52 protein-coding genes are annotated in these 55,126 nt (G+C 60.2%); 26 read left to right on the top strand and 26 right to left on the bottom strand.

The window, feature by feature from the left end; translation table 11 throughout:
- Window positions 1-82 precede the first annotated feature (82 nt).
- Complete coding sequence (gene lgt / locus AC1Q8Q_RS26760; RefSeq protein WP_033041945.1) at window positions 83-889, top strand: prolipoprotein diacylglyceryl transferase; 807 nt, start codon at window positions 83-85, stop codon at window positions 887-889.
- 48 nt (window positions 890-937) lie between these two features.
- Window positions 938-1,909, top strand: coding sequence for a thymidylate synthase (locus AC1Q8Q_RS26755; RefSeq protein WP_020797329.1), 972 nt, complete (start codon window positions 938-940; stop codon window positions 1,907-1,909).
- Window positions 1,910-2,033: 124 nt separating this feature from the next.
- Here AC1Q8Q_RS26755 and cadR read toward each other — a convergent pair whose 3' ends face one another.
- Window positions 2,034-2,483: a Cd(II)/Pb(II)-responsive transcriptional regulator gene (gene cadR, locus AC1Q8Q_RS26750; protein ID WP_020797330.1), complete on the bottom strand. Its 450-nt coding sequence runs from the start codon at window positions 2,481-2,483 to the stop codon at window positions 2,034-2,036.
- 85 nt (window positions 2,484-2,568) lie between these two features.
- Here cadR and AC1Q8Q_RS26745 point away from each other — a divergent pair, with 85 nt between their 5' ends.
- The 7 genes from AC1Q8Q_RS26745 to AC1Q8Q_RS26715 all read left to right on the top strand — a co-directional run bounded on the left by AC1Q8Q_RS26745 (window position 2,569) and on the right by AC1Q8Q_RS26715 (window position 11,141).
- The gene (locus AC1Q8Q_RS26745; RefSeq protein ID WP_033043526.1) at window positions 2,569-4,830 is read left to right on the top strand and encodes a heavy metal translocating P-type ATPase; all 2,262 of its coding nucleotides are present in this window, start codon (window positions 2,569-2,571) and stop codon (window positions 4,828-4,830) included.
- 16 nt (window positions 4,831-4,846) lie between these two features.
- Complete coding sequence (locus tag AC1Q8Q_RS26740; RefSeq protein ID WP_020797332.1) at window positions 4,847-5,710, top strand: LysR family transcriptional regulator; 864 nt, start codon at window positions 4,847-4,849, stop codon at window positions 5,708-5,710.
- A gap of 207 nt (window positions 5,711-5,917) precedes the next feature.
- Window positions 5,918-6,994, top strand: a complete 1,077-nt coding sequence (locus AC1Q8Q_RS26735) for a putative 2-aminoethylphosphonate ABC transporter ATP-binding protein (protein WP_033043524.1) — start codon at window positions 5,918-5,920, stop codon at window positions 6,992-6,994.
- A complete protein-coding gene (locus tag AC1Q8Q_RS26730) occupies window positions 6,994-8,718 on the top strand; it encodes a putative 2-aminoethylphosphonate ABC transporter permease subunit (RefSeq protein WP_033043523.1) in 1,725 nt (574 codons plus the stop codon). The genes AC1Q8Q_RS26735 and AC1Q8Q_RS26730 overlap by 1 nt, the downstream gene beginning before the upstream one ends.
- 33 nt (window positions 8,719-8,751) lie before the next feature.
- The gene (locus AC1Q8Q_RS26725) at window positions 8,752-9,777 is read left to right on the top strand and encodes a putative 2-aminoethylphosphonate ABC transporter substrate-binding protein (RefSeq protein ID WP_020797335.1); all 1,026 of its coding nucleotides are present in this window, start codon (window positions 8,752-8,754) and stop codon (window positions 9,775-9,777) included.
- 162 nt (window positions 9,778-9,939) lie between these two features.
- Window positions 9,940-10,503, top strand: a complete 564-nt coding sequence (locus AC1Q8Q_RS26720) for a phosphonate degradation HD-domain oxygenase (RefSeq protein WP_492615717.1) — start codon at window positions 9,940-9,942, stop codon at window positions 10,501-10,503.
- Window positions 10,504-10,610: 107 nt separating this feature from the next.
- Window positions 10,611-11,141 (top strand): hypothetical protein, encoded by a 531-nt coding sequence (locus tag AC1Q8Q_RS26715; protein ID WP_492615716.1) that lies wholly within the window; start codon window positions 10,611-10,613, stop codon window positions 11,139-11,141.
- 9 nt (window positions 11,142-11,150) lie between these two features.
- Here the strand turns inward: AC1Q8Q_RS26715 and AC1Q8Q_RS26710 are convergent, their stop codons facing one another.
- Window positions 11,151-12,527, bottom strand: a complete 1,377-nt coding sequence (locus AC1Q8Q_RS26710) for a GTPase/DUF3482 domain-containing protein (RefSeq protein ID WP_020797338.1) — start codon at window positions 12,525-12,527, stop codon at window positions 11,151-11,153.
- Entirely contained in the window at window positions 12,520-13,890 is a 1,371-nt protein-coding gene (locus AC1Q8Q_RS26705; RefSeq protein ID WP_033043522.1) for a DUF2868 domain-containing protein, read from the bottom strand. The genes AC1Q8Q_RS26710 and AC1Q8Q_RS26705 overlap by 8 nt, the downstream gene beginning before the upstream one ends.
- 85 nt (window positions 13,891-13,975) lie before the next feature.
- Between AC1Q8Q_RS26705 and AC1Q8Q_RS26700 the strand changes: the two genes are divergently transcribed.
- Window positions 13,976-14,488: a dihydrofolate reductase gene (locus AC1Q8Q_RS26700; protein ID WP_033043520.1), complete on the top strand. Its 513-nt coding sequence runs from the start codon at window positions 13,976-13,978 to the stop codon at window positions 14,486-14,488.
- Between the two features lie 122 nt (window positions 14,489-14,610).
- On the opposite strand, the gene AC1Q8Q_RS26695 is transcribed toward AC1Q8Q_RS26700, so the two are convergent.
- The gene (locus AC1Q8Q_RS26695) at window positions 14,611-16,002 is read right to left on the bottom strand and encodes an L-cystine transporter (protein ID WP_033043519.1); all 1,392 of its coding nucleotides are present in this window, start codon (window positions 16,000-16,002) and stop codon (window positions 14,611-14,613) included.
- Between the two features lie 240 nt (window positions 16,003-16,242).
- Between AC1Q8Q_RS26695 and AC1Q8Q_RS26690 the strand changes: the two genes are divergently transcribed.
- The 4 genes from AC1Q8Q_RS26690 (at window position 16,243) to AC1Q8Q_RS26675 (ending at window position 20,402) form a co-directional block, all read left to right on the top strand.
- A complete protein-coding gene (locus tag AC1Q8Q_RS26690; protein WP_020797342.1) occupies window positions 16,243-17,298 on the top strand; it encodes an HAD family hydrolase in 1,056 nt (351 codons plus the stop codon).
- A 459-nt stretch (window positions 17,299-17,757) separates the two neighbouring features.
- On the top strand, window positions 17,758-18,045 hold the full coding sequence (locus AC1Q8Q_RS26685) for a DUF6124 family protein (protein WP_020797343.1): 288 nt from the start codon (window positions 17,758-17,760) through the stop codon (window positions 18,043-18,045).
- Window positions 18,046-18,348: 303 nt separating this feature from the next.
- Window positions 18,349-19,788, top strand: a complete 1,440-nt coding sequence (locus AC1Q8Q_RS26680; RefSeq protein ID WP_225441862.1) for a PAAR domain-containing protein — start codon at window positions 18,349-18,351, stop codon at window positions 19,786-19,788.
- Window positions 19,785-20,402: a hypothetical protein gene (locus AC1Q8Q_RS26675; protein WP_432668708.1), complete on the top strand. Its 618-nt coding sequence runs from the start codon at window positions 19,785-19,787 to the stop codon at window positions 20,400-20,402. Before AC1Q8Q_RS26680 ends, AC1Q8Q_RS26675 begins: the two co-directional genes overlap by 4 nt.
- Window positions 20,403-20,990: 588 nt before the next feature.
- Here AC1Q8Q_RS26675 and ilvD read toward each other — a convergent pair.
- The 3 genes from ilvD to AC1Q8Q_RS26660 form a co-directional block, all read right to left on the bottom strand.
- Entirely contained in the window at window positions 20,991-22,832 is a 1,842-nt protein-coding gene (gene ilvD, locus AC1Q8Q_RS26670) for a dihydroxy-acid dehydratase (RefSeq protein ID WP_020797344.1), read from the bottom strand.
- A gap of 312 nt (window positions 22,833-23,144) precedes the next feature.
- The gene (locus tag AC1Q8Q_RS26665) at window positions 23,145-24,374 is read right to left on the bottom strand and encodes a multidrug effflux MFS transporter (protein WP_168759084.1); all 1,230 of its coding nucleotides are present in this window, start codon (window positions 24,372-24,374) and stop codon (window positions 23,145-23,147) included.
- A gap of 221 nt (window positions 24,375-24,595) precedes the next feature.
- Window positions 24,596-25,792: a class I SAM-dependent rRNA methyltransferase gene (locus AC1Q8Q_RS26660; protein ID WP_008065056.1), complete on the bottom strand. Its 1,197-nt coding sequence runs from the start codon at window positions 25,790-25,792 to the stop codon at window positions 24,596-24,598.
- Window positions 25,793-26,023: 231 nt separating this feature from the next.
- On the opposite strand from AC1Q8Q_RS26660, the gene AC1Q8Q_RS26655 reads away from it, so the two are divergent.
- On the top strand, window positions 26,024-26,839 hold the full coding sequence (locus AC1Q8Q_RS26655) for an HDOD domain-containing protein (RefSeq protein ID WP_173667187.1): 816 nt from the start codon (window positions 26,024-26,026) through the stop codon (window positions 26,837-26,839).
- A gap of 42 nt (window positions 26,840-26,881) precedes the next feature.
- Window positions 26,882-27,694: a bifunctional DNA-formamidopyrimidine glycosylase/DNA-(apurinic or apyrimidinic site) lyase gene (mutM, locus tag AC1Q8Q_RS26650; RefSeq protein WP_020797347.1), complete on the top strand. Its 813-nt coding sequence runs from the start codon at window positions 26,882-26,884 to the stop codon at window positions 27,692-27,694.
- Window positions 27,695-27,772: 78 nt separating this feature from the next.
- On the opposite strand, the gene AC1Q8Q_RS26645 is transcribed toward mutM, so the two are convergent.
- The 5 genes from AC1Q8Q_RS26645 to AC1Q8Q_RS26625 form a co-directional block, all read right to left on the bottom strand.
- Complete coding sequence (locus AC1Q8Q_RS26645; RefSeq protein WP_003195146.1) at window positions 27,773-28,024, bottom strand: YfhL family 4Fe-4S dicluster ferredoxin; 252 nt, start codon at window positions 28,022-28,024, stop codon at window positions 27,773-27,775.
- A gap of 172 nt (window positions 28,025-28,196) precedes the next feature.
- A complete protein-coding gene (gene coaD / locus AC1Q8Q_RS26640; protein WP_008065062.1) occupies window positions 28,197-28,676 on the bottom strand; it encodes a pantetheine-phosphate adenylyltransferase in 480 nt (159 codons plus the stop codon).
- Between the two features lie 115 nt (window positions 28,677-28,791).
- Window positions 28,792-30,387 carry a GMC family oxidoreductase gene (locus AC1Q8Q_RS26635; protein ID WP_492615715.1) on the bottom strand — a complete coding sequence of 532 codons (1,596 nt, stop codon included), beginning with the start codon at window positions 30,385-30,387 and terminating at the stop codon, window positions 28,792-28,794.
- A gap of 128 nt (window positions 30,388-30,515) precedes the next feature.
- Entirely contained in the window at window positions 30,516-31,061 is a 546-nt protein-coding gene (locus AC1Q8Q_RS26630) for a hypothetical protein (RefSeq protein ID WP_020797349.1), read from the bottom strand.
- A 28-nt stretch (window positions 31,062-31,089) separates the two neighbouring features.
- On the bottom strand, window positions 31,090-32,520 hold the full coding sequence (locus AC1Q8Q_RS26625; protein WP_083349861.1) for a coniferyl aldehyde dehydrogenase: 1,431 nt from the start codon (window positions 32,518-32,520) through the stop codon (window positions 31,090-31,092).
- A gap of 146 nt (window positions 32,521-32,666) precedes the next feature.
- On the opposite strand from AC1Q8Q_RS26625, the gene AC1Q8Q_RS26620 reads away from it, so the two are divergent.
- Window positions 32,667-33,335 carry a TetR/AcrR family transcriptional regulator gene (locus AC1Q8Q_RS26620; protein WP_020797351.1) on the top strand — a complete coding sequence of 223 codons (669 nt, stop codon included), beginning with the start codon at window positions 32,667-32,669 and terminating at the stop codon, window positions 33,333-33,335.
- Between the two features lie 48 nt (window positions 33,336-33,383).
- Window positions 33,384-34,238 carry a sulfurtransferase gene (locus AC1Q8Q_RS26615; RefSeq protein ID WP_168759082.1) on the top strand — a complete coding sequence of 285 codons (855 nt, stop codon included), beginning with the start codon at window positions 33,384-33,386 and terminating at the stop codon, window positions 34,236-34,238.
- 124 nt (window positions 34,239-34,362) lie between these two features.
- On the opposite strand, the gene AC1Q8Q_RS26610 is transcribed toward AC1Q8Q_RS26615, so the two are convergent.
- The 7 genes from AC1Q8Q_RS26610 to AC1Q8Q_RS26580 all read right to left on the bottom strand — a co-directional run bounded on the left by AC1Q8Q_RS26610 (window position 34,363) and on the right by AC1Q8Q_RS26580 (window position 42,656).
- Window positions 34,363-35,193 carry an AraC family transcriptional regulator gene (locus tag AC1Q8Q_RS26610; protein WP_492615714.1) on the bottom strand — a complete coding sequence of 277 codons (831 nt, stop codon included), beginning with the start codon at window positions 35,191-35,193 and terminating at the stop codon, window positions 34,363-34,365.
- Between the two features lie 3 nt (window positions 35,194-35,196).
- On the bottom strand, window positions 35,197-36,192 hold the full coding sequence (locus AC1Q8Q_RS26605; protein ID WP_033043051.1) for a hydrolase: 996 nt from the start codon (window positions 36,190-36,192) through the stop codon (window positions 35,197-35,199).
- 98 nt (window positions 36,193-36,290) lie between these two features.
- Complete coding sequence (locus tag AC1Q8Q_RS26600) at window positions 36,291-37,751, bottom strand: M16 family metallopeptidase (protein WP_151143684.1); 1,461 nt, start codon at window positions 37,749-37,751, stop codon at window positions 36,291-36,293.
- The gene (locus AC1Q8Q_RS26595) at window positions 37,744-39,090 is read right to left on the bottom strand and encodes a M16 family metallopeptidase (protein WP_454866347.1); all 1,347 of its coding nucleotides are present in this window, start codon (window positions 39,088-39,090) and stop codon (window positions 37,744-37,746) included. The genes AC1Q8Q_RS26600 and AC1Q8Q_RS26595 overlap by 8 nt, the downstream gene beginning before the upstream one ends.
- A 125-nt stretch (window positions 39,091-39,215) precedes the next feature.
- Window positions 39,216-39,818 carry a 16S rRNA (guanine(966)-N(2))-methyltransferase RsmD gene (rsmD, locus tag AC1Q8Q_RS26590; protein ID WP_020797357.1) on the bottom strand — a complete coding sequence of 201 codons (603 nt, stop codon included), beginning with the start codon at window positions 39,816-39,818 and terminating at the stop codon, window positions 39,216-39,218.
- The gene (locus AC1Q8Q_RS26585; RefSeq protein ID WP_020797358.1) at window positions 39,818-41,308 is read right to left on the bottom strand and encodes a M16 family metallopeptidase; all 1,491 of its coding nucleotides are present in this window, start codon (window positions 41,306-41,308) and stop codon (window positions 39,818-39,820) included. Before AC1Q8Q_RS26585 ends, rsmD begins: the two co-directional genes overlap by 1 nt.
- Window positions 41,301-42,656: a M16 family metallopeptidase gene (locus AC1Q8Q_RS26580; protein ID WP_020797359.1), complete on the bottom strand. Its 1,356-nt coding sequence runs from the start codon at window positions 42,654-42,656 to the stop codon at window positions 41,301-41,303. The genes AC1Q8Q_RS26585 and AC1Q8Q_RS26580 overlap by 8 nt, the downstream gene beginning before the upstream one ends.
- A 343-nt stretch (window positions 42,657-42,999) precedes the next feature.
- Here AC1Q8Q_RS26580 and ftsY point away from each other — a divergent pair, with 343 nt between their 5' ends.
- The 4 genes from ftsY to rpoH all read left to right on the top strand — a co-directional run bounded on the left by ftsY (window position 43,000) and on the right by rpoH (window position 47,144).
- Window positions 43,000-44,490, top strand: coding sequence for a signal recognition particle-docking protein FtsY (gene ftsY, locus AC1Q8Q_RS26575; protein ID WP_033043039.1), 1,491 nt, complete (start codon window positions 43,000-43,002; stop codon window positions 44,488-44,490).
- A complete protein-coding gene (gene ftsE, locus AC1Q8Q_RS26570) occupies window positions 44,487-45,158 on the top strand; it encodes a cell division ATP-binding protein FtsE (RefSeq protein ID WP_008065082.1) in 672 nt (223 codons plus the stop codon). Before ftsY ends, ftsE begins: the two co-directional genes overlap by 4 nt.
- Window positions 45,155-46,177, top strand: a complete 1,023-nt coding sequence (ftsX, locus tag AC1Q8Q_RS26565; protein WP_168759079.1) for a permease-like cell division protein FtsX — start codon at window positions 45,155-45,157, stop codon at window positions 46,175-46,177. The genes ftsE and ftsX overlap by 4 nt, the downstream gene beginning before the upstream one ends.
- Before the next feature lie 112 nt (window positions 46,178-46,289).
- Window positions 46,290-47,144, top strand: coding sequence for an RNA polymerase sigma factor RpoH (gene rpoH, locus AC1Q8Q_RS26560; RefSeq protein WP_008065085.1), 855 nt, complete (start codon window positions 46,290-46,292; stop codon window positions 47,142-47,144).
- A gap of 216 nt (window positions 47,145-47,360) precedes the next feature.
- Here rpoH and mtgA read toward each other — a convergent pair whose 3' ends face one another.
- Entirely contained in the window at window positions 47,361-48,083 is a 723-nt protein-coding gene (mtgA, locus tag AC1Q8Q_RS26555) for a monofunctional biosynthetic peptidoglycan transglycosylase (RefSeq protein WP_033043036.1), read from the bottom strand.
- A 74-nt stretch (window positions 48,084-48,157) separates the two neighbouring features.
- Here mtgA and AC1Q8Q_RS26550 point away from each other — a divergent pair, with 74 nt between their 5' ends.
- The 4 genes from AC1Q8Q_RS26550 to trmB all read left to right on the top strand — a co-directional run bounded on the left by AC1Q8Q_RS26550 (window position 48,158) and on the right by trmB (window position 50,400).
- Entirely contained in the window at window positions 48,158-48,538 is a 381-nt protein-coding gene (locus AC1Q8Q_RS26550; protein ID WP_020797364.1) for a DUF423 domain-containing protein, read from the top strand.
- Window positions 48,539-48,609: 71 nt separating this feature from the next.
- A complete protein-coding gene (gene thiS / locus AC1Q8Q_RS26545) occupies window positions 48,610-48,810 on the top strand; it encodes a sulfur carrier protein ThiS (protein WP_007953386.1) in 201 nt (66 codons plus the stop codon).
- 60 nt (window positions 48,811-48,870) lie between these two features.
- Window positions 48,871-49,665, top strand: a complete 795-nt coding sequence (locus tag AC1Q8Q_RS26540; protein ID WP_020797366.1) for a thiazole synthase — start codon at window positions 48,871-48,873, stop codon at window positions 49,663-49,665.
- Window positions 49,666-49,674: 9 nt separating this feature from the next.
- Window positions 49,675-50,400, top strand: coding sequence for a tRNA (guanosine(46)-N7)-methyltransferase TrmB (gene trmB / locus AC1Q8Q_RS26535; RefSeq protein WP_020797367.1), 726 nt, complete (start codon window positions 49,675-49,677; stop codon window positions 50,398-50,400).
- Between the two features lie 141 nt (window positions 50,401-50,541).
- On the opposite strand, the gene AC1Q8Q_RS26530 is transcribed toward trmB, so the two are convergent.
- The 6 genes from AC1Q8Q_RS26530 to metX are packed head-to-tail and all read right to left on the bottom strand — an operon-like array spanning window position 50,542 to window position 54,898.
- Window positions 50,542-50,865, bottom strand: coding sequence for a DUF3392 domain-containing protein (locus AC1Q8Q_RS26530; RefSeq protein WP_020797368.1), 324 nt, complete (start codon window positions 50,863-50,865; stop codon window positions 50,542-50,544).
- Between the two features lie 9 nt (window positions 50,866-50,874).
- Window positions 50,875-52,080: a radical SAM family heme chaperone HemW gene (gene hemW / locus AC1Q8Q_RS26525; protein WP_033043030.1), complete on the bottom strand. Its 1,206-nt coding sequence runs from the start codon at window positions 52,078-52,080 to the stop codon at window positions 50,875-50,877.
- Window positions 52,077-52,673 carry an RdgB/HAM1 family non-canonical purine NTP pyrophosphatase gene (rdgB, locus tag AC1Q8Q_RS26520; protein ID WP_033043028.1) on the bottom strand — a complete coding sequence of 199 codons (597 nt, stop codon included), beginning with the start codon at window positions 52,671-52,673 and terminating at the stop codon, window positions 52,077-52,079. The genes hemW and rdgB overlap by 4 nt, the downstream gene beginning before the upstream one ends.
- The gene (locus AC1Q8Q_RS26515; protein ID WP_033043027.1) at window positions 52,670-53,104 is read right to left on the bottom strand and encodes a DUF4426 domain-containing protein; all 435 of its coding nucleotides are present in this window, start codon (window positions 53,102-53,104) and stop codon (window positions 52,670-52,672) included. The genes rdgB and AC1Q8Q_RS26515 overlap by 4 nt, the downstream gene beginning before the upstream one ends.
- 26 nt (window positions 53,105-53,130) lie before the next feature.
- Window positions 53,131-53,751 carry a methionine biosynthesis protein MetW gene (gene metW, locus AC1Q8Q_RS26510; protein WP_008063505.1) on the bottom strand — a complete coding sequence of 207 codons (621 nt, stop codon included), beginning with the start codon at window positions 53,749-53,751 and terminating at the stop codon, window positions 53,131-53,133.
- Window positions 53,752-53,758: 7 nt separating this feature from the next.
- A complete protein-coding gene (gene metX, locus AC1Q8Q_RS26505; RefSeq protein ID WP_020797372.1) occupies window positions 53,759-54,898 on the bottom strand; it encodes a homoserine O-succinyltransferase MetX in 1,140 nt (379 codons plus the stop codon).
- Window positions 54,899-55,126: the final 228 nt, after the last annotated feature.

Below are 55,126 nucleotides of genomic sequence, written 5' to 3'. Positions count from 1 at the left end.
CTCTGACGCACGACACAATCCTGGCTTAATCCTGAGGTGACAGCGTCGCCCGGGAATTGATTTGAACTCATGAGGAGTCGCAATGCTGCCTTACCCGCAGATCGACCCGGTGGCCTTGGCCATCGGTCCGCTGAAAATCCACTGGTACGGGTTGATGTACCTGATCGGCATCGGCGGCGCCTGGCTGCTGGCGTCGCGCCGGCTGAACCGTTTCGACCCGACCTGGAACAAGGAGAAGCTCTCCGACATGGTGTTCTGGATGTCGATGGGGGTGATTGTCGGTGGTCGCCTGGGTTATGTGCTGTTCTACGATTTGAGTGCTTATATCGCCAACCCGCTGTTGATCTTTGAAGTGTGGAAGGGCGGGATGTCGTTCCACGGCGGGTTCATCGGCGTGATGTTGGCAGCCTTGTGGTTCGGTAAAAAGAACAACAAGTCGTTTTTCCAGCTGATGGACTTCGTCGCGCCGATGGTGCCGATCGGCCTGGGCGCCGGGCGGATCGGCAACTTCATCAATGCCGAGCTGTGGGGCAAGGCTACCGATGTGCCGTGGGCGATGGTCTTCCCGACTGATCCGGCACAATTGGCACGTCACCCGTCGCAGCTGTATCAGTTTGCGCTCGAAGGCGTCGCGCTGTTCCTGATCCTGTGGCTGTTTTCGCGCAAACCGCGGCCGACCATGGCGGTATCGGGGATGTTCGCGCTGTTCTATGGCATCTTCCGTTTCATCGTCGAGTTCGTCCGCGTACCGGATGCGCAACTGGGCTATCTGGCCTGGAACTGGCTAACCATGGGCCAGGTGCTCTGCGTGCCGATGATCGTCGGCGGGTTGTTCCTGATCTGGCTGGCGTATCACCGCGCCCCGGCGACTCCAGCGGCAGCTGTATAAAATTCGAATCCCGCAGCGATGCTGCGGGTTCAAGGACACAGGTAATTCATGAAGCAATATCTCGAACTGGTCGCCCACGTCATCAAGAACGGCACCAAACAGGCCAATCGCACCGGCGTGAACACCATCAGCTTCCCGGGTGCCATGCTGCGTTACGACCTGCAGGAAGGTTTCCCGGCGATCACCACACGCAAGATGGCCTTCAAATCGGCCATTGGCGAGATGTGCGGTTTTCTGCGTGGCGTGAACAATGCCGCGCAATTCCGTGCGTTGGGCTGCAAGGTCTGGGACCAGAACGCCAATGAAAACGCCCAGTGGCTCGCCAACCCGTTCCGCCAGGGTGAAGACGACCTCGGCGAGATCTACGGCGTGCAATGGCGTAAATGGCCGGCGTACAAGCAGATCCCGGTCAGCAATCCGGCCGCCATCGAGCAAACCCTGAAGCAGGGTTATCGCCAGATTGCCGAAGGTGAAGAGGATGGCCAGGCCTACGTGGTGTTGTACAAGGCCATCGATCAGGTTCGCCAGTGCGTCGACACCATCATCAAGGATCCGGGCAGCCGCCGTATCCTGTTTCACGGCTGGAACGTCGCACAACTCGATGAAATGGCCCTGCCGCCGTGCCATCTGCTGTACCAGTTCCACCCGAATGTCGAGACCAGGGAGATTTCCCTGACCCTCTACATCCGTTCGAACGACTTGGGCCTGGGCACGCCGTTCAACCTCACCGAGGGCGCCGCGCTGCTAAGCCTGATCGGTCGCCTGACCGGCTACACGCCGCGCTGGTTTACCTATTTCATCGGCGACGCCCACGTTTACGAAAATCACCTGGACATGCTCAACGAACAGCTCAAGCGCGAGCCGTTCCCGATGCCCAAACTGGTGATTTCCGACCGCGTACCGGAGTTTGCCAAGACGGGTGTTTACCAGCCGGAGTGGCTGGAACTGGTGGAACCGAGTGATTTCTCGCTGGAAGGCTATGAACACCATGCGCCGATGACCGCGCCAATGGCGGTCTGAAGCCTGCCGTCAGATCGTTCCCACGCTCTGCGTGGGAATGCCGCCATGGACGCTCCGCGTCCACTGTGACGCGGAGCGTCACGGGATGCATTCCCACGCGGAGCATGGGAACGATCCTCTACTACTAATGGCCGTGGCTACGGCCGACATGTGAATGCTCAACCTCGGTCGCCACAACCCCGCCACTCACTTCCAGCCTCTGCAAAATCCCGCATTGATCAACATCCGGCCCTTCGCCACAGCGTTGGCGCAGGTCGAGCAGTTGTGTCTGCAACGCCAGCAAACCATCGATCCGCGCCTTGACGTGATGGATATGCTCGTCGATCAGCGCATTCACGCTTTCACATTGATCCTGCGGACTGTCGCGAAAGGCCAGCAGGCTGCGAATTTCTTCAAGGGTCATGTCGAGGGTGCGGCAGTTGCGGATGAAGGTCAGGCGTTCAGCGTGGGCCTGGGTATAGACCCGGTAGTTGCCGTCGCTGCGGGCCGGCTCCGGCAGCAGGTTCTCGCGTTCGTAGTAGCGAATGGTTTCCACGGCGCAGTCAGTGAGTTTGGCCAGCTCTCCAATCTTCATGACGGCAATCTCCAAATAGGTGCTTGACCCTATAGTGGCTACAGGGTCTTTACTTGGCAACAGGCACCTTCAAGGACGCGACCCGATGAGCGATTCCCTTCACACCCACAAACCCGAGGCTGATCACGATCACAGCCATAAACTCAAGCCTGTGCACAAACATGTGCATGGCGGCCCCGGGGATTCCTGCTGCTCCGCCAAAGTGGCGGCGCCGTCGCTGATCAAGTTGAACGAAACGCCGACCGCCAACGCGCGGTTGAGCACTTTCCGCATCGAGGCCATGGATTGCCCGACCGAGCAAACGCTGATCCAGAACAAACTCGGCAAGCTGGCGGGTGTGCAGCAGTTGGAATTCAACCTGATCAACCGTGTGCTCGGCGTAACCCACGACTTGACAGGCACTGCACCGATCATCGACGCCATCAAGTCCCTCGGCATGCAGGCCGAGCCGCTGGAGCAGGGTGTTGAAGCGCCCGCCCCGGCGCCGGTGAAAAAGCCTTGGTGGCCATTGGCGTTGTCGGGTCTGGGTGCGCTGGTGGCCGAAGTGATTCACTTCACCAGTGCTGCACCGAATTGGGTGGTGGCGGTCATCGCTCTGGTCTCGATCCTCAGTGGCGGCCTCGCAACCTACAAGAAGGGCTGGATTGCCCTGAAGAACCTCAACCTGAACATCAACGCCTTGATGAGCATTGCGGTGACCGGTGCAATCCTGATCGGGCAATGGCCGGAAGCGGCGATGGTGATGTTCCTGTTTACAGTGGCCGAGCTGATCGAAGCCAAGTCGCTGGACCGGGCGCGCAATGCAATCAGCGGCCTGATGCAGATGGCGCCGGAGCAGGCCACGGTGTTGCAAGCCGATGGCCGCTGGATTGCGCAAAACGTCAAGTCCATCGAACTCGGCGCGCGGGTGCGGGTACGCCCCGGTGAGCGGATTGGCCTGGACGGTGAAGTGGTGTCGGGCAGTTCAACGATCAACCAGGCACCGATCACGGGTGAAAGCCTGCCGGTGGAGAAAACCGTTGGCGACAAGGTATTCGCAGGCACCATCAATCAGGCCGGCTCCCTGGAATATGCCGTGACTGCTGAAGCGAACCATTCGACGCTGGCGCGGATCATTCACGCCGTCGAGCAGGCTCAAGGCGCGCGGGCACCGACCCAGCGCTTCGTTGACCGCTTCTCGAAAATCTACACCCCGGCGGTGTTTGTCCTGGCCCTGGCGGTGGCGGTGATTCCACCGCTGTTCATGAATGCGCTGTGGTTTGACTGGATCTACCGCGCGCTGGTCCTGCTGGTTGTCGCCTGTCCTTGTGCCTTGGTGATTTCCACGCCGGTGACCATCGTCAGCGGCCTCGCGGCGGCGGCGCGCAAAGGTATTCTGGTGAAGGGCGGTGTCTATCTGGAGGGTGGCTACAAGCTCGACTATCTGGCGCTGGACAAGACCGGCACGATTACCCACGGCAAGCCGGTGCAGACTGATTATCTGGAGCTTGATCCCAAGGCCGATGCCTCGGTGCCGGCAATTGCCGCAGCACTGGCCGGTCGATCGGATCACCCGGTGTCGTTGGCCATCGCCAATGCCGCTGTGGATAAACAACACCCGCTGTTGATTGTGGATAACTTCGAGGCGCTGGCCGGGCGTGGAGTGCGCGGTGACATCAACGGCCAAACCTATCACTTGGGCAACCATCGGCTGGTCGAAGACCTGAACCTGTGCTCGCCGGAGCTGGAAGAGACGCTGTTCGCGCTGGAAAAACAGGGTAAATCCGTAGTGCTGCTACTCGATTCATCCGGCCCATTGGCGCTGTTTGCCGTGGCCGACACAGTGAAGGAGTCCAGTCGCGAAGCGATCCAGCAACTACATGACCTGGGCATCAAGACCCTGATGCTGACCGGCGACAATTTCTACACCGCCGAGGCGATTGCCGCGCAGGTTGGCATCGACCAGGCACAAGGGGATCTGCTGCCCTCTGATAAATTGCAAGCCATCGAAGCACTGTATGCTCAGGGCCATAACGTTGGCATGGTCGGTGACGGCATCAACGATGCGCCCGCACTGGCGCGCGCCGAAATTGGTTTCGCCATGGCTGCCGCTGGCACAGACACGGCAATCGAAACCGCCGATGTCGCCCTGATGGACGACGATCTGCGCAAAATTCCGACTTTCATTCGTCTGTCGCGACAAACCTCGAGCATCCTCAAGCAGAACATTGCCCTGGCATTGGTCATCAAGGCGATCTTTCTTGGGGTAACCTTCGCCGGGCTCGCCACCATGTGGATGGCGGTGTTCGCTGACATGGGTGTGAGCCTGTTGGTGGTGTTCAATGGCTTGCGCCTGCTGCGCAAATAAACGATGAGGGACAGTTGTGCTGAGTGCCGAGCTGAAGGCGTTTTACATGGTCGCCCGCCTGGGCAGCATCACCCTGGCAGCGAAAAAGCTCGGTTTGAGCCAACCCACGGTGACCACCCAGATTCGCAACCTGGAAAGCCAGTACTCAGTTGAGTTGTTCTACCGGGGCGGCCGTCGCCTGAGCGTCAGCGATGAGGGCGCGCGGCTGTTGCCGATGGTCAAGGGACTGCTGCAACAGGAAGCCGACATCGAGTTCTTCCTGCGTAACAGCGGGCAGGTCCAGGGCATGTTGCGCATCGCCGCTACGGCGCCGTACTACATCCTCGACTTGGTGAAAACCTTCCGCGAACGCCTGCCGCAGGTGGAGGTGTCGGTGGAAATCGGCAACTCCCAGCAGGTGCTCGAAGCTTTGGAGGAGTACCGGGTGGATGTTGCGGCATCTTCGCAGTTGCTGGAGGATGCGCGGCTGATTCGACGGGTGCTGGGCAGCGATCCGCTGGTGCTGGCGGTGCATCGCAATCATCCACTGGCGGTCCACGATCACGTGCCGCTGGGCGCATTGGCAGGGCACACATTGTTGATGCGAGAACCGGGTTCGACCACCCGGCGTTTGACCGAAGAGTTGCTCGCCAGCGCCGGTGTCGGTTTCGGGCCGCTGCTGGAGATTGGCAGCCGCGAATCGATCCGTGAGGCGGTGTTGCGCAATATCGGCATCAGCATTATTGCCCGCCAGGAAGTGCCGCATGATCCGCAACTGCGCGTGCTGACCATCGAGAATGCGCCGCAGATTCCGGAGTACCTGTACTGCCTCAAGGAGCGAAAAAACGCGCGGTTGCCAGCGGCGTTTCTGGGATTGGCGCAGGAAATGTCCCCTGCCTGAATCTCTGGTGTCTATGCCGACCTCTTCGCGAGCAGGCTCGCTCCCACAGGGGCGTGCGGTCAACTGTGGGAGCGAGCCTGCTCGCGAAGAGGTCAGTCCAGGCAACCAAAATCCTTGAATATCACTATCGGCGGTTTTTGCCTCACTGCCACATGACGGACGCATTACAACCCTAGGATGGCCCCATCTGCCAGATGAGGTCCGTCCATGAACAACTCGATCACAACTGCCCTGACCAACCCTGGCGCACCGATGAAGGTGCGCGGTGTACAGAAGCGCTTTGGCGCGTTTACTGCGCTGGATAACGTTTCCCTCGACGTGGCGGCCGGTGAGCTGGTGTGTTTGTTGGGCCCATCGGGCTGCGGCAAGACCACCTTGCTGCGTTGCATCGCCGGGCTGGAAAAGCAGGACAGCGGCGAGCTGTACCTGGGCGATCGCGACGTTTCCCACCTGGCGCCCCAAGCGCGGGACTACGGCATTCTGTTTCAGTCCTACGCACTGTTTCCCAATCTCACCGTCGAAGCGAACATTGCCTACGGTCTGGCCGGCAGTGGCCGCGAACAGGTGCGTCAGCGTGTCGGTCAGATGCTGGAACTGGTCGGCCTGAGCGGCAGTGAGAAAAAGTACCCGGGCCAGTTGTCCGGTGGACAGCAGCAACGCGTAGCGCTGGCTCGCGCCTTGGCCCCGGCACCTTCGTTGTTGCTGCTGGACGAACCGATGTCGGCACTCGATGCCCGCGTCCGTGAGCACCTGTGCACCGAACTGCGTCAGTTGCAGCGCAGCCTCGGCATCACCACCCTGATGGTTACCCACAACCAGGACGAGGCCATGCTGATGGCCGACCGCATTGCCGTGATGAACAACGGCCAAGTCGAGCAGTACGCCACGCCGCAGGAAATCTACAACCGTCCGGCCACGCCGTTCGTGGCGGAGTTCGTCGGCCAGGGCAACTGGCTGCCTTTCAGCCGCAACAGCGACAGCCACGCCCAAGTCGGCGGGATGAACCTGCGCCTGGCCGACGGCAGCGCAAAAAATGCCTCGGGTCGTTTGTTCTGTCGCCCGGAAGCGATCAACGTCAATCCGCCGGTGCATGAAGAAAATCTGTTTCCGGCCAGGGTTCGCGAAATCACCTTCCTGGGTAATCGCTGTCGGATGAGCTTCGAGCTCGACCATTTGCCTGGCCACGCACTGTTGGCCGAGCTGGCACCCGAAGCCATGCCGCGTCTTGGCGCGCAGCAGATCATGGTGGCTTTGCCGCCACAGAGCCTGCAGGTGTTTGCCTGATGAATTCGAACATCGCGCTGCCGCTGACGCACAAGCAGGTGCGGAAGTATTCCCGTGCCGAACTGGGCGACCGGCTGTTCGTGGTCGGCGGCAAAGTCCTCTTGCTGGTGCTGCTTGGCGTCGCGGTACTGATGCCGTTGCTGGCCATCTTCTGGCGTGGCTTCAGTGCCGAAGCCGGGCAGGGCGGAGGCTGGCTGGCTGCTCAAGAATTGATCAGCAGTGCCAATTTCCATTGGTTGCTGGGCAACAGCCTGAAGGTATCTCTCAGCGTCGCCGCCATTGTCGTACCACTGGCCTACCTGTTTGCCTACGCCCTGCAACGCACCCTGATTCCCGGCAAGGGCATCTGGCGGGGGATTTCATTATTGCCGCTGATGGCGCCTTCGATGCTGCCGGGGATTGCCCTGGTTTATCTGTTCGGCAACCAGGGCCTATTACGCGGCTTGCTCTCGGATAACATCTACGGCTTCTGGGGCATCGTTCTGGGTGAGGTCATCTACACCTTCCCACACGCCTTGATGATTTTGCTGTCAGCGCTTTCCCTGGCGGATGCGCGCCTGTTCGATGCCGCCTCGAGTATGGGCGCCAGTCCGGCAAAAGCCTTTCGCAGCATCACCTGGCCGGCGACCCGTCAGGCGGTATTTGCTGCGTTCTGTCTGGTGTTCACTCTGACCATTACTGACTTCGGTGTACCCGTGGTGGTCGGAGGCGACTATCAAGTGCTGGCACTGGAAGCCTACAAGGCGGTGGTCGGCCAGCAACAGTTCGGTCGCGGAGCGTTGATCGGCATGGTGCTGTTGCTGCCGGCGCTGTTCAGTTTCGGGGTCGATGCCTGGTTGCGCCGGCGTCATGGCGATTCCATGAGCGGTCGGGCGCAAGTCTTTAAACCGGCACCGTCGAAGCTGCGCGACGGCTGCTACCTGGTCGTGGTTCTGCTGATCTGCGCCGCGTTGCTAATGGTGTTCGGCATGGCGGTGTTCTCATCGCTGGTGAAATTCTGGCCGTACAACCTGTCGCTGTCGCTCAACCACTACCAGTTCAACGACACCGCGGGTGGCGGCTGGCTGGCCTATGGCAACAGCGTGAAGATGGCGTTATGCACGGCGCTGATTGGCAGCCTGTTGATCTTCACCGGCGCCTACTTGATGGAGAAAACCAAGGGCCAGCGCGGGCTGAACCTGACCCTGCGCATGCTCAGTTTCGTACCGATGGCGGTGCCGGGCCTGGTGCTGGGCTTGGGTTACGTCTTCTTCTTCAACCTCACCGGCAACCCGCTGCATGTGCTCTACGGGACCATGACCCTGCTGGTTGTCTGCACCATTGCGCATTATTTGACCACTGCGCAAATGACCGCCACCACCGCGCTGCGCCAACTCGATGCCGAGTTCGAAGCCGCCGCGCTGTCACTCAAGGCGCCGCTTTATCGGCATTACTTGCGGGTCACCGTGCCGATTTGCCTGCCGGCGCTGCTGGATATTGTGCGCTACCTGTTCGTCTCGGCCATGACCACCGTCTCGGCAGCGATCTTCCTCTATAGCCCCGACACCATTCTCGCGGCGGTCGCGGTCCTGAACATGGACGACGCCGGCAATGTCGGTGGTGCGGCGGCGATGTCGACCCTGATTCTGTTCACCTCGGCGGGTGTGTCCTTGCTGCTGGCCTGGGCTTCGCGCGGTTTGCTGCGTCGCTCGCAAGCCTGGCGGCAGACCGCGCCTGGTCACTGATTCACCCTCTCAACTCAACTACAGGAAAAGATCATGTTCAAGCCTATGGCCCTGGCCGCTGCTGTCCTCACCGCTTTCAGCCTGAACGCCTTTGCGGCGAAAACCGAGTTGACGGTGTACACCGCCCTCGAAGCCGAGCAACTCAAGACCTACAAGCAGGCGTTCGAAAAAGCCAACCCGGACGTCGAGATCAAATGGGTGCGCGACTCCACCGGCATCATCACCGCCAAATTGCTCGCCGAAAAAGACCGCCCACAAGCTGACGCCGTATGGGGCTTGGCCGCATCGAGCCTGGCAATCCTCGACCAGCAAGGCATGCTGCAAAGCTACGCGCCCAAAGACCTTGGCAAGATTGGCGGCAACTACCGCGACGCCGCCAACCCGCCAGCCTGGGTCGGCATGGACGTGTGGGCCGCGACCATTTGCTTCAACACCGTCGAAGCTGAAAAGCAGGGCCTGAGCAAGCCCGTGAGCTGGCAAGACCTGACCAAGCCAGAGTACAAAGGCAAGATCGTCATGCCCAACCCGGCGTCTTCCGGCACCGGTTTCCTTGACGTCAGCGCCTGGCTGCAAACCTTCGGCGAGAAGCAGGGCTGGGCCTACATGGACGGCCTGCACCAGAACATCGGCCAGTACGTTCACTCCGGTTCCAAGCCCTGCAAACTGGCGGCGGCGGGGGAGTTCCCGATCGGTATTTCCTTTGAATACCCGGCTGTCCAGCTCAAGCGCCAGGGCGCGCCGCTGGACATCATCCTGCCGAAGGAAGGCCTGGGCTGGGAGATCGAAGCCACGGCCGTGATCAAGGGTACCCAACATGAAGACGCCGCGAAGAAACTCGCGGACTTCTCGGCCAGCCCCGAGGCGATGGAGCTTTATAAAGAAAACTTCGCCGTACTCGCACAGCCGGGAATCGCCAAGCCGCAGACCGAGTTGCCAGCTGACTATGAACAGCGCTTGATCAAGAACGACTTTGCCTGGGCTTCGAAGAATCGCGACGAGATTTTGACCGAATGGCGCAAGCGTTATGACGGCAAGTCCGAGAAGGTGGCGGCCAAGTAAATCTCCGCCGCCTGAAAGGGCATCTTCGCGAGCAGGCTCGCTCCCACAGGGATCGTTGGTGTGCACACAATTTGTCCATCACCTTGTCCACTGTGGGAGCGGGCTTGCCCGCGAAGGCGGTCTACAATTCAGCACTCATCCCACTTCATCGCGAGACTTCTGATGAGCCCCAACGAACAAGCAGTCGCCAAGGTTTTCGCCCTCTACGAACGCTTCGGCGATGCCGACTACATCGGCGAGCCGGTGTCGCAGATCGAGCACATGTCCCAGGCCGCGCAGTGCGCGATGGCCGAGGGCTTCGATGACGAAGTGGTGCTTGCCGCTTTTTTCCATGACATCGGGCACATCTGCGCCGAAGGCGCCGAGAATATGGGCGGCTTTGGCGTGGTCAGCCATGAACGGCTGGGCGCCAATTACTTGCGCAGCGTCGGCTTCAGCGAGCGCATGGCGCGGCTGGTGGAGTACCACGTGCAAGCCAAGCGGTATCTGACGCTGAAAGAGCCGGGGTACTACGAGCGCTTGAGCGAAGCCAGTCGCCGGACCTTGGAGTATCAGGGTGGGGTGATGTCGACTGCCGAGGCAGAGGCGTTCGAACAAGACCCGCTGTGCACGGTGAGTTTGCGCATGCGGCAGTGGGATGAGATGGCCAAGGAGATGAACGTACCGCTTCTGGATCTCGATATTTTGAAGCGCAAGGCTCTGGGCCTTTTGCCCAAGGTGGCTTGAACGACAAGTGCTGCTGAAAAAACCTACACGAGGTAGAGATTATTCGCGCAGAGGGTTTCAGCGGTACGGGATAGCTTGATCACCCTATTTTGATCTGAGCTATCCCCATGCGTTATTTGAAAATCACTGCCCAGGACCGCAGCGCAAACGGCAGGGCTGACACCGTGCTCCTGCATTTCTTCGAAGAGACTAACGGTGCCGAAGATCGGCTCGTTCACAAGGCATATGCACTGGATATCACTGCCGATGGCAAAGTTGATTTTCAGGTTGGCGATGTGAATAGCGACGGTAAGGAAAACACTAAGGACGAACGGTTACTCAAATCGTTTTCAGACGCGTTCCTGCGGCTCAATTGGTTCAATCGTGGAACTACCTGGGAGCGTTATCTCAAGATATTTACAGAGGACTTTGCCAGGGACGGCTCGCCAGACACCGTACGCCTGCACTTTCATGAGGGTGTCGGCAAACCTTCAGATCAAAGCATCGCTTACACCGCCTCGGCCTACGACACCAATAACGACGGCAAGCTGGACTGGCTGGTCAATTACGACATGAATAACGACGGCAATCAGGATGCGGTGGACCAACAGCTTGTCATGGTGTTGAGCACCACCTATGTGAAGTTCAACTGGCGCTGATCAACCGCATCAAAGCTGCTGCGCCAACTCCTCAATCTGCTCCTGACGCTCCGCCTGATTCAACTTTGGATGCGCATTGAGCGACGACCACTGCGGGTGCGCCCGTGCCTTGTTCAGCGCTTCCGGCAGTGTGCCCTCGCGCCAGGTCTTGTCCTGGGGCGTGGCGACCTGGATGCTGTCCATCGCCGCATGCCCACGGGCATCCAGCGCTTGCAGCAGTTGCCGTTGGCGCAGCGCCAACAGCCGCAGCACGTTGTCATCGACCGTCAGCTCACGCTGGCCCTTGATCTTGCCCAGCAACCGACTGCCATAACTGCGCACGGTTTGCAGGGCGCCGCCGGCAATCGCACCGGCCAGAGCCGCCGCGCCGAGGGTAATACCGCCGACCAGCAAGTCGACTCCGGCGCCGGCTGCTGCACCGGCCGCGATCCCGCCGCCGACCCGCACGCCCAGTTGCTTGAGGGTTTCCGGGTTGAACAAGTCGTCGCCCCAGCGCCCATCAAGCAGCGGCAAGTCGCTGGCCGCCGCGTCCTGTGGGCGGAAGGCATAGAGCTTGAGCAGGGCTTCGACGCAGCGTTGTTCGCGCTGGCGAACGGCTTTGCGCAATTCATTGATGGCTTGCTGTTCCTGTTCGGCCTCGCTGACCACGCTGCGCCGGCAGGCGGCGCAATCGATCAACAATTCGGCAATCAAGCGCGCCGCACTTTGCTGGCGCGCCAAGCGTTGTGCCTGTTGATCGGCAATCAACCGCTCAAGCTGTGGACGGGCATGTTCCAACAGCAGCGCGAGGCTTTCATAGAGTCGGCGTTCGCCATCCTCCGGCGGTGCGACGCTGTCGAAGCGCACCAGCGCATGCAAACCCAAACGCGCCAGCGCTTCACGCCACGCCGGCTCGCGGTGGTTGGTGCTGCTGACAAAATTCAGCACCGGCAGCAGCGGTTTGCCACAACTGGCCAGCACTTCCAGCTCATCGCGATATTTGGCAAGGACCGGTTCCCGGGCGTCGATCACATAGAGCCCGGCGTCCGACGCCAGCAACTGGCGCAACACCTTGGCTTCCTGTTCGAAGCGCTGCCGGGCTTCGCTGCCCTCAAGAAAACGTGCCAGCCGTGCCGGGCCGTCCAGCCGCTCGCCGGGGCGCTCCAGGCGTTCGAGGTAATCGAGCAGGGCGATGGCGTCTTCCAGTCCGGGCGTGTCATAGAGATCAAGCAAAGGTTCGCCATCTACCGACAACCTCGCACCTTCGACATGCCGCGTGGTGCTGGGACGGTGGGACACTTCGCCGAAACCGACATCGCGAGTCAGGGTGCGCAACAATGAGGTTTTACCGACGTTGGTGTGGCCGACGACCGCGAGTTTCAGAGGCTGCTTCCTGGTGTCAGTCATGGCCCGTCTCCAGCCAGTTCATCGGTGCGCAATCGGCGAACGGCAGCTCAAGCTGTTGCAGCGCCACGTGCCAATCGCCGAGGCGTTCGGCATCCAGCGCTTTACCCGGCGGCGCTTGCAGCAACCAGATGCGGGTCGCGCTGGCGCTGCGGGCCAGTTCGGCAATCAGTGCCAGGCTGCCGCGATCCGGCGAGCGCCGTGGATCGCAAGCGATCGCCAGGCGAGCAGGCGGAAAGCGGCTCAGTTGTTCGAGGAGTTTGTGCCGCGATTCGCGGCTGTCGAGGATGCCGGCATTGCTGACGCTCTTGGGCAGTTGTGGCGGCCACGGGCGGTCGTCGTCCAGTTCGATCGCGACCAATAGCGCGCCATCGCTTTGTTGTTCACTGACGCCGCTTTCCACTCGATGAAGTTGAGCCGGTGCGGCATCGCTGACACCCAGGCGTTCACTGGTAGGCATCAGGCGTTCGCGCAGTTGCGCATAACCGGGCAGGTTCAAATCCAGGCGTAAGGCAGACTTGCCGGTTTTCCAGCGCCACAGGCAAAACACTGCAAGCAGCAGGCGCGGCACGACGCCGTAGACCAGCAGCACGCCCACCAGCCAAGCCGCCCAGGCCTGACGGGCGCTTTCGATATTCAGTGCGGCGTCGCCACTGGCGCGGATCATCTGTTCAGTCGGCACACTGAAACCAAGCAAGGCTGGGAGCGCACCCAGGGCCTGGGTCATGGCAATGAATGTGTCGGCACTGAGGATGGTGGTTTCCCAAACGAAGCCGTAGCGCCGGGTTGCCATCAACGTCAGCAGAATCACCAAAGCACTGAGCATCGCCAACAACCACAGGCCATTGGCCACAACACCGATGGCCCAGCGATTGAGTTTCTGGCGTTGCAGCAACAGCAGCAGGGCCGGCGCCAGTTGTGCGGCCTTGGCGTCCCGGGCGAGTTTTTCGCTTAGCCACAACCACAAGCGGCCGAGGCTGGCGCCGTGTTCGCCAGCAAACACCAGGCCCAAGGCCCAGCTCAACAGCAGGATCAGGTTAATCCCGAGCAGACTGCCCAGCGCCCAGAACACATTCACCGGGTGCAGGCCGTCGCCCATCGCGGCAAAGGCCAAGCCGGTGCCGCTGACCACGGCCAGCACCGCCAATACGATCAGCGCCAGTCGAGCGCCCTGCAGCCAGTGTTTGAGTGCCTCGCTCAAGCCATCGCGTTCCGCCAGCCACAGGGCGCGGCGTTGTATGCGTGCCGGCAGATCGCCGCCGGCGCTGCGGGCCAGCCGATTGGCTTCCAGATCTTCCAGGGGGCCGGCGTGTTCTTCGCGCAGGCGGATGGTTTCTGTCAGCCAGAGATTATTCAGTTCAGTCACGCGGCATCCCGTCGCTTAATTGAACTGTGAGCATAACCGCTGTGGCGCTTATCCGGGTAAGCGCGGCTCTGGTATCCTCGCCGGCATGACTAAATCACTCCCCCTCAGCCTGATCGCAGCCCTCGGTGAAAACCGCGTGATCGGCATCGACAACTGCATGCCCTGGCACCTGCCGGGGGACTTCAAATACTTCAAGGCCACCACCCTGGGCAAGCCGATCATCATGGGGCGCAAGACCTGGGACTCCCTCGGTCGCCCATTGCCAGGTCGCTTGAACATCGTGGTCAGTCGTCAGGCGGGTCTGGTACTCGAAGGCGCGGAGGTCTACCCCTCACTGGAGGCGGCCGTGGTTCGCGCTGAAGAGTGGGCCAAAGAGCAGGGCGTCGATGAGCTGATGCTGATCGGCGGGGCGCAGCTGTATGCGCAGGGGTTGGCGCAGGCAGATCGGTTGTACTTGACCCGTGTGGCACTGAGCCCGGAAGGGGATGCGTGGTTTCCGGAGTTTGATTCGGGGCAGTGGAAGCTGGTGTCCAACATCGAAAACCCGGCTGTGGATGACAAGCCGGCATACAACTTCGAAGTTTGGGAAAAAGCCTAAGAGCTTCGCGAGCAAGCCCGCTCCCACATTTGATCTCGGGTGTTCACAAATGCTGTGCACACCGCAGGAATAATGTGGGAGCGGGCTTGCTCGCGAAGAGGCCCACTCAGCCGCTGAAAGACTTAAGCGTGAGCCAACTCAGAATGCTCATCCGCATCCAACAATTCTTTATCCGTCTGCTGCATCACCTGGCTGGTAATCGCCCCGGCCGTGATCGAACCGCTGACGTTCAACGCCGTGCGCCCCATATCAATCAACGGCTCGACCGAAATCAGCAGCGCCACCAGTGACACCGGCAAGCCCATCGCCGGCAGCACGATCAACGCGGCAAACGTCGCGCCCCCGCCAACCCCAGCCACACCCGCCGAACTCAACGTAACAATCGCCACCAGCGTCGCGATCCACAGCGGGTCTAGCGGGTTGATGCCAACGGTCGGCGCTACCATCACCGCCAACATCGCCGGATACAGGCCGGCGCAGCCGTTCTGGCCAATGGTCGCGCCGAACGAGGCGGCGAAGCTGGCGATGGATTGCGGGATGCCCAGGCGGCTGGTTTGCGCTTCGATGCTCAACGGGATCGTTGCAGCGCTCGAACGGCTGGTGAAAGCAAACGTCAGCACCGGCCAGATCTTGCGGAAGAATCTCAACGGGTTGATCCCGGCGGCCGACACCAGCACGCCATGCACCACAAACATCAAGCCCAGGCCGATATAGGACACCACCACGAAACTGCCGAGCTTGATGATGTCTTGCAGGTTGGAGCCAGCGACCACTTTGGTCATCAGCGCCAACACACCGTATGGGGTCAGCTTCATCACCAGGCGCACCAGACGCATCACCCAGGCTTGCAGTGTGTCGATGGCGTTGATCACTTTCCGACCTTTTTCCACGTCATCCTTCAACAGTTGCAGCGCTGCAACCCCGAGGAATGCGGCAAAGATCACCACGCTGATGATCGACGTCGGCTTGGCCCGCGCCAGGTCGGCGAACGGGTTTTGCGGAATGAACGACAGCAGCAACTGCGGCACATTGAGGTCGGCGACCTTGCCGGCATAGTCGCTCTGGATGGTCTGCAGGCGCGCCATTTCCTGGGTGCCGGCCACCAGGCCCTCGGCGGTCAGGCCGAACAGGTTGGTCAGGCCGATACCGATCAACGCCGCGATGGCGGTGGTGAACAGCAGCGTGCCAATGGTCAGGAAGCTGATTTTTCCCAACGACGAGGCATTGTGCAGACGGGCCACGGCGCTGAGGATCGAAGCGAACACCAGCGGGATCACGATCATTTGCAGCAGTTGCACGTAACCGTTGCCCACCAGATCGAACCAGCCGATCGAGGCTTTCAACACCGGGTTGCCGGCACCGTAGACAGTGTGCAACGCCACACCGAACAGCACGCCAAGCACCAGTGCAAGCAGGACTTTTTTCGCCAGGCTAAATGTTGTGTGGCGGGTTTGTGCCAAGCCCAGCAGCAGGGCGAGGAACACCAGCAGATTGAGAATCAGCGGCAGATTCATTGGAACTCCCATTAGACAGGTGCGAACTGCCTTCCGGGGCAGTTGCGAACCGGCAAGCCTAACAGCTTGAAATCTAATGATTTAATATCAAAAACGTCTTGAAAGTGTCGTTTTTGGAATAAGCGCATGTCGCTTTTGAGAATGTGACTGGCGCGAAAGGTACGTTGACGGTCGCTGACGGATGAGGACTGTCACAGGTATTTGTTAGCGTCGATGTCTTTCAATCAGGGAGATATGAGGATGAAGTTCGCACCGAAATTACTGGCTGCAGCTCTTTGCCTTGGCCTCGTCGGCCAGGTGTTCGCCACGGATCTGAAACACTGGCCCGCCGATCAGGCCAAGGCACTGGATGCGATGATCGCGGCCAATGCCAACAAAGGTAACTACGCGGTGTTCGACATGGACAACACCAGTTACCGCTACGACCTCGAAGAGTCGTTGCTGCCGTTCATGGAAAACAAAGGCCTGATCACCCGCGACAAACTCGACCCCTCCCTGAAACTGATGCCGTTCAAGGACACCGCCGACCACAAGGAAAGCCTGTTCAGTTACTACTACCGCCTCTGTGAACTCGACGACATGGTCTGCTATCCATGGGTCGCCCAAGTGTTTTCAGGCTTCACGCTCCAGGAACTCAAGGGCTACGTCGATGAGTTGATGGCCTCTGGCAAACCGGTGCCCGCCACCTATTACGAAGGCGACGTGGTCAAGAAACTCGACGTCAACCCACCGAAAATCTTCACCGGCCAGCAAGAGCTCTACAACAAGCTGATGGAGAACGGTATCGAGGTCTATGTGATGACCGCCGCCTCGGAAGAGCTGGTGCGCATGGTCGCGGCCGATCCGAAGTACGGCTACAACGTCAAACCGCAGAACGTGATCGGCGTGTCGATGCTGCTCAAGGACCAGAAGACCGGCGAACTGACCACTGCGCGCAAGCAGATCACCGCTGGCAAATATGACGAGAAGGCCAACCTCGGCCTGGAACTGACGCCATACCTGTGGACCCCGGCGACCTGGATGGCCGGCAAGCACGCAGCGATCCTGACCTACATCGATGAGTGGAAAAAACCGGTACTGGTCGGTGGCGATACCCCGACCAGCGACGGCTACATGCTGTTCCACGGCGTTGACGTGGCCAAGGGCGGCATCCACCTGTGGGTCAACCGCAAGGACAAGTACATGACCCAGATCCAGGGCATGATGGCCAAGAACGCCGCGGCCCAGGCCAAGGAAGGGCTGCCGGTGACGGCGGACAAAAATTGGGTGGTCGTCACACCTGCAGAAATCCAGTAAGACCGAGTCGCTGCCTTCGCGAGCAAGCCCGCTCCCACATTGAATCTGTGAACGACGCAGATCCCCTGTGGGAGCGGGCTTGCTCGCGAAGAGGCCAGCGCAAACAATGAAAGCCTCTGTTCGATCAACTTCTTCCTACAGTCGCAACCTGCACGTTCTTGCGTAACGGACTACGACTACTTCAGAATCCGCCGACTTGTGCGCCTTACTCCTGGACTCTACCGTCTACCTGTCGCTGAACATCAGTGATCGGGTTTGGTAGCCCGGCTGTGTAGGGTGCAAAGCATCATGATTTGCAGACGTTCTCACGTCTCCGCTTTTTATGGTGGTCATGCACAGGGCGCTTTCGGGCGCGCCGGTTTCCTTACACCCCGGTCTACCAACCTGCGCATGGCCGCCACCCTTCGTTTGGTAGCGAGGGTGATGGCTCCTTGTCTTATGGTGTAAGGAGTTTCATCAATGCTCAAAATTACCCCCGATCCACCGGACACCGACAACCTGTCGGCCCGCATCAACGCCACCCCACGTAAACCCAGCCGAACATTCATGATCGCCCCCGGCCTCGACACCGAAACCCTGTTGGCCCACGCCTGCGAATCCCTCGCCTCGGCCAACGTCATGGCCAGCGATTTCGCCGGCCTGCTGGAAGGCTCTCAACGCAGCACGATGCTGGGAATTACCCAGCTCATCATGTTGGGCGAACTGGCAGTAAACCAGGCGCTGGATAACCTCGACCCACAGCAATAACGCGGGAAAAAGATGCCCCGCATCTGGCCGAGTTGATCGTTCCCACGCTCTGCGTGGGAATGAAGCCCGTGACGCTCCGCGTCACTGGACGCAGAGCGTCCCTTGAGGCATTACCACGCAGAGCGTGGGAACGATCAGCCCCGCACCTGGCGGGGCATTCCCTCGCATTATCTCCAGCATACCGACGACCACATCCTGCCCCATTTCAGAAATGCCCTACATCAATCAAAGAAGCGTCTGATTCTTCCTCCACTTCGACTCTTCTAGCTTTCGTCCTTTCGATCTGACAAGGACACATTTCGCATGAAGCGCTACCACATCACAGTCGGGGCCAAAACCACCGTCGGCGGCACAGTCGTAAGCGGTTGGCATCGAGGCAGCATCTTGGGCCAGAACTTGGCCCGCGAAGGCGATCAAGTCAAATGCCCGGAATGCGACAGTACCGGGACAATCATCTGCGTCGGCCCACGCCTGTCGGAGGAGTGGGAAGGACGCAAGCCCGCACTGGACGGCGACCTGTGCAAGTGCAAGTGCGATCCATCGCCCAAGCTGATTGCCAATCAGACCATCAGATGCCAAACGATCGAAAGCAGCGGCATTGCGTCGCCTGCCCGAGCCGCGGCTCAACCCGCGAAGCCGGTCGAAGCCCGCCAGCCGACAGCAGAACCGAGCCCCTCCAGCATCCGTCCTGCAACGAGCTACGGCGAACAGACGGGACAGGTCTGCCAGAACCTTTGGCGCAGCTACCAGCAAAGAGCCGAAGCGATCGTGGCACCGGGCGGGATCCTTATCGCCGATCCAAAAGCGCGCAATCGCGCGATCAATGCGGCCTACGCCCGATTGTGGCTGGAGGATCAGCGTTTCCAATGGGCTGGACTTGCTGCGTTCGCCTCCAAGCAGGTGGGTTGTGGGTTGTTGCATGCGGCTCAATCAGTCGAGAGGATTCAGAATCAATACGAAGCGGGAAAGCGCATGGTTGGCAGCGCCCAGCGTCGTTGGAAAATCTTTGGAATTGAATTGTTCGGCAAGACTGACAAACAGTTGCAACGTGACTACGAGCTATCCCGCAGCAATAACCCGATACCGAGCGTTGACTGGCGCACCGACAGAGAATCATTGTCGCTAGTACAGGGGCAACTCGAGTACGTGCATGACATGCTGGCGCTGGGCAATACCACGCTGTTTCTGGATGTTTTTCCGTTGCATGTTTTTTACAAAGAGCGAGGGTTGTTGGCGCTCAAGACATGCCTCGCTTCACGGAAGAACATATTTGGGCATGTTCAACAACCTGTGTTGTGGCCGATCGAGCAGGAAAAGCTGGAGTTTGGCACTTACCATGAGGAAATACTGCAAGCCTTCGCGGCCATTGAGGCTGGCAACATTGCCGAAAGTGTTGTTTTTCTAGCCGAACATGAACAGAAGAACATCCTGCAACCATCGATGTACAGCGATGTGCAATTGGTACATTTGCTACGTGGCAACCATTTCTCCTACGTCACGAACCTCCCCTCTGGTGCTGCGGCAGCGGTCGAGCTGACACTGGCCAGCCAGTGCCGTCCCAGCGAAGACGGGCGCACCGTGGGCTTCAGCAATGATTACTTTGCCAACCTGGCCGATATCCATCAGCGCATGCCCTTCGTACTCAAGGCCGCGGAGCAATTTGATGAGCTTCTACGGCGCTCTGATCGCCAACTGATCGAACAGGCGATTCTCGATATAGCCGCAGGCCGGGGCGTGCGATGAATCTACTGCGACGCATGAAGTGGCGACGGAAGGTTTTGGCCATTGCAGTCGCGGCTCTATTGACAATGGCGGTTATGCGAGCGCTATCGGATGACCCGGAAATTGCGCTAGTGATCGGCGAACCTTGGGAAGCCATGCGCCTGCGCTCCAGCGCGGCCATTGATCCGGCTTTTCCAGGGTACTCCTGGTTCAACACTCCCAAGTCCGACGCACGCCTGCGTTTTATCGACGATCAATTCGGATTTTTGACCCCGCTGGCTCGCTTTTTCACGGTTAGTTTCGATCGTGATGGGTTAGTCAGAAGTCTGCGCATGTCCCCGCAAATCGAGCCGCTGTTACTCGACGATACCCTCAAAGTCGTGCTGGATTTGCAGGCGCAATGGCGCCACGGTGGCTGGATACCCATTCGGGTCGGTGACGACCCACCCTTTGCTGACACTCCCGAATGGCGGGCCCGATTACGAGACGTGAACAAAGGCGGCACGTCTACCTGGCAAGCGGGTAATCAGTATCAGGTGATGTTGGGGGTCAATCGCTTTAGAGACGACAAGCGTCCCACAGAGGAGCGTTATCTCATCAAGCTACAAGTTGCCAGGCCGTGGGTAAATCCTTGACTCGCGCATCGAGGAACTCAGGAAGGCGGAAACCTATCAGGTCGAGACTTTATTCAGCTCGATGATTATTTAATGGAGTAAATATACGTGGTGTTACGTATCCTTTGGCCAGTTATGTATCTAATCGGAGGTGTCTTACCTGCTTTTGGATTGGCCCTGCTAAGTTCGTACTTAATGATGTTTGGTGAAGCCTTCGGTATAACAATCGGCATACTTGCCTGGTCGGGAACTACGGGGCTTGCTCTAGCTGCGCTGAATAGACCTAGTACTACGGTGTATTACCGCAGACGCATTATATCGTTAATGCTAATAATGGGGCTGATAGCTATCTCCATCCCGCTAATAGGTTCACTGACCCATCCCGGCAGTAGTATCTGGTTTAACTTGGTATTGATTAGCCCCACATTACTGGCGCTCCTCTATCTGGGAGAGATGTTGCGGACTTCTAACTCTTGCGATTGACGAACCTGGCTTTTGACCCGGTTCTGAATATGCCTTCGGGAATACACTAGTAAATTAAGCACTAAATAGACGCCGCAAAAAAATACCCCGCACATGGCGGGGTATTTTTCGTTCAACGCTTAACCCTTACAGCCCATCAAGCATCGCCTTGTTACGCACAGCACCCTTGTCGGCACTGGTCGCCAGCAGGGCATAGGCTTTCAACGCGGTGGTCACTTTACGTGGACGCACTTCAACCGGTTTCCAGCCTTTCTTGTCCTGCTCGACGCGGCGCGCGGCCAGTTCTTCATCGCTGACCAACAGGTTGATCGAGCGGTTTGGAATGTCGATCAGCACTTTGTCGCCGTCCTGCACCAGGCCGATCGCGCCGCCAGCAGCGGCTTCAGGCGAAGCGTGGCCGATGGACAGGCCCGAGGTGCCGCCGGAGAAGCGACCGTCGGTGAGCAGGGCGCAGGCTTTGCCCAGGCCTTTGGATTTCAGGTACGACGTCGGGTAGAGCATTTCCTGCATGCCCGGGCCGCCTTTCGGGCCTTCGTAGCGAATGATGACGATGTCGCCTTCCTTCACTTCGTCAGCGAGGATGCCGCGTACGGCACTGTCCTGGCTTTCGAAGATCTTCGCGTTGCCTTCGAACACGTGGATCGACTCGTCGACGCCGGCGGTTTTCACCACGCAGCCGTCCAGGGCGATGTTGCCGTACAGCACGGCCAGGCCGCCTTCTTGCGAGTAGGCGTGCTCGACGCTGCGGATGCAGCCGTTTTCACGGTCGTCGTCCAGGGTGTCCCAACGGGTCGACTGGCTGAACGCGGTTTGCGTCGGGATGCCCGCAGGACCCGCCTTGAAGAAGTGATGCACGGCTTCGTCGTTGGTCTGGGTGATGTCCCACTTGGCGATGGCTTCTTCCATGCTGCGGCTGTGCACGGTCGGCAGCTGGGTGTGCAGCAGGCCGCCACGGGCCAGCGAGCCGAGGATGCTGAAGATCCCGCCCGCACGGTGCACGTCTTCCATGTGGTACTTCTGGATGTTCGGCGCGACCTTGCACAGTTGCGGCACGTGACGGGACAGGCGGTCGATGTCGCGCAGGTCGAAATCGATCTCGGCTTCCTGGGCAGCGGCCAGCAAGTGCAGGATGGTGTTGGTGGAACCGCCCATGGCGATGTCCAGCGTCATGGCGTTTTCGAACGCCTGGAAGTTGGCGATGTTGCGCGGCAACACCGACTCATCGTTCTCGCCGTAGTAACGCTTGCACAGCTCGACGATGGTGCGGCCGGCCTGCAGGAACAACTGCTCGCGGTCGCTGTGGGTGGCCAGGGTCGAACCGTTGCCCGGCAGTGCCAGGCCCAGGGCTTCGACCAGGCAGTTCATCGAGTTGGCGGTGAACATGCCGGAGCACGAACCGCAGGTAGGGCAGGCGCTACGCTCGTACTCGGCAACCTTCTCGTCAGAAGCGCTGGAGTCGGCGGCGATCACCATGGCGTCGACCAGGTCGAGACCGTGGCTGGCCAGTTTGGTCTTGCCGGCTTCCATCGGGCCGCCGGACACGAAGATCACCGGGATGTTCAGGCGCAGGGAGGCCATCAACATGCCAGGGGTGATCTTGTCGCAGTTCGAGATGCAGACGATGGCGTCAGCGCAGTGGGCATTGACCATGTACTCGACGGAGTCGGCGATGATCTCGCGGCTCGGCAGCGAATACAGCATGCCGTCGTGGCCCATGGCGATGCCGTCGTCGACGGCGATGGTGTTGAATTCTTTTGCCACGCCGCCAGCGCGTTCGATTTCGCGGGCGACCAGTTGCCCCAGATCTTTCAGGTGCACGTGGCCCGGCACGAACTGGGTAAATGAGTTGGCAATGGCGATGATCGGCTTTTTGAAGTCGTCATCTTTCATCCCCGTTGCGCGCCACAGTGCGCGGGCGCCGGCCATGTTGCGGCCGTGGGTGGATGTTTTCGAGCGGTAATCAGGCATGAAGCACTCCGGGCGGCTAATCAGGTATCAAAAGGGAAGTGAGCTTCTATTGACGTCTGGAACACTCAGAAATGGCCGGGTGTCCGGAAGTTGCCGATAACTTTGCGGGATCGCCGCGCGCTTCAGCTTGAGCTCATAAACCCGCCGGGGATGACTGGCGATGAATGTCGCGATTCTACACGGCTGGCGGCTGGAGGGAATGCCTGCACGTATGCAGTCAGCATCCACAAGACGCACGGACAGCCCCTTGTAGGAGCGAGCATGCTCGCGAAAAACCTGAGAGCGCTGCGGGGTGTCAGGTCTCCAGCATTATCATTGACGACTATCGCGACGGTGCGACGATTCGACAAGCTCGCTCCTACAGGACGGCGGCCGCCCGATCAACGTGTTCAGCCCCAGTCCTGCAATGCTCAAGATCAGGAAACACGAGGCGAGGGCCGTCGTCAGGTCTTCAGACGCGAGATTGATCACCAGGCTGATCACGCCGCCGCACAAGAAGATCATCACACCGCCGACCGAAGTGGATGTGCCTGCATCCTGCGGGTGGAGGGTCATGGCTTTGGAGTTGGCAATGGGGCGGGCAATAGTAGTGCCGGCAGTACAAATCAGCATCGGTATCAGCACGGCTGCGGCCGCCAGCCCGAATTGGCTGGCCAGCAACAGCATGACCAACCCCGACAGCGCGATCAGTCCCAGGCCGACGATGATCTGCGTATTGGCCTGCAGGCGCCGATGCAGCGCACTGGCGACTATCCCGCCAACTATGTAGGCAGCGCCGTACAGCAGCATTACCCAGGCGAATTCGTAGGGCGTGAGTGCCAGGCGCTCCATGAAAATGATCGGCGAGATGACGATGAACGAGAAATGGCAGGCGAAGGCGAGGGCGGAAATCAGCCAATAACCCATGAAGCGTGGGTCGGAACACAGGCGCCAGTAGGCGGCGAAAAAGCGGCCGGGAGACGCACGATTACGTGGGGTTTCCTTGAGCAAAACGCCAGCCTTTATCCAGACAATGACCGCCAGCCCGATAAAGACAAAGAAGCTGCCCTCCCAGCCCAGATGCATTTGCAGCCATGTTCCCAGTAGTGGTGATAGGGAAATGAAGACGCCGCCTGCGGTGGTCATCCAGATTCTGAGGCGCTCCTGTTCCCTGCCGACGAACAGGTCCTGAATCAGCGCCTGCGATAGCACGAAGGAACCACAGCCAATTGCCTGGACAACGCGAAACACCAGGAACCAGCCGTAATCCGGAGTCATCACGCAGCCCGCTGCACCGATTACCGAGATGGCGATACCGATCAGTAGAAGCTGCCTGCGCCCCCATAAATCCGACAGCGGTCCGACCAGCACCACGGATATCCCCAAGCCGATGGCGAACAGGCTGACAGACAGGGCAATGTCGGACGCTGAGGTCTGGAAGTAGTCAGACAGGGCGGGAAAAGACGGCAGGACGACGTCCAGCGGAAATACGCCCAATAGCGTCATGGTCATCAACAGCAGGATGAGCGACGATTTTTTCGCGGTCTGCGGGGCAGGGGTCATCGACAGCGCACTCGGTCCGTGAGGGGTGGTCGAGAGTTGGCTTGATGTGGGGGGAAGTCAATGCATCGAGGCGTAGGACAGTTCTGAATCTACTGTAGGAGCGAGCATGCTCGCGATGAACCCGAGTACGCCGCGGGGCAACAGGTTCCCCGCGTTATCGTTGGCGACCATCGTCGGAACGCCGCCCGGAGCATGCTCGCTCCTACAGTGGTTTGGTGTTGTTAGCTGTTTGGCAGCAACCGGCAGGTGATGCTCTTGATGTAGCGGGTTTCCGGGATGGCCGGGTGCACCGGATGATCCGGGCCTTGGCCGCCACGCTCCAGCATCTGGATATTACGATCCAGGTGGCGGGCGCTGGTCAGCAGGATGTTCTGCAGGTCGTCTTCCGGCAGGTGCATCGAGCAGGAGGCGCTGAACAGGATGCCGTCCTTGGTGAGCAGGCGCATGGCTTGTTCGTTCAGGCGGCGGTAGGCGCCTTCGCCGTTCTTCATGTCTTTCTTGCGTTTGATGAAGGCAGGCGGGTCGGCCACGATCACATCGAAGCGCTCTTCGCTGGCCTTGAGCTCTTTCAGGGCTTCGAACACGTCGCCTTCGATGCAGGTCATTTTCTCGGCGAAGCCATTCAGCGCGGCGTTGCGCTCGACACCGTCGAGGGCGAAGGCCGAGGCGTCGACGCAGAACACTTCACTGGCGCCGAATGCAGCCGCTTGAACGCCCCAGCCGCCAATGTAGCTGTACAGGTCGAGCACGCGCTTGCCCTTGGCGTATGGCGCCAGGCGTGCGCGGTTCATGCGGTGGTCGTAGAACCAACCGGTTTTCTGGCCCTGGATAACCGGCGCTTCGAATTTCACCCCGTTCTCTTCCAGCGCAACCCATTCCGGCACCAGGCCGAACACGGTTTCGACATAGCGGTTGAGGCCTTCGGCATCACGGGCGGCGGAGTCGTTCTTGAACAGGATGCCGCTTGGCTTGAGCACTTGGGTCAGCGCTGCGATCACGTCGTCTTTATGGGCTTCCATGGTCGCCGAGGCGATCTGCACCACCAGGATGTCGCCGAAACGGTCGACCACCAGGCCTGGCAGCAGGTCGGAATCACCGTAGACCAGGCGATAGAACGGCTTGTCGAACAGGCGATCGCGCAGCGACAGGGCCACATTCAGGCGATGCACCAGCAGTGACTTGTCGAGTGGCAACTTGATGTCGCGCGACAGCAGGCGCGCACAGATCAGGTTGTTCGGGCTCATGGCGACGATGCCCAGTGGCTTGCCGCCAGCGGCTTCGAGGATCGCCTGGTCGCCGGCCTTGAAACCGTGCAAAGGTGTAGCGGCTACATCGATTTCGTTGCTGTAGACCCACAAGTGGCCGTTGCGCAGGCGACGGTCGGCGTTGGCTTTGAGGCGCAGGCTAGGCAGGGACATGACGTCGCTCCGGAAAAAAGAGCGGGAGTATACCGTGTTGCGCAAGCCCACGGCGCGGTGGGTGGACATGCGGTGAGTCAGGCCTGGACCAGATGAAACTGCAATCGGCGCACTGGCCCAGGTGTCGGATCCAATCCAGAAAAGTTAGAATCCGCGCCTGACCCAGAGTGTGTACCTATGTCCCAAGAGCTTACCGCCGAACAAATCCAGCAATCCTTGCAAGGCATCAGTGTGCCGGCCCAACCGCAGATCATGGTGGATCTGCAGATGGAGCAGTACATGCCCGACCCGGATCTGGATGTGATCGCGAAGCTGATTTCCCAGGACCCGGGCCTCTCTGGCTCCCTGCTGAAAATCGTCAACTCGCCGTATTACGGCCTGAGCAACAAGATTGCCTCGATCCAGCGCGCGGTGAATCTGCTGGGCAGTCGCTCGATCATCAACTTGATCAATGCTCAGTCGATCAAGGGCGAGATGAACGATGACACCATCGTTACCTTGAACCGGTTCTGGGATACTGCCCAGGACGTGGCGATGACCTGCCTGACCCTGGCCAAGCGCATTGGCGCCCAGGCCGGCGATGAAGCCTATGCCCTGGGACTGTTCCACGACTGCGGCGTGCCGTTGATGCTGCAGCGGTTCCCCAACTATATGAGCGTGCTGGAACAGGCCTATGCCAACGCCGGTCCCGATTACCGGGTGGTGGACACCGAGAACCAGGCATTCAACACCAACCATGCCGTGGTCGGGTACTACACGGCCAAATCCTGGCGCCTGCCGGATCACGTGTCTGCCGCGATCGCCAATCATCACAATGCCCTGGCGATATTCAGCGATGAGTCGTCGCGCAACAGCGCCCTGAAAAACCTGTTGGCGATCCTGAAAATGGCCGAGCACATTTGTGCGTCCTACCGGGTGCTGGGCAGCCAGCCCGAAGACCACGAGTGGAACAGCATCGGGCATTTGGTGCTCGATTACGTGGGCCTCTCGGATTACGATTTCGAAACCCTCAAGCAAACGATTCGCGACCTCGGCACTCACCGCTGAACGGCGAACCTCTTCTCACCGAGCGCCTGATCCGAGAGCACCATGCCTGAACTCCCAGAAGTCGAAACCACCCGCCGCGGGATTGCGCCGCACCTGGAAGGCCAGCGTGTCAGTCGGGTGATCGTGCGCGATCGCCGTCTGCGCTGGCCAATCCCCGAAGACCTCGATGTGCGCTTGTCCGGCCAGCGCATCGTACTGGTGGAGCGGCGCGCCAAATACCTTTTGATCAATGCCGAGGTCGGTACCTTGATCAGCCATTTGGGGATGTCGGGGAATTTGCGCCTGGTCGAAGCCGGCCTGCCGGCGGCCAAGCATGAGCATGTGGATATCGAGCTGGAATCGGGCCTGGCCTTGCGCTACACCGACCCGCGACGGTTCGGTGCGATGCTGTGGAGCCTCGATCCGCTCAATCATGAGCTGCTGATTCGCCTGGGGCCGGAGCCATTGACCGACCTGTTCGATGGCGAGCGGCTGTTCCAGCAGTCCCGCGGGCGCTCGATGGCGGTCAAGCCGTTCATCATGGACAACGCGGTGGTGGTCGGCGTTGGCAATATCTATGCGACCGAAGCGCTGTTCGCCGCCGGTATCGACCCGCGTCGCGAAGCCAAGAGTATTTCCCGGGCGCGGTACTTAAAACTGGCGATCGAGATCAAGCGCATCCTGGCGGCTGCCATCGAGCGCGGCGGCACCACATTGCGCGACTTTATCGGTGGGGACGGGCAGCCGGGCTACTTCCAGCAGGAGTTGTTCGTGTACGGTCGCGGCGGTGAGCACTGCAAAGTCTGTGGCACGGGCCTGCGGGAAGTGAAACTCGGGCAGCGCGCCAGTGTGTTCTGCCCGCGGTGTCAGACCTGAAAAGCAAAAAATCGCAGCCTTCGGCAGCTCCTACAGGGGAATGCGATCTCTGTAGGAGCTGCCGAAGGCTGCGATCTTTCAAGCCTTCCCGGTAATCTTGCGGTACTTCTCCATCAACTGCTCTTCAGTCTCTGGATGGGCTTCGTCCAGAGGAATGCAATCCACCGGGCAGACCTGCTGGCACTGCGGTTCGTCGTAGTGGCCGACACACTGAGTGCACAGGTTCGGGTCGATCACATAGATTTCTTCGCCTTGGGAAATGGCGGCGTTGGGGCACTCGGGTTCGCAGACGTCGCAGTTGATGCAATCGTCGGTGATGATCAGGGACATGCTAACTCCAGCCGGGGCGGCAGGCCCGGGCGCAATAAATCAATGCGCTAATTGTGCCGCATTGGCGTCTGCGGTGCACGCAACTACGACGTACTGCAGGAGCCGGCTTGCTGGCGAAGGCGGTGCATCAGGTGCACCGCGTTGTCAGCAAGCCGGCTCCTACGGATCAGGATTATTTCTTGAAGCGCTGTGTGAGGGCGTCCGCCACTATCGGGTGTACGAACTTGGTGATATCACCGCCCAAGGCTGCGATTTCACGAACCAGCGTCGAGGAAATGAACGAATAACGCTCGGATGGGGTAAGGAACAGGCTTTCCACATCCGGGGCCAGCTGGCGGTTCATGTTGGCCAGCTGGAATTCGTATTCGAAGTCCGACACTGCGCGCAAGCCACGCAGGAACACATTGGCGTTCGTCTCTTTGGCAAAATGCGCCAGTAGCGTCGAGAAACCGACCACTTCAACGTTCGGCAGATGTTTGGTGACTTCGCGGGCCAGCTCCACACGCTGTTCCAGGGGAAACAGCGGGTTTTTCTTCGGGCTGGCGGCGACAGCAATGATCACGTGATCGAACAGGCGCGAGGCGCGTTCGACCAGATCGCCATGGCCCTTGGTAATAGGGTCGAAGGTACCTGGGTACAACACTCGGTTCATCGCGTCGTCCTGGCGGGAGTGCGTTGGGGATTCGGATGGTATCGCAGCCTAACCGGTCGGCCAAGTCGCCTGTTGGGTAAGAAAGCACTATAGACGATGGAAATAATCGTCTTTTTCACGGGTTTTTTAAACGTTCAGCCAAAGAAGTCGCCAGTTGCGCCGTCAGCCCATAGACCGACAACTGCGGGTTTGCGCCAATGCTGGTGGGGAAGAGCGAACCATCATGGATCGACAAATTACCCAGTTGATGATGCCGGCCAAGGCTATCGGTGACCGCATTTTTCGGGTCTTCGCCCATGCTGCATCCGCCCATCACATGGGCGCTGCCCAAGCGCGTGCGATACAACGCCAGATTGAGCCCGTCGATCAGCGTGCGCGCTTCGCCCAAGGTTTTAACGTAGCGAGCATCGGCGTGCATGGGCATCACGGCCTTGGCGCCCCCGGCGAACTGGATCTCGGCCATGCTGTGGAAGGCCCGGCGCAAGCCGTCCCAGACGTAGGGTGAAATCTGGTAGTCGAGCACTGGTGTAGCGTCACCGCGCAGTTGTACGCTGCCACCGGGACTGTCCGGGTGGAATCCGTCGCGCAGCAACGCCAGCATGGCGTGAGTGTGCGGCAGGTCAGCCATGTGCCGGGCATTTTCCTGGCCGAAGCCACCCAGCAGGGTGGCGGCCAGCGCCGGGTGCAGCGGCGGAACCTCCAGTTTGTAGCCAATCTTGCCGGTGGTGCCATCCTGCCATTGGAAATGGTCGGAATAGATCGACTGTGGCGCGCCATAGAACGGGTTGATGACTTCGTCGAACAAGCCGGCGGACATGTTCACCAGATGCAGAAAGGTGCGTGTGCCCAGCCGCTTGTGCGGGTCGGGCGCGTCGGAGCGCAGCAGCAGCGCCGGGCTGTTGATTCCGCCGCCGGCCAATACGTAATGCTTGGCCTTGACCCTGATACTGCGTCCGGTGGGCTCGACACAGCGCTCGTCCATCGCCACGCAGTGCAGTCCGGTGACGGTCTCGCCACTGATGATGAGTTTTTCCGCGCGGGCCAGATAAAGCAGCTCGCCGCCGTTTTCCAGGGTGGCCGGAATGGTCGTGACCATCATCGACTGCTTGGCGTTGGTCGGGCAGCCCATGCCGCAGTAGCCGAGGTTCCAGCAGCCGCTCACATTGCGCGGGATCACATGCCAGTTGTAACCGAGCTTTTCGCAACCCTTGCGGATCACTTCGTTGTTCGCGTTGGGCGGGACCATCCACGGGGCGACGCCCAGGCGCTGTTCCATTTTTTCGAACCAGGGCGCCATTTCAGCAGGGGAATGGCCCTTCACGTTGTGTTCCTTGGCCCAGTGTTCCAGGGTTGGCTCTGGCGTGCGGAAGCTGGAGGTCCAGTTGATCAGCGTGGTGCCGCCCACCGCCCGGCCCTGGAGGATGGTGATTGCGCCATCCTTGCTCATGCGACCGATGCCTTCCTGGTAGAGGCTGGCGTAGGCCTGGTCTTCGAGCAACTTGAAGTCGCTGCTGGTCTTGAGTGGGCCTTCCTCGATCAGCAGCACTTTGTAGCCGGCCGCACTGAGGATTTCGGCCGTGGTCCCTCCACCGGCACCGCTGCCGATGATCGCCACATCCGCTTCGAGGGTCAGGTCCTGGGTCAGTTGCGAGCCATCATGGGTTTTCCAGCCACGGGCCATGCCTTCGCGGAACGGGTCGGGTACGGGCATCTTCGGGTTCTCTTTTTATTGTTGGATGAAGTGGTGAAGCAGCTGGCGCCTTCGCGAGCAGGCTCGCTCCCACATGGGTACGCGATCTCTGTGGGAGCGAGCCTGCTCGCGAAAGCGTCGACGCGGTCTCAAACCGCTGGTGGCCCCGGATACCCGCAATGCGCCCATGACTCCTTGCGCCCATACCAGGCCATCATCACCAGTTGCAGCAATGAACTGTGACCCATGCGCAGCAGGCTCAACGAGCTGTTTTCCCAGCGATCGAGGAAGCGCCGGATATCCTCGGCACTGGCGTTTTCCCAGCTACCCCAGATCCCGGTCAGCGGCCCGCGGGTCACGGCCATGCCCAGCACATCGAACAATTGTCGAGTGAGCTTGAGCATTTCCGGAGACAGGTGGTCGAGGTTGTAATCGAGGCTTTTCAGGGTGCCCTCGACAGCCTCCGGCATGTTCGCGGCCGTGACTGCACCGTCGAGCATCACTGGGACAAGGGCGCGCAAAAACAGCAGGTCGCTACTGCGCAGTGCCGTGAAGCCACTGGCAGGCGCGCTCGATGAGCAGCCGCTGAGGCTGGCCCCCAACCCGGCAGTGGCAAGAAAGGCGCTGGCGCCGAGGCTGAATTTGAGCAGGCCGCGCCGTGACAGCGCGGGTGTTTCGGACAGGCTTGGGTGCATTATTGTTATTACCCGGCGGTGGCTATCGTTAGCGGATAAACAGCTTCTGGATCATTTTCTGAATGGCTTTGCCATAGGGCGGATAGATCAGCTTCGCCGCGTTGAAGCGCTGCTTGACCAGCACACCCTTGGCCTTGCTGAACGTCAGGAAGCCTTCGTGTCCGTGGTAATGGCCCATGCCCGAAGGACCGATACCGCCGAACGGCATGTCATCCTGGGCCACGTGCAGCAGGGTGTCGTTGAGGCAGACGCCTCCGGAGTGGGTCTCGTTCAGCACACGGTTTTGCTCGCGCTTGTCGTAGCCAAAGTAGTACAGCGCCAGTGGGCGAGGCCGCTGGTTGATATAGGCGAAGGCCTGGTCCAGATGCTTGTAGGGAACGATCGGCAACAGCGGGCCGAAGATTTCGTCCTGCATCACCGTCATCTCGTCGTTGACGTTAAGCAGCAGGCTATGCGCCATGCGACGGCCTTGGCCTTGCTCGAACACTGGAATCAGCAGGGCACCCTTGCTGGTGGCATCGCTGACATAGCCCTTGAGTCGCGCCAGTTGTCGGTCATTGATGATCGCGGTGTAGTCCGGGTTGTCGGCGAGGGTCGGATAAAAACCGCGAACCGCCTGTCGATAGGCCTCCACGAACGCGCCGACACGATCTTCCGGCACCAGCACGTAATCCGGGGCCACGCAGGTCTGGCCGGCATTGAGGGTCTTGCCGAAAGCGATGCGTTCAGCGGCATCCTTGAGCGGTACGTCATGGGAAACAATGGCCGGGGACTTGCCGCCCAGTTCCAGGGTGACCGGCGTCAGGTTTTCCGCCGCCGCGCGCATCACGTGTTTGCCAATGCTGGTGGCGCCGGTGAACAGCAGGTGATCGAAGGGCAGGCGTGAAAACGCCACGCCGATATCGGCTTCGCCCAGCACCACGCAAACCAGGTCTTCGGGGAAGATTCGCGCGAACAACGCCTTGATCAGCAAACCGGTGGCCGGGGTCGATTCGCTGAGTTTGAGCATCACCCGGTTACCTGCCGATAACGCGCCGACCAAAGGCCCGATGGCCAGGTACAACGGATAGTTCCACGGCACGATGACCCCGACCACGCCCAGTGGCTGGTAGACCACCTTCGCCGACGCCGGCTGAAACGCGATACCGACTTTGCGCCGCGACGCGCGCATCCAGCCCTTGAGGTGGCGGCGGGCGTGGTGAATGCCGTGCAGGCTGGGCATCAGTTCGGCGAGCAAGGTTTCATCGGCACTGCGGTTGCTGAAATCCTGGCTGATCGCATCGATCAAGGCCTGGCGTTCGTTGTCCAGCAAATCACGTAGCGCCTTGAGCCATTGCTGGCGCTGGGCCGCGGGCGGCATCGGGTTGGCAGCATAGGCCGCGCGCTGTGCGTCGAACAGGGTCTGAAGCTCTTGCAGGGGCTGCTGGAGATTTTGCAGGTAGGAAATGTCAGCAGTCATGGTCGGCTCCGGATTTGTTGTAGTGAGAGCATTTCTAGAGTCTATACTCTAAAAAGTCAAATACCATCCTCGGCACCGCTTTGTTTTATCGCTCGCGGATAGGCCGTAAGATGCCCCTCATCGCACTCTGAATTTAAGCTCAAGCCATGGCCCCAAGGATAAAAACCAGCGAGCGCATCGTGCAGAACAGCCTGGAGCTGTTCAACCAGCAGGGCGAGCGCAGCATCAGCACCAACCACATCGCCGCCCACATGGAGATTTCTCCGGGCAACCTGTACTACCACTTTCCTAACAAGCAGGCGATCATCGCCGTGCTGTTCGGTGAGTATGAGAGCCTGGTGGACAGCTTCCTGCGTCCGCCACAGGGGCGCGCCGCCACGGTGGAAGACAAGCGTTTCTACCTCAAGGAGCTGTTGTCAGCCATGTGGCGCTACCGGTTCCTGCACCGGGACCTGGAGCACTTGCTCGACAGTGACCCGGAACTGGCGGCCCGCTACCGGCGCTTTTCCCAGCGCTGCGTGATTCAGGGCGCCGCCATCTACGAAGGTTTTGTTGCCGCCGGCATCCTGAAGATGGATCGGGTGCAGATCGAGTCCCTGACGATCAATGCCTGGATCATCCTCACCTCCTGGGTGCGTTTTTTGTGCACCACGCGGGAAAACTCCAGCCACCTCAGCGAACAAGCCATCAAGCGCGGCGTGTACCAGGTATTGGTGCTGGAGGCGGGTTTCGTCACGGATCAAGCTCGCGACGCGGTCGATGCGCTGTTTGAAGAGTTTTACGTGCCGTTGGCCCAGGCATTGGAAGAAGTATGAAATAACGAATGCTGCAGGATCGAAAATAGCCCATCACAGGAGCCCGTTATGCCCATTGCGCAACTGATCAGCCCGCAAGCACTGGACCTGAAAAAGGACCAGCCGGGGTTGGTGATTCTTGATTGTCGTTTTGCTCTCGAAGACCCGGATTACGGCCAGCGCAGCTACGCACAAGGGCACATCGCCGGCTCGTCTTTTGCCGATCTTGAGCGCGACCTGAGTGGCAAAGTGGTCAAGGGCGTGACCGGGCGCCATCCATTGCCCGAGCCGGCGGACTTGATCGAACGCCTGCAGGCGTGGGGCATCAACGCCGACAGCGAAGTGGTCTTGTACGACGACGGTCCGGGTGCCTTTGCAGCGCGGGCCTGGTGGTTGCTGGCCTGGTTGGGCAAGCGTGACGGCGTGTTTATCCTCGACGGCGGGCTTAAGGCCTGGCACGCGGCGGGCTTGCCCCTGAGCCTGGACCCACCGTCGAGTAGCCGCGGCACATTTACCGGAGTGCCGGACAACGCGCTGATCCTCAGTGCCGAGCAGTTGCAGGAGCGCCTGGCCCAACCCGCGCTGACCTTGCTCGATGCCCGTGCCTTGCCGCGCTTCAAGGGCGAGGTTGAACCGATCGACCCGATTGCCGGCCACATTCCTGGTGCGCAATGTGCGGCCTTCACCGACAACTTGGGCAGCGACGGGCGTTTCCTGCCAGCCGATCAGCTCAAGCAGCGGTTTGCCGCAAAACTCGGCGAGCGCTCGCCGGCCGATCTGGTGGCGTATTGCGGTTCCGGTGTGACGGCGTGCCATAACCTGTTCGCCCTGTGCCTGGCGGGTTATCCGTTGGGGTCGTTGTATGCCGGGTCGTGGAGTGAGTGGATCAATGATCCTGCGCGGGGCGTTGCCACCGGCGAATAAGCCCTACCCCCTGTGGGAGCGAGCCTGCTCGCGAAAGCGAAATATCCGCCGACTGATAAGTTGATTGACACACCGCTTTCGCGAGCAGGCTCGCTCCCACAGGGGTAACGGGTTTTCTTGAGCGTTAATAAAGGCGCGCGCTGCGATACGCTCCAGGTCCAACCCCATACACCTGCTTGAACTGCCGGCTCAGATGACTCTGGTCGGCAAACCCCAGCTGTGTCGCGACGTCCAGCGGCAAACAACCACCCTGCAGCAACGCCCGCGCCCGAGCGATGCGTTGCTGCATCAGCCATGTGTGTGGCGGCATGCCGGTGGCGCGGCGGAACACCCGTGCGAAGTGGAAAGGCGACAAGTTCACCGTCGCCGCCAGTTCTTCCAGCGAAGGCGGCGCCGCCAGTTGTGCCTGCAGCAGCTCCTTGGCCAAAGTCACTGCCCGGTGCTCCTTGCCCGGTTTGCCGGCAACGGGAACCGCTGCGTGGCGTTGCAGCAGTGACAGCATCAGCTCCCGCCAGGCAGTCTGCTGCTGCAGGGCTGTGGCGGGGCTTTCCAGCAAGCGATGTAACTGACAAAAGCCGTTGACCAGGTCCTGGTCGCGATACAGCGTGGCGCCGAATGCCGGCAGGTGATGGGTCGGCAGTTCCAGCTCGGCCAACAGTGAAAGAATCTGCTCGCTGTCGGGATAAAACGCCCGGTACAACCAGCCGTCTTCCGTACCCTTGTGGCCTGTGTGCAGTTCATCAGGGTTGATCAGCACCAGTGTGCCACTGCCTGCCAGGTGTTCGGCACCGCGATAGCGGTAACGCTGGGCGCCGGCCATGATCATGCCGATCACATAGCCATCATGCACATGGGGGGCGAAACGGTGTTCGATGTAGCGTGCCGACAACAGCTCGATCCCGGCTAACGGCGCCGTTTGCCAGAAGTGGATGGACTCGCCCTGGGTGTTGCCCATGGCCTAGCCGCGTCCCACGGTAGTCAGCCACTGCGGAATGCGCCGCTCCAGGTAGTACCCTGGTTGGCGGAACGAGCCATCGACAAATCCGACATGCCCGCCCCGGGCCTGCAATTCGAATTGCGTGCAGGCTGACAACTCGTCAGCCTGCGGCAGGCTGTGGGGAAAAACGAAGGGGTCATCGGCAGCCTGAATGATCAGGGTGGGTGTACAGATTTCGCCGAGGAAGTAGCGGCTCGATGCGCGACGATAGTAGTCCTGGGCATCCGCGAAACCATTGAGGGGCGCGGTCACCCGGCCATCGAAATCCCAGAACGTGCGCATGTTTTCCAGCGAGCCCAGCGCAGCGAGTGCCGCGAGACCCTCCTCGCGCCCGTCATGCTGAAACTGGCGTTGCTTGTTCTTGATGTAGGCCAGCATCTCGCGCATGAAATGCGCCTGATAGACCTTTGAGAAACCCTGGCCGATGCGGTCGGCGCACTGGTCCAGGCGAAACGGCACCGACACCGCCACCGCGCCGAGCACGCCGCTGGCACTGCCGGTTTCACCCAGATGCTTGAGCAGCACATTGCCGCCCAGGGAATAACCGACGGCATACAACGGTGCGAGTGGACGCTTTGCCCGCAGGTGCCTGATGGTTTCGGCCAGGTCTTCACTGGCGCCGGAATGATAGCTGCGCGGCAACAGATTGGGTTCGCCGGAGCAGCCACGCCAGTTCAGCGCGACACTGGCCCAGCCCTGGTCGCCCAGCGCTTTCTGTATGCCGGCAACATAAGGTGAATTCGACGAACCGGTCAGTCCGTGCAACACCAGGACCAGAGGCGCATCGACAGTGTGCGGGCCATGCCAGTCAAGGTCGAGGAAGTCGCCATCCTCGAGCCACAGGCGTTCACGCTCGCGTTGCAGGTGGGTGGTTTTGCGCCACAGCGGCCCCCACAAGGTCTGCAAGTGCGGATTGCCGAGGCCGAAGGCTGGTCTGAAGGCGGGCGGTTCAGTGATCGTGTGGCGGGGTTGCACATCCGTTCTCGTTAAAGGTCTTCGTGAAACCGCACAATGACGCGGCCGGCTTGCGCCGCGACCGCGTCGTCATGGGAAATCTAACTTGCCACAATCTCGTCGGTTTCGCGACAGATGCCATTGGCCGCACTTTCCATAGGGGCTGGTAGCGGTTGCTGGTCGGCCTTGGGCCCCAGGATGACTGTGCTCCATTGCTCGCTGTCGAGATGTCGGATAAGTGCGTTCTTGACCGATGCGAGGTCCAATGCCAAGGCTTTTTCAGTGGAAAAGTCGAGGCTCAATGGTAAGTCGTTGACAGCGATGTCGCGCAGCTGCCCCACGATCTGTGTATTGGTGGTGCTGTTCAATGGCGCGCTGCCGGCCAGTCGCGTTTTGGTGTCATCGAGTTCTTCCTGGGTGGGGCCGTGGATCAGGAAGTCACGAGACATCTCCTTGATTTTTGTCATTACCCCATCGGCGACTTCCGGTCTGGTCTGCAGCTCGATTGTCATGATGCCTTGCGCCTGAAGGGTAGAAAGCCCGGCTTGAACGTCATAAGTGAGACCACGAAGCTCACGAAGTTCATGCATCAGCCGATTTGTGAAAATCTGGCTCGCCATCTGCAATGCAACATAGTCTGGACTGGCGCGCAGGACGCCTGGCTGGGCAAGGCGCACGTAAGCCTGGTTCGTTGGCCTTTGCAGCTGCAGAAAACCTGGAGAGGCGGGACTGTCCGGGGCTTTGATCGTGGCAACGGTGGGTCCCAGGGGTAATGCACTGGAAATCTGTGCGCCAATGCGCTGGGCTTCGTCCTCCGTAAGGTCGCCGACCAGCGTTATCATCGCGTTGCCTGCTGCGTACCCGTGGCGATGGAAGTCCTGGACCTGATTGTGGGTGATGGCGGCAAGACCGTCCCTGGTCCCATACACGGACTGTACATAACCGTGTCCGGGGGACAGCAATCCTTGTAGGGCTTTATTGGCCTGGTAGGCATGGGACTGGTCCTCAGTGTCGAGGAAGTGCAGTAGCTGGGACTTCGCCACAGGCAGGGACTGTTCCGGCAATGAAGGTTTGCCAAGCATCTGGGCAAACAGCGCCAAGGCAGGAACACGTTGGGCTTCATCGCTCAAGCTGCGCAAGGAAAAGTTGGCCCGATCCTGAGTGATACCCATGCCCAGTCTGGCTCCCAGTTGGTCGAAGCTTTCCAGAATGGCATTGAGGTCCTTGCCATCCACGCCTTCATTCAAAAGGCTGTAGGTCAGGGCTGCCAGGCCAGGTTGATGGGGGGTGTGAGCGCTGCCGGCGGCAAAGCTGACATGCACGTCGAACATGGGCAGGCCGGGGGTGCGAATGAACAGGACTTTGGTTCCGGAAAGGGTCTTGTATCCCTTGATCGGTAGCGACCGCGCAACCGATTGGGCCTGAGGCTCATTCAGTGATTGCAACATGACTTTTTGTGGTGCGGTCATTGTGGTGGCAACAGCCGTAAGCGCCTGCCCGCTCATCAGCACGCCAGACAGTATTAGCCATATGCCTTTCATGAAGGGTGTGAACTTATCCATTGTTCTTCTCCGGCAGGATCCGGGCGATGCTCATCCGTTCGCGTGTCAGGTAAGTGATTGCAGCGTTTTGAATATCCAGGGGAGTGATCTTGTTCAGCTCATCCGTGTCCTGATCCGCCAACTGCCAGTCGAGGCCAATGCTTTCCAGCAGGCCGAGTGTACTGGCTTGGCCTTCCAGATCATCTTGTGCATAAACCGTGTTGGCGATCAGGATGGTTTTGGCCCGATCCAGTTCGGCCTTTTCCGGTGCCTTGCCTTTCAGTTCATCAATCGTTTGCCACAGGCGCGCAAGTGCCTGGTCTGGACTCGTGACCTTGTCGAGGTTGAGTTGAGTGCTGATGGTCAGCAACGAATCGCCGCGAGTGAAGGCGTCGTACCCTGACTGGACCTCGGAAAATATCGCTTCGCCAAACTGCAGTTGCTGTTTGATTCGTGCACTGTTGGAACCTGCCAACAGGATTTCGAGCAGGCGCAGGGCATGAGCGGTCCCGCGCTCTTGCGCAGTGGCCAGGCCAGGAATGTTGAAACTCATGATGAGCTGCGGAGCCGATATCGGGGCGTACAGGGTCAACGACCTTTCGCCGGGTGTGGACAATTCGACAGGTACGACGGCAACCGGCGTCGTGCGTCGATCCAGGTGATCGAAGTATTTCTGTGCCAACGCCTTGACCCCGTCAGGGGTGACATTGCCAACGACCACCAGCGTCGCATTGTTGGGTGCGTACCAGGCCTGGTACCACTGCTGCAGTTGAAGGGCCTCCAGCCGCTGCAGGTCGTGCATCCAGCCTATGACCGGGGTGCGATAGGCGCTGCTCAGGTAGGCGAGGCTTTCCAGGCGTTCGAGGCTCAGGGCTGAAACATGGTCGTCGATACTATTGCGACGCTCCTGCTTTATAACCTCCAGCTCCGTGGTGAAATCTTGCTCACGCAACCTGGCCGTACTCATCAGGTCGGCCATGATTTCGAACGCAACAGCCAGCCTGCCGGGGGCAAGTGTCTGGTAATAGACGGTGTAGTCCTTACCGGTAAATGCGTTTTCGTTGGCCCCGAGTTTCTCCAGTATTGCGGGAAACTCTCCGGCGCAGGCTTTGCTGCTGCCTTTGTAGACCATGTGCTCGAGGGCGTGGGACAGGCCGGACTGGCCAGGCGTTTCGTAGCTTGAACCGACTTTCAGCCAGAGTTGGGCGGTGACGGCTGCAGATCGATGATCTTCACGCACGACAACCTTAAGTCCATTGTCCAGGGTGAAAGCTTGAGTCAAAGGGGGTGATGCGGCGACAGCCAAGAGCGGCAGCCACCCGATAAAGAGCAACAGACATGTGCTGCAGGAGATGTTCATCCGTGTACATCCTCAGTGGTTTGCAGGTATTTGCACAAACCACTGTGGATTATCTGGAGGGTCGTCTGGCGGTAACTATGTAGCGCGTATTCAGGGTAATTGCGGGGCGGTCATGTCACAGGGATTCAGGCGCTGCGTTGCCACAACGAGTAGTAGACACGTCCGGACTTCTGCTCCCGGTGCAGGCGCCAGTTCTCAGGCAGGCCGAGGGTCGAGGGTGCGCTTTCGCTTTCGGTGTACACCCAGGCATCTTCGGCCAGCCACTGGCGCTCTTCTAGCAGCGTGCAAACGGCGGGCAGCAAGTTCTGGTTGAACGGCGGGTCGAGGAACACCAGGTCGTAGGCAATCGCTGGCTGGGTTTCCAGATAACGCAGGGCATCGGCGGTCTGGACCTGGCCGGTGGTGCAGCGCAGCGTGCCCAGGTGCTCCTTGAGGCTGGACACCGCAAGGCTGCTGGCATCCAGCGCCTGGCCCATGGCTGCGCCACGGGACAAGGCTTCGAGAAACAGCGCGCCGCTGCCGGTGAACGGATCGAGCACCTTGGCGCCCGGGACGTAGGGTGCGAGCCAGTTGAACAGGGTTTCACGCACCCGGTCCGGCGTCGGGCGCAGGCCTGGAGCGTCGGGGAAGCTCAGTTTGCGGCTGCGCCATTCGCCGCCGATGATGCGCAGCTGGTTCACACCGTTATGCACGTTGTGGACAGGTTTTTTCGGGCGAGAAGTGGCCATTAATGCTCCGGAACCCCGAGCGGTTGCTCGGCGGGTTTATCAGTAGGGGCCGGCAACGGCTTTTGCGGCACGGTTGGGCCAGCGCTGACGATGACCAGCTTGTCCGTACTCAGGTGTTTGTTCATTGCTGTCTTGACCTGCTCGACGGTCAGGTTCTGCGACTGCTGCATGAAGTCTTCCAGATGACTGAGTGGCAAGCCATAGAAGCCAATCGCGCCCAACTGGCCGACGATATCGGCGTTGCTGGCGGTGGACAGCGGGAAGCTGCCAGCCAGTTCGCGCTTGGCGTCGTCGAGCTCTTTTTCGGTCGGGCCGGTCTTGAGGTAGTCGGCGAGTACATCCTGCACCAGTTTCAGGGTGCCTTCGCTCATTTCGGCGCGGGTCTGCAGGTTGATCATGAACGGGCCACGTGCCTGCATCGGGCTGAAACCTGAGTACACACCATACGCCAGGCCACGCTTTTCGCGCACTTCGCTCATCAGTCGAGTACCAAAACCGCCACCACCGAGGATCTGGTTGCCCATGGACAGTGCCGCGTAATCCGGATCGTCGCGGTCGATGCCCAGTTGCGCGAGCATCAGGTTGGTTTGCTTGGACGGGAACTCGATATGGCCGATGCTGGCCTTGGGTTCGGCGGGTTGCTCGATCTTCGGCAGGGCCGGACCTTTGGGCAGGGCGGCCGATACCTGCGCGGCAATGGCTTCGGCTTCGGCGCGGGACAGGTCGCCGACCAGCGCGATCACCACGTTGCCTGCGGCATAGGCTTTCTGGTGGAACGCGCGCAGTTGCGCAAGGGTGACGGCCGGAACGGTATGCGCCGTGCCATCGCTGGCGTGCGCGTAGGGGTGATTACCGTACAAACGGTTCATCAACTCGAGGCTGGCGAGTTTGCCGGGGTTCTGTTTCTGGTATTCGAAACCGGCGAGCATCTGGTTCTTGATGCGGGTAAACGAGTCGGCGGGGAAGGTCGGTTTGCCGACCACTTCGGCGAACAGCTTCAAGGCCGGTTCACGTTTGTCCGCTGCGCTGAGACTACGCAGCGAGGCAACCGCCATGTCTTTGTAGGCACCGTTACCGAAATCGGCCCCCAGGCCTTCGAAGCCCTGGGCAATGGCGCTGACATCCTTGCCAGCCACGCCTTCATTAAGCATGGCGTTGGTCAGTAGCGCCAGGCCCGGAGCGTCACCGTCCTGGCTGCTGCCGGCGGCAAAGATCAGGCGCATGTCGAACATCGGCAGCTCACGGGCTTCGACGAATAACACCTTGGCGCCTTCTGCAGTGTTCCAGGTCTGCACATCGAGCTTACGGTGGCTCGGGGCCTTGCCGTTGAGTTCGGTCAACGACTGCAGCTTCTGGCTGGCCTTGGCCTTGTCCAGCGCTTCGCTGGCATTGGACGGGTCGGTCTTGGAAAAATAGAACGCGGCCGACCCGATCAGGGCGACAGCGATCAAGCCAAGCAGGGCGAGGCGCGGTTTTTTAGGCTCACTCATGAGTCGTCTCCTCCGGCAGAACATGGGCGACGCTGAGACGTTCGCGGGTGAAATACAGCTTGGCGGCGTCCTGGATATCTTGCGGTGTCACGCTTTCCAGTTCGGCGAGTTCGGTGTCCATCAGTTTCCACGACAGGCCGACGGTTTCCAGCTGGCCGATGGCGGTGGCCTGGCTGGTGATCGAGTCGCGCTCGTAGACCAACCCGGCGATGACCTGCGCCCTTACGCGTTCCAGTTCTTCGGCGGTCGGCGCGGTGGTTTTCAGTTGTTCAAGCAGCTTCCACAAGCCGGCTTCGGCCTGGGCGATGGTCTTGTTCTTCTGGCTATTGGGCGTTGCCGACAGGGTAAACAGGCTGTCGCCGCGGGTGTAGGCGTCGTAACTCGACGAGCCGCCGGACACCAATTCTTCGCCACGCTCCAATTGAGTCGGAATGCGTCCGCTGTAGCCGCCGTCGAGCAGGGCCGAGATCAGCCGCAGGGCGTTGACCAGGCGCTTGTCGTCAGTGGTGGCGATGCTTGGCACGTTGAAGGCCAACATCAGGCTGGGCAATTGGGTCTTCACATGCAGGGTGATCTTGCGTTCACCGGGCTCGGCCAGTTCCAGCGGAATCTTCGCCGACGGCACCTCACGCCGGGCGATCGGACCGAAGTAGCGCTGGGCCAGGGTCTTGACCTCGTCCGGCGTCACGTCGCCGACCACCACCAGCGTGGCGTTGTTGGGCACGTACCAGGATTGGTACCAATGACGCAGCTCTTCGACTTTCATGCGGTCCAGGTCTGCCATCCAGCCAATGGTCGGCGTGTGATAGCCGCTGGCCGGGTATGCCATGGCCTTGAAGCGCTCGTAAGCCTTGGACATGGGTTTGTCGTCTGTGCGCAGGCGCCGCTCTTCCTTGATGACTTCGATCTCGCGAGCGAACTCGTCGGGCGGCAGGCGCAGGCTGGCCATGCGATCGGCCTCCAGTTCGAAGGCCACGCCCAGGCGGTCGCGGGCCAGGACCTGGTAATAGGCCGTGAAATCGTCGCTGGTGAAGGCGTTTTCTTCGGCGCCGAGGTCGCGCAGGATCAGCGACGCTTCGCCAGGGCCGACTTTTTCGCTGCCCTTGAACATCATGTGTTCCAGGGCATGGGACAGGCCGGTCTGGCCGGGCGTCTCGTAGCTGGAGCCAACCTTGTACCAGACTTGGGAAACCACCACCGGGGCGCGATGGTCTTCGCGCACGACGACCTTCAAGCCGTTGTCGAGGGTGAATTCGTGGGTCGGTTGCGGGTCGGCCGCAAGGGCCGAAAGGGGCAGGCAAAGTGTGCTGAGCAGCAGGCCTGCAGCGCGGCGGGCTAGGGCATTCATTCGTTTTTAAACCTTTGGGGCTGCCCGCTTGTTCTTAGCTTCAGCGGGCGAGAGGGTGCTAGGATACTGATCCGTTTTACTGGCGGCCACGCCTATCAGGCCTTTACGTTTGATCAGGTTGTTTGGGTTTGCGGCAGTAAGCTGTGGTTTATCAACTAAACTCTGCTTTTTCGCCGATTTTCCGCCATCAGTCCTTAGTGAAATCGTTTTTGCAGGGTGCCTTTTGCACCTCGACAAAATGTTGCGCATGAACAAGCTGGGTCAATCGCAGTCTGTTCTGCATCGAATATTCATTTGCCGGGGCGCCCGTTGGCGCGTCGCTACCGTGAGATAGCCGTCCTCCATGTTTGGTTCCAACGACGACAAGAAGACCCCAGCTGCGGCTGGTGAAAAGAAAAGCCTGTTCGGATGGCTGCGCAAAAAGCCGCAGGAACCCGTCGTCGAACAGCCACAACCACTACCTGAGCCAACGCCCGCGCCGGTAATAAACGCCGAACCTGCGCCGGTTGTGTCGCCGATCGCCGAGCCGGTGCTGCAACCGCTTGTCGAAACAGCGACTGAAGTCGTCGCCGAATTGCCGCTGACCCCGGTCACCGAGCCCTGGTTGACCTTGCCAGTGGCGGAAGAGCCGGTGGCGCTGGTCGAAGATGACTTGGCGCCGCACGTGACACCACCGATTCCGGCGCAGGCGGTTTCTGCGCCTGAGCCGGTTCAGGCACCCGTGGTCGAGCCGGTCGTTGCGCCCGTCGTCGAGGCTGCACCGCCACCCGCGGTCGCTGCATTTGTCCCGCCGGTTGCACCGATTGTCCAGGCGCCAGAGCCTGCACCTGCACCTGTTATTGCTCCTGTTGTCGCTGCCCCTATCGAAGTTCCAGTCGAGCCGGTACGCACCGAAGAAACCAAAGCCGGTTTCTTCGCCCGCCTCAAGCAAGGCCTGTCCAAGACCAGTGCCAGCATCGGCGAAGGCATGGCCAGCCTGTTCCTGGGCAGGAAAGCCATCGATGACGAACTGCTCGATGACCTCGAAACCCGCCTGCTGACCGCCGACGTTGGTGTCGAGGCTACGTCAGTGATCATCCAGCGCCTGACCCAGAAGGTCGCGCGCAAGGAACTGGCCGATGCCGATGCGCTGTACAAATCCCTGCAAGCCGAGCTGGCGGCCATGCTCAAGCCCGTCGAGCAACCGCTGAAAATCACCTCGCAGAACAAGCCTTTCGTGATCCTGGTGGTGGGCGTCAACGGCGCCGGTAAGACCACCACGATCGGCAAGCTGGCGAAGAAACTGCAGCTGGAGGGCAAGAAAGTCATGCTGGCCGCCGGCGACACCTTCCGCGCTGCCGCGGTCGAGCAATTGCAGGTATGGGGCGAGCGCAACAAGATTCCAGTCATCGCCCAGCACACCGGGGCCGATTCGGCTTCGGTGATCTTCGACGCCGTCCAGGCCGCCAAGGCCCGTGGCATCGATGTGCTGATCGCCGACACCGCCGGTCGCCTGCACACCAAAGACAACCTGATGGAAGAGCTGAAAAAGGTTCGCCGGGTGATCGGCAAGCTCGATGCCGACGCGCCGCACGAGGTGTTGCTGGTGCTCGATGCCGGCACGGGGCAGAACGCCATCAACCAGGCCAAGCAATTCAACCAGACCGTCGAACTGACCGGCCTGGCGCTGACCAAGCTCGACGGGACCGCCAAGGGCGGGGTGATTTTCGCCCTGGCCAAGCAGTTTGGCCTGCCGATCCGCTACATCGGCGTCGGTGAGGGCATCGACGATTTGCGCACTTTTGAAGCTGAACCCTTTGTCCAGGCACTGTTTGCCGAACGGGAGCGTTCATGATTCGTTTCGAACAGGTCGGTAAACGCTACCCGAACGGTCACGTCGGCTTGCATGAGCTGAGCTTTCGAGTCCGTCGGGGCGAATTTTTGTTTGTAACGGGCCATTCCGGTGCCGGCAAGAGCACCTTGCTGCGACTGTTGCTGGCCATGGAGCGTCCGACCAGCGGCAAGCTGCTGCTGGCTGGGCAAGACCTGAGCACCATCAGCAACGCACAGATTCCATTCCTGCGTCGGCAGATCGGCGTGGTGTTCCAGAACCACCAACTGCTATTCGATCGCACGGTGTTCAATAACGTCGCGCTGCCGTTGCAGATCCTCGGTTTGTCCAAGGCCGAAATCGCCAAGCGCGTGGACTCGGCCCTGGAACGCGTGGCGCTGTCGGACAAGACCGACCTGTATCCCGGCGACTTGTCCACCGGTCAGCAACAGCGCGTCGGCATCGCCCGTGCGATCGTCCATCGCCCGGCCCTGCTGCTGGCGGACGAACCGACCGGCAACCTCGACCCGCGTCTGGCGGCGGAAATCATGGGTGTGTTCGAAGACATCAACCGCCTGGGCACCAGCGTGCTGATCGCCAGCCACGACCTGGCCCTGATTGCGCGCATGCGCCATCGCATGCTGACGCTGCAACGCGGCCGATTGATCGGCGATGGGGAGGCCGGCGAATGAGCGCTACTCGCAGTCCAAAGGTTTCCGAGCGCGTGGCCCCCAAGGCCGCCGACCCGCAACCACAGAAGAAAAAACACGACGACGATGATGGCCCGGATTTCGCCACGCTGTTGCGCGCCTGGATCGAAAGTCATCGCGCCAGCCTGCTCGACAGCTTGCGTCGCCTGGGCAAGCAGCCCATCGGCAGCTTTTTCACCTGCATGGTGATGGCGGTTGCCTTGAGTTTGCCCATGGGCCTGTCACTTTTGCTAAGTAACGTTGAGCGCCTTGGTGGTTCCTGGCAACGCGCGGCGCAGATCTCCCTGTACCTGCAACTCGAGGCCAGCGCGACGGATGGCGAGGCGCTGCGCGAACAGATCAAGGGTATCCCTGGGGTGGCCGATGCCGAATACGTCGGTCGGGAACAGGCGCTGGAAGAGTTCCAACAGCAGTCGGGCCTGGGTGAAGCGCTCAAGGAACTGCCGGAAAACCCGCTGCCTGGCGTGGTGTTGGTAACGCCGACCGAAGTCGACAAGCCGGCTCTTGAAGCATTAAGACAAAAACTTTCCGAACTGCCGAAGGTACAACAGGCGCAGCTTGATCTAGTCTGGGTCGAGCGTCTGGCAGCCATCCTCAAGCTGGGCGACCGATTTGTCTTCGGTCTGACCGTGCTTCTGGTTTCTGCATTACTTTTGGTGATAGGCAATACCATTCGTCTTCATATTGAAAACCGCCGCACAGAGATAGAAGTGATTAAACTCGTAGGCGGCACTGACAGCTATGTGCGCAGACCCTTTCTCTACATGGGAGCGCTGTATGGTTTCGGTGCGGGGATTCTTTCCTGGGGCGTATTGGCGTTCGGCCTGAACTGGCTGAACGATGCGGTGGTCGGCTTGGCCGGGTTGTACGGCAGTGATTTCGCACTGGCCGGCGTACCGGTTGCCGACGGTCTGTCTCTCTTGCTTGGCGCGGTGCTGTTGGGTTATATCGGTGCATGGATTGCAGTCGCACGTCATCTCAGGGAGCTGGCGCCGAAGTAGAATCTTTTTTGCGCGTATTGACCTTGCAGTTTTTAAGGGAACTTGTCTTTCGGTTTCCGGTCAATTTTCGCAGTGCCAATGGCACGAGTATGTAAGTGGGAGGTTTTTTCGTATGACCAATTCTTTGCAGCCTGCATATGCTCTGGTCCCGGGTGCGAACCTGGAGGCCTATGTGCACACCGTCAACAGCATTCCATTGCTGACGCCGGAGCAGGAGCGTGAACTGGCCGAGAGTCTCTATTATGAGCAGGATCTTGAGGCGGCTCGGCAGATGGTGCTCGCCCACCTGCGTTTTGTCGTACATATCGCCCGTAGCTATTCCGGCTACGGCCTGGCCCAGGCTGACCTGATCCAGGAAGGTAACGTCGGCCTGATGAAGGCCGTGAAGCGCTTCAACCCGGAAATGGGCGTGCGCCTGGTGTCCTTTGCCGTGCACTGGATCAAGGCGGAGATCCACGAATTCATCCTGCGTAACTGGCGGATCGTGAAAGTCGCGACCACCAAGGCCCAGCGCAAGCTGTTCTTCAACCTGCGCAGCCAGAAAAAACGCCTGGCGTGGCTGAACAACGAGGAAGTCCACCGTGTGGCGGAAAGCCTCGGGGTGGAGCCGCGGGAAGTGCGCGAGATGGAAAGTCGCCTGACCGGTCACGACATGGCCTTCGACCCGGCGGCCGAAGCCGATGACGACAGTGCCTTCCAGTCACCGGCCAACTATCTGGAAGACCACCGGTACGACCCGGCCCGTCAGCTGGAAGATGCCGACTGGAGCGACAATTCCAACCACAACCTGCACGAAGCGCTCGAAGTGCTGGACGACCGCAGCCGCGACATCCTCTACCAGCGCTGGCTGGCAGAAGAAAAGTCCACGCTGCACGACCTGGCACAGAAGTACAACGTGTCGGCCGAGCGTATTCGCCAGCTCGAGAAGAGCGCGATGAACAAGCTCAAACTGTCCATCGCCGCGTAACCCGCGCGAAAGGCAATAAAAAACGCCCCGGTCATTGATCGGGGCGTTTTTGTTGGTGCTGCCAATGAATCTACCGCACTGCCAAACCAATGTGGGAGCGAGCCTGCTCGCGAAAGCGTCAAGTCAGCCAGCACAAATTTGAATGATCAATCGCTTTCGCGAGCAGGCTCGCTCCCACAGTGGGGGGGCATCAGTGTCCGGAAAAATCGTGATCGTCTATTGTTCCCAAGGTGCCCGACGCGAATCATTGAGCCCCACCAGGTAGCTGTCTCCACCCAACTGACTCATCTGCCGCCGAATCCAGCCCGCACGCCGTGCCACGTAAGCGGTTGGATGGCTGGCACTCCATACTCGCGGATTCGGTAATACGGCCGCCAGCAAGCTCGATTGCTGGCGACTGAGACCTTTTGCGCTGGTGCCAAAGTGGTGTCTGGCCGCCGCCTCTGCCCCAAACACCCCGTCATCCCACTCGACGCTGTTGAGGTACACCTCAAGAATCCGCTGCTTGGGCCAGAACACTTCGATCAACCCGGTAAACCAGGCTTCCAGGCCTTTGCGCAGCCAACTGCGGCCGGACCACAGGAACAGGTTTTTCGACACCTGCTGGCTCAGGGTGCTGGCACCCCGGATGGTGCCGCCGAGCTCGTTGTGGGCCAGTGCTTTCTGGATCGCGCCGAAGTCAAAGCCCCAATGCTCGGGAAATTTCTGGTCCTCACCGGCAATCACCGCGACTTTAAGGTCGTCGGAGATTTCATCCCAAGGTTTCCAGGTACGTTGCAGGTCGATGGGCTCGCCATCGAACCAGGATTCGATCTTGCGCTCGACCATCAGCATTGTCCCGGGCGGCGGCACCACGCGGAAAATCAGCACCAACACTACACTGGCACCCATGAACCAGAGCACGGCCTTGGCGAAACGACGGAAATAGATACGCAGCATAGAGATGGCTTGGCCGAACCCGTTGAGCGGGCCATTATACAGACCCTGTGGATCGAGACTGACTGGAGTTCTTCATGCTGCGTGGCTTTTTGATGCTGGCCGCTTTTTTCGGCTTCACCGGTGTCGGTCTCGGGGCGTTTGCCGCGCACGGCCTGAAAAACCGCCTGAGCGCCGAATACCTGGCAATTTTCCATACCGGCGTCACCTATCAACTGGTGCACACCCTGGCATTGCTGGGCGTGGCGTTGCTGGCTACGCAGATTCCGGGTCGCCTCGTTACCTGGGCCGGCGCATCCTTTGCCATCGGTATTGTGCTGTTCTCCGGCAGCCTGTACGTGCTGACGCTGACGGGAGTCAGCAAGCTGGGCATCATCACCCCGTTCGGTGGCCTGGCGTTCCTGATCGGCTGGCTTTGCCTGGGCCTTGCCGCCTGGCGCTTGCCGTTGACCGCTTGACGCTTGTTGCTGACCTTTAGGTCATGATCGGGCTAGAATGCCAGCCCCAAAAAATGATGGCGGCATTCGACATGCGCATTCAGTTGAACGGCGAATCCTTTGAACTGCCCGACGGTGAAACCGTTGCGGCCCTGCTGACCCGTCTGGACCTGACCGGACGCCGGGTGGCGGTCGAACTCAATCTGGATATCGTCCCGCGCAGCCAGCATGCCGATACCACGCTCAACGACGGTGACAATGTCGAAGTCGTGCACGCCATCGGCGGCGGCTAGTCGCCCGGCCTGCAAGGGCACAGAATTCTGCAAGACCCTCACCCTTAAAGAGGATTCCCCATGAGCATCGTTCGCAGCGACAAGCCTTTTGTTCTGGCCGGTCGTACTTACCAGTCGCGTTTGCTGGTGGGTACCGGCAAGTACCGTGACATGGAAGAAACCCGTCAGGCCATCGAGGCCTCGGGTGCCGAGATCGTCACCTTCGCCGTGCGCCGCACCAACCTGGGCCAGATTGAAGGCGAGCCGAACCTGCTCGAAGTGCTGTCGCCGGATCGCTATACCTTCCTGCCAAACACCGCCGGTTGCTACGACGCCATCGAAGCCGTGCGCACCTGCCGTCTGGCCCGTGAGCTGCTCGACGGCCACAATCTGGTCAAGCTGGAAGTGCTGGCCGACCAGAAAACCCTGTTCCCCAACGTGATCGAAACCCTCAAGGCCGCGGAAACGCTGGTCAAGGAAGGCTTCGACGTGATGGTCTACACCAGCGACGACCCGATCATCGCCCGTCAACTGGCGGAAATCGGCTGCATCGCGGTGATGCCGCTGGCCGGGCTGATCGGTTCTGGCCTGGGGATCTGCAACCCGTACAACCTGCAGATCATCCTCGAAGAAGCAAAAATCCCGGTGCTGGTGGATGCCGGTGTCGGTACCGCTTCCGACGCCACTATCGCCATGGAACTGGGCTGCGATGCGGTGCTGATGAACTCGGCCATCGCTCACGCCCAGCAGCCGATCATGATGGCCGAAGCCATGAAACACGCGATCGTCGCAGGCCGCCTGGCCTACCTCGCCGGCCGCATGCCGAAAAAACTCTATGCCAGCGCCTCTTCGCCGCTGGATGGTCTGATCAAGTAAGAGCCTTTGATGACTGAATCGAACGACACGCCAATCCAGACGGAAGAAGGCGACGAGCGCCAACACCGCCGCATCAAGAGTTTCGTGATGCGCGCCGGGCGCATGACCGAAGGCCAGCAACGTGGCCTGGAGCAGGGTGCGCCGCTGTTCGTGCTGCCCCTGGCCGACGCGCCGGTGGACTTCGACCAGGTGTTCGGTCGCTCGGCACCGCGTTCGCTGGAGATCGGCTTCGGCATGGGACATTCGCTGCTGGAAATGGCCGCGGCTTCGCCGGAGCAGGATTTCATCGGCGTCGAGGTTCACCGTCCAGGTGTTGGCGCGCTGCTCAATGGCGTATTGACCCAGGGTTTGACCAACCTGCGGGTTTACGATTGCGATGCCATCGAAGTGCTCAACCGCTGCGTGGCCGATAACAGCCTTGATCGCCTGATGCTGTTTTTCCCGGACCCATGGCACAAGAGCCGTCACCACAAGCGTCGTATCGTCCAGGCGTCCTTCGCCGAACTGGTGCGTAGCAAGTTGAAGGTCGGCGGTATCCTGCACATGGCCACCGACTGGGAACCGTACGCCGAGTACATGCTGGAAGTGATGAACGTCGCACCGGGTTACCGCAACCTCGCCGAAGACGGCAAGTGCGTGCCACGCCCGGCCGAGCGCCCGATCACCAAGTTCGAACGCCGTGGCGAACGTCTTGGGCATGGCGTGTGGGATCTGAAGTTCGAAAAGCAGTCCTGATCGACTGAGTCTGTACTGATCGTTCCCACGCTCTGCGTGGGAATGCAGCCCGGGACGCTCTGCGTCCCCTCTAAAGCCGAACGCGGAGCGTCCGTTGAGGCATTCCCACGCAGAGCGTGGGAACGATCAATGACCAGGGAGTCAGCGGCGGTCGGCGACTACGCCGATAAGCACCAGCACCACCAGCAACACCGGCGCCAGGCTGTAATTGTTGAACTGGCTCAAGCCCTTGACGATCCACGGCGTGGCGTAGATCAGCGCCGCACCGCTACCCACCATGCACAGCAACGACATCAGTGGTACGCGCAAGGCGCCGGCGATGCTGCCCAGGCGTTGCTCGACCCAGCCTTTGAAATCCGCACCGAACAGCACCAGCAGGCAACCTACCAGGGCGAGGGCGATTTCCGAGAGATTGCTGCGGCTCCAGCGAGACGCGGTGGCGAGCAGGTCGAGTACCAAATCCATTCGATTTCCTTATGTCAGAAATTTCTGCAGCAAGTCGTTGAGGAAGAGTTGTCCGCGCTCGGTAGCCGCCAGACGTGACGGTTCGACCTGCAACAGGCCGCTTTGTTCGGCTTCGCGACGGCTTTCGGTGAGGCTTTCCAGGGTCATTCCAGTGCGTTCCGGATAAAGCCGCGCCTCGACACCTGCGGTCAGGCGCAGGGCGTTCATCAGGAACTCAAACGGCATTTCTTCATTGCTCAACGCTTTTTCGCCAGCCTGGAAGCGCTTTTTCGGGTTCAGGTAGTCCTTCGGCAGGCGGGTCTTCCAGGTGCGGATAATGCGTCCATCCGGATGGCTGAGCTTGCCGTGGGCACCGGCACCGATGCCGATGAAGTCGCCAAAGCTCCAGTAATTGAGGTTATGCCGAGCCGGGCGACCCGGCTGGGCATAAGCCGAGACTTCATACTGCGCGTAACCGTGTTCAGCCAACAGCGCCTGCCCGGCTTCCTGGATATCCCATAGGGTGTCGTCTTCCGGCAGCGTCGGGGGCTGGTTCCAGAATACGGTGTTCGGCTCCAGGGTCAGCTGATACCAGGAGAGGTGGGTCGGCTTCAGGGCGATGGCTTGGCGCAAGTCGCTCAGGGCGTCTTCCAGCGATTGATCGGGCAAGCCATGCATCAAGTCAAGGTTGAAGTTATCGAACCCCGCTTGACGAGCCATGCCGGCGGCGCGTACGGCCTCATCACCGTTGTGGATACGACCCAAGGCATTGAGTTTTTCTTGCTGGAAACTCTGGATGCCAATCGACAGGCGATTGATGCCCAGCGCTCGGTAGGCGATGAACTTCTCTTGTTCGAAGGTCCCCGGATTGGCTTCCAGAGTGATCTCGATGTCGCTGGCAAAGGCAATGCGTTGCTCCACGCCTTTGAGCAGGCGACCTAAGGCCTGGGCACTGAACAGGCTGGGCGTGCCGCCACCGAAAAAGATCGAGCTCAGCTCACGGCCGTAGACAGCGTGCAGGTCCTGATCGAGGTCAGCCAGTAATGCGTCGACATACTCTTCTTCCGGGAGCACGGGGCTGGCGGTGTGGGAGTTGAAGTCGCAATAAGGGCATTTACGTACGCACCACGGGATGTGGATGTACAGCGCCAAGGGCGGCAGCACAGGCAGGGCGGCCCGAGGCGATTGCGCGGCGCCGCCGAAGATCAACGACGACGCGGAGGATTCACGGGTCATTTCAAGCCCAGTCGCTGGCGCAGCAGATCCATTGCACGGGCGCGGTGGCTGATCTGGTTCTTGTCGCCCGGACTGAGCTCGGCGCTGGAGCAATCACGCTCCGGCACCCAGAACAACGGGTCGTAGCCGAAACCGTGTTCGCCGCTGGCCTGGGTCAGGATGCGTCCGTGCCACAGGCCTTCGCAGAGAATCGGCAGCGGATCGTCGGCATGCCGCACCAGCGCAAGCACGCAGACGAACTGGGCGCCACGTTCAGCTTCAGGCACGTCTTTCAACACATCGAGCAGCTTGGCGTTGTTCGCCGCATCGCCCTTGCCATCGGCATAACGCGCCGAGTAGATGCCTGGCGCACCGCCAAGGAAATCCACCGCCAGCCCGGAATCGTCCGCCAGGGCCGGCAGGCCGGAAATGCGCGCGGCATTGCGGGCCTTGAGGATGGCGTTCTCGACGAACGACAGACCGGTTTCTTCAGGCTCCACGCTGCTGAACTCGCCGATCGAGCGCAGTTGCACCGATTCGCCGAGCATGGCCTGGAGTTCCTTGAGTTTGCCGGCGTTATGGCTGGCCAATACGAGTTGCGTGAAGTTGATCATTCGCCGGGGAAGAGCTCTTGGTTGAAATTGATAGTGTTGATTTTGTCACCGGTCTGCACCTTGATCTCGAAGGTGCGGGTTTCCTGCTGCGGGACCGGGTATTGGGCGATGTAGTAGATCGCGCCTTGCTCGGTAATCTGCTTGAAGTTCAGTGGCACGCTTTGGCTGGTCAGGTCCTTGACCGTGCCGCTGACTTGAGCCATCTGCGGCTTGCCGTCCTTGAGCACGGAAACGTTGATCACGCCCTGGTTCTTGCTACGGGTTAGCTCCGCGGCCTTGGCGATGTCCGGCGTCAGGAACGTGGAGTTGAAGGTGTTGTAGTGCACTGTCACGTCGCCGAATTTTTCCTGGCGATCACCTTTGATCGCATCGGCGGCCATGGCCGTGAAGCTCAGGCAAGCAGTAAGAAGAAGCAGCGCTAGACGACCCATGATCGTTCTCCTCGAAATGTGGTGATTCAGACTGCAACCTTGTGGTCTGCAAGCCCCGGGCTGCTGACGCGGTATATACCGATCTCACCTAACAGATTAGGCCAAAGCTTACTGGCCCACCCGTGCCGATGCTGTTGATCCACTGCCAGCCGATCAATGACCTTGGCTTCACGTTCGAGACACAAGGCTTCAAAGTCGGCGAAGGTGCAGAAGTGGATGTTCGGCGTGTTGTACCAGGTGTAGGGCAGGAACTCGGAAACCGGCATCCGGCCCTTGCTCGCCAAGTACCAGCGGCAGCGCCAGTGACCAAAATTCGGGAACGTGATGATGCACTGGCGACCGACGCGCAGCATTTCGTCGAGGATCTTGTCCGGGTAGTGCACCGCTTGCAGCGCCTGGGTCATGACCACGATGTCGAAGCTGTTGCTGGCGAAGTTGCCCAGGCCCTTGTCCAGGTCCTGCTCGATGACGTTGATGCCCTTGGCCACGCACTCGGCAATATTGTCCGCGTCGTTTTCCAGGCCATAGCCGGTGACCTGTTTGTTGTCGCGCAGCCAGGTCAGCAGTTCGCCGTTGCCGCAACCGAGGTCGAGCACGCGGCTGCCCGCGGGGATCCATTCCTGGATGATTTCCAGATCAGCTCTCATGGCTATCTCACAACGTAATGCGGTTCATGTAATTGCCGAACGCCTGCAAGTAGCGCGGAATCGGAATCAGGAAGGCGTCGTGGCCTTGCGGCGCGTCGATTTCCAGGTAGCAGACGTCCTTGCGTGCGGCCATCAGTGCGTCCACCAGTTCCCGCGAACGGGCAGGGGAGAAACGCCAGTCGGTGGTGAACGACATCACGCAGAACTTGGCGGTGGCGTTGGCGAAGGTTTTCGCCAGGTCATCGTCGAAGTTGGCCGCCGGATCGAAGTAGTCCAGGGCCTTGGTCATCAACAGGTAAGTGTTGGCGTCGAAACGCCCGGAAAACTCCTCACCCTGATAGCGCAGGTAGCTTTCCACCTGGAACTCGACGCTGTGGAAATCGTAGTTGAGCTTCTCGCTTTTCAGGCCGCGCCCGAATTTCTCGCCCATGGAGTCGTCGGACAGGTAGGTGATGTGCCCAACCATGCGCGCCAGCATCAGCCCGCGCTTGGGGATCACGCCTCGTTCCTGGAACGAACCGCCGTGGAACTCCGGATCGGTGAGGATTGCCTGGCGTGCTACTTCGTTGAAGGCGATATTTTGCGCCGACAGCTTGGGGGCCGAGGCGATGGCCAGGCAGTGGCGGATGCGATCAGGGTAGGTGATGCTCCATTGCATCGCCTGCATGCCGCCGAGGCTGCCGCCGATCACAGCGGCGAATTGCGCGATGCCCAGCCGGTCCGCCAGGCGTGCCTGGCTGTGCACCCAATCTTCAACGGTTAGCACCGGGAAATCGGCACCGAACGGCTTGCCTGTCTCCGGGTTGATGCTGCTCGGGCCGGTGGAGCCATTGCAGCCGCCGAGGTTGTTCAGGCTGACCACGAAGAACTTGTTGGTGTCGATGGGCTTGCCGGGGCCGATGCAGCTGTCCCACCAACCGGGTTTACGGTCGTCGGGGCTGTGATAGCCGGCGGCATGGTGGTGGCCGGACAAGGCGTGGCAGATCAGCACGGCGTTGCTCGCCGTGGCGTTCAGGGTGCCGTAGGTCTCGTAGACCAGGTCATAGGCCGCGAGCGAACGGCCGCAGGCCAACGCCAGGGGTTCGCTGAAGTGCGCCACTTGCGGCGTCACCAGACCAACAGAATCGGGGGGAAAGGCAGCTGGCATCGACCCTGCTCTCGTTGAAATGAGGCGTAAGTCTAAAGACCGCTGCCCATAGCAGCAAGCGACTAGCCGAGATGATCGTTCCCACGCTCTGCGTGGGAATGCAGCCCGTGACGCTCCGCGTCACATCCAGAGCCGGACGCGGAGCGTCCGTTGAGGCATTCCCACGCAGAGCGTCACTAGTGTCCGGTAAACATGTTTCATAGCTGAAGGCTGCCTTGGGCAGCCTTC

The organism is Pseudomonas sp. GW823-FHT06B06, assembly GCF_058795195.1.
The sequence above is the reverse complement of the archived record's forward strand: the minus strand, read 5'-3'. Positions and strand labels throughout refer to the sequence as shown.

What these genes read in the sequence shown, in the direction of transcription:
- rpoH (WP_008065085.1), top strand. Translation starts at nt 46,290, where the DNA reads ATGACCAATTCTTTGCAGCCTGCATATGCTCTGGTCCCGGGTGCGAAC.
- ftsE (WP_008065082.1), top strand. Translation starts at nt 44,487, where the DNA reads ATGATTCGTTTCGAACAGGTCGGTAAACGCTACCCGAACGGTCACGTC.
- AC1Q8Q_RS26580 (WP_020797359.1), bottom strand. Translation starts at nt 42,656, where the DNA reads ATGAATGCCCTAGCCCGCCGCGCTGCAGGCCTGCTGCTCAGCACACTT.
- ilvD (WP_020797344.1), bottom strand. Translation starts at nt 22,832, where the DNA reads ATGCCTGATTACCGCTCGAAAACATCCACCCACGGCCGCAACATGGCC.
- AC1Q8Q_RS26685 (WP_020797343.1), top strand. Translation starts at nt 17,758, where the DNA reads ATGCTCAAAATTACCCCCGATCCACCGGACACCGACAACCTGTCGGCC.
- metX (WP_020797372.1), bottom strand. Translation starts at nt 54,898, where the DNA reads ATGCCAGCTGCCTTTCCCCCCGATTCTGTTGGTCTGGTGACGCCGCAA.
- AC1Q8Q_RS26530 (WP_020797368.1), bottom strand. Translation starts at nt 50,865, where the DNA reads ATGGATTTGGTACTCGACCTGCTCGCCACCGCGTCTCGCTGGAGCCGC.
- AC1Q8Q_RS26660 (WP_008065056.1), bottom strand. Translation starts at nt 25,792, where the DNA reads ATGTCCCTGCCTAGCCTGCGCCTCAAAGCCAACGCCGACCGTCGCCTG.
- AC1Q8Q_RS26710 (WP_020797338.1), bottom strand. Translation starts at nt 12,527, where the DNA reads ATGACTGACACCAGGAAGCAGCCTCTGAAACTCGCGGTCGTCGGCCAC.
- AC1Q8Q_RS26635 (WP_492615715.1), bottom strand. Translation starts at nt 30,387, where the DNA reads ATGCCCGTACCCGACCCGTTCCGCGAAGGCATGGCCCGTGGCTGGAAA.
- AC1Q8Q_RS26695 (WP_033043519.1), bottom strand. Translation starts at nt 16,002, where the DNA reads ATGAATCTGCCGCTGATTCTCAATCTGCTGGTGTTCCTCGCCCTGCTG.
- mutM (WP_020797347.1), top strand. Translation starts at nt 26,882, where the DNA reads ATGCCTGAACTCCCAGAAGTCGAAACCACCCGCCGCGGGATTGCGCCG.
- AC1Q8Q_RS26720 (WP_492615717.1), top strand. Translation starts at nt 9,940, where the DNA reads ATGAGCCCCAACGAACAAGCAGTCGCCAAGGTTTTCGCCCTCTACGAA.
- hemW (WP_033043030.1), bottom strand. Translation starts at nt 52,080, where the DNA reads ATGACCCGTGAATCCTCCGCGTCGTCGTTGATCTTCGGCGGCGCCGCG.
- AC1Q8Q_RS26735 (WP_033043524.1), top strand. Translation starts at nt 5,918, where the DNA reads ATGAACAACTCGATCACAACTGCCCTGACCAACCCTGGCGCACCGATG.
- coaD (WP_008065062.1), bottom strand. Translation starts at nt 28,676, where the DNA reads ATGAACCGAGTGTTGTACCCAGGTACCTTCGACCCTATTACCAAGGGC.
- AC1Q8Q_RS26620 (WP_020797351.1), top strand. Translation starts at nt 32,667, where the DNA reads ATGGCCCCAAGGATAAAAACCAGCGAGCGCATCGTGCAGAACAGCCTG.
- thiS (WP_007953386.1), top strand. Translation starts at nt 48,610, where the DNA reads ATGCGCATTCAGTTGAACGGCGAATCCTTTGAACTGCCCGACGGTGAA.
- AC1Q8Q_RS26610 (WP_492615714.1), bottom strand. Translation starts at nt 35,193, where the DNA reads ATGGGCAACACCCAGGGCGAGTCCATCCACTTCTGGCAAACGGCGCCG.
- AC1Q8Q_RS26585 (WP_020797358.1), bottom strand. Translation starts at nt 41,308, where the DNA reads ATGAGTGAGCCTAAAAAACCGCGCCTCGCCCTGCTTGGCTTGATCGCT.
- AC1Q8Q_RS26515 (WP_033043027.1), bottom strand. Translation starts at nt 53,104, where the DNA reads ATGGGTCGTCTAGCGCTGCTTCTTCTTACTGCTTGCCTGAGCTTCACG.
- AC1Q8Q_RS26595 (WP_454866347.1), bottom strand. Translation starts at nt 39,090, where the DNA reads ATGAACATCTCCTGCAGCACATGTCTGTTGCTCTTTATCGGGTGGCTG.
- AC1Q8Q_RS26680 (WP_225441862.1), top strand. Translation starts at nt 18,349, where the DNA reads ATGAAGCGCTACCACATCACAGTCGGGGCCAAAACCACCGTCGGCGGC.
- rsmD (WP_020797357.1), bottom strand. Translation starts at nt 39,818, where the DNA reads ATGGCCACTTCTCGCCCGAAAAAACCTGTCCACAACGTGCATAACGGT.
- AC1Q8Q_RS26665 (WP_168759084.1), bottom strand. Translation starts at nt 24,374, where the DNA reads ATGACCCCTGCCCCGCAGACCGCGAAAAAATCGTCGCTCATCCTGCTG.
- cadR (WP_020797330.1), bottom strand. Translation starts at nt 2,483, where the DNA reads ATGAAGATTGGAGAGCTGGCCAAACTCACTGACTGCGCCGTGGAAACC.
- AC1Q8Q_RS26625 (WP_083349861.1), bottom strand. Translation starts at nt 32,520, where the DNA reads ATGACTGCTGACATTTCCTACCTGCAAAATCTCCAGCAGCCCCTGCAA.
- metW (WP_008063505.1), bottom strand. Translation starts at nt 53,751, where the DNA reads ATGAGAGCTGATCTGGAAATCATCCAGGAATGGATCCCCGCGGGCAGC.
- trmB (WP_020797367.1), top strand. Translation starts at nt 49,675, where the DNA reads ATGACTGAATCGAACGACACGCCAATCCAGACGGAAGAAGGCGACGAG.
- lgt (WP_033041945.1), top strand. Translation starts at nt 83, where the DNA reads ATGCTGCCTTACCCGCAGATCGACCCGGTGGCCTTGGCCATCGGTCCG.
- AC1Q8Q_RS26645 (WP_003195146.1), bottom strand. Translation starts at nt 28,024, where the DNA reads ATGTCCCTGATCATCACCGACGATTGCATCAACTGCGACGTCTGCGAA.
- AC1Q8Q_RS26675 (WP_432668708.1), top strand. Translation starts at nt 19,785, where the DNA reads ATGAATCTACTGCGACGCATGAAGTGGCGACGGAAGGTTTTGGCCATT.
- AC1Q8Q_RS26630 (WP_020797349.1), bottom strand. Translation starts at nt 31,061, where the DNA reads ATGCACCCAAGCCTGTCCGAAACACCCGCGCTGTCACGGCGCGGCCTG.
- AC1Q8Q_RS26600 (WP_151143684.1), bottom strand. Translation starts at nt 37,751, where the DNA reads ATGGATAAGTTCACACCCTTCATGAAAGGCATATGGCTAATACTGTCT.
- ftsY (WP_033043039.1), top strand. Translation starts at nt 43,000, where the DNA reads ATGTTTGGTTCCAACGACGACAAGAAGACCCCAGCTGCGGCTGGTGAA.
- AC1Q8Q_RS26700 (WP_033043520.1), top strand. Translation starts at nt 13,976, where the DNA reads ATGACTAAATCACTCCCCCTCAGCCTGATCGCAGCCCTCGGTGAAAAC.
- AC1Q8Q_RS26725 (WP_020797335.1), top strand. Translation starts at nt 8,752, where the DNA reads ATGTTCAAGCCTATGGCCCTGGCCGCTGCTGTCCTCACCGCTTTCAGC.
- AC1Q8Q_RS26715 (WP_492615716.1), top strand. Translation starts at nt 10,611, where the DNA reads ATGCGTTATTTGAAAATCACTGCCCAGGACCGCAGCGCAAACGGCAGG.
- rdgB (WP_033043028.1), bottom strand. Translation starts at nt 52,673, where the DNA reads ATGATCAACTTCACGCAACTCGTATTGGCCAGCCATAACGCCGGCAAA.
- AC1Q8Q_RS26615 (WP_168759082.1), top strand. Translation starts at nt 33,384, where the DNA reads ATGCCCATTGCGCAACTGATCAGCCCGCAAGCACTGGACCTGAAAAAG.
- AC1Q8Q_RS26550 (WP_020797364.1), top strand. Translation starts at nt 48,158, where the DNA reads ATGCTGCGTGGCTTTTTGATGCTGGCCGCTTTTTTCGGCTTCACCGGT.
- AC1Q8Q_RS26730 (WP_033043523.1), top strand. Translation starts at nt 6,994, where the DNA reads ATGAATTCGAACATCGCGCTGCCGCTGACGCACAAGCAGGTGCGGAAG.
- ftsX (WP_168759079.1), top strand. Translation starts at nt 45,155, where the DNA reads ATGAGCGCTACTCGCAGTCCAAAGGTTTCCGAGCGCGTGGCCCCCAAG.
- AC1Q8Q_RS26755 (WP_020797329.1), top strand. Translation starts at nt 938, where the DNA reads ATGAAGCAATATCTCGAACTGGTCGCCCACGTCATCAAGAACGGCACC.
- AC1Q8Q_RS26540 (WP_020797366.1), top strand. Translation starts at nt 48,871, where the DNA reads ATGAGCATCGTTCGCAGCGACAAGCCTTTTGTTCTGGCCGGTCGTACT.
- AC1Q8Q_RS26690 (WP_020797342.1), top strand. Translation starts at nt 16,243, where the DNA reads ATGAAGTTCGCACCGAAATTACTGGCTGCAGCTCTTTGCCTTGGCCTC.
- mtgA (WP_033043036.1), bottom strand. Translation starts at nt 48,083, where the DNA reads ATGCTGCGTATCTATTTCCGTCGTTTCGCCAAGGCCGTGCTCTGGTTC.
- AC1Q8Q_RS26745 (WP_033043526.1), top strand. Translation starts at nt 2,569, where the DNA reads ATGAGCGATTCCCTTCACACCCACAAACCCGAGGCTGATCACGATCAC.